Genomic DNA, 42,679 nt, shown 5'->3' with positions numbered 1-42,679 from the left:
TCTTCACGTCATCGGCTACATCCTCGGCTGCCTCCTTCACGTCATCGGCTACTTTCTCTGCCTCGTCCTTGGCTTTTTTCACATTCTTGTTGTCCTTAATATCATTGACAACGTCTTTTACCTTGTCTTCTACTTTGTCAAGACACTTGTTGTTTTTTTCTGTGTTTGGTTTCATATTTTTTAATTTTAGTGATTGGTTTAATATTTAATGATAGTTTAATACTGCTGTATACCATGCAAATATAATTTTTTTAATGCAAAAAAGCAAATTTATGCCAAATAAAAAACGTAATCATTTAAAAAGTGGCGTCAAACATCTTCCCTTGAGTCGTGTATATCCCTTTAATGCCGCTGACATTAGGCGGCAAGTCATGATACAAATCTTAAATTCGTTCCATCACAAAAAATCCTGCCATAGGAAACGAAGTTTTGATATTTTATTGCTATCTTTGCCATGCTACATAGAGTTTTACTTATTTCGTTTATACCATAAGGATAGTGAAAATTCTATAGATGGCAAAATGCTGAGGAACATAAACTTCAACTATGAAAGGACATGGCCATAAAATAAGAATATTGATAGGTGCCTTCCTGTTTGTTATTATAATAAGCATTCAATTACCTTTTTGTAAAATTAGTCAGATAGGCACCACATATGTGGATACCACTTTCTATGAGTCGATTTTACAATTTGAAGCGAGGATCCCTTTATATACGCAAACATTTTTTTTAACTAAGGGTAAAACCTATCATAATATAATATTTTCTGATCACAGGCAATATAACATTAAGTTTGGCTGGGACAATAGTATAACACTTGCCTCAAATGATAAACAATACAGGTTTGAGGTTGACAGCTTGGACATCGCCGAAAGAACAGATGCAAAAACAGTGAAGGAAATGTATTCCCATATAAAAGCAGATTCTGTCTACACATACATAGGATTTTATGATGGGGATAACTATTTCATGCTATTTCGCCAGAAGAACTCTATGAGATTCAAAGGTAAAAGGGAAGGTTTCGAGATGTATGTCAATGGAAGATGTTATAAGACAGGAAAATCATCCTTTTTTGATTATTAAAGGGAATAATATACAGGTTTTGTAACATTTTATATGGGTAAGTATTGATAATGAAATGTGAAATCATGGTATAAAAAGCTTTCTTAAAAGTTGGGTGTAATCAAGAAAAAGTATATCTTTGCGAAAGTTGGACCTGAGTAGCCTCATCATAGTTCGTAGGCTCTACTAATGGGGGACTTGAATTTTGAATTGAAATGAAGCAAGCAATAAAGGCTCTATCAGCACTTGGCGTTGCTTTAGTTATAGTTTTAGCAGTGCGCGCCTATGCGTTTACCGTATATACCGTGCCCACAGACATCAGCCAGACGCTGAGACGTGGAGACAGGGTCGTGGTAAACAGGCTGTCGCATGTTGAATTGAGAAAAGGAGAACTGGTAGTGTTTCGCAGGCGAGGCGACGTCATCGGCAAGGTGGAAGCCGTGCCGGGCGACACGGTGAAGATTGGCTCGCGGCTATATCTTGTGCCGTGGACTTGCTGTTCCAAATGCAAGTGCAGCGATTGCAGGCTCTATTTGGTCAGCATGGGCCGCGGATGGGCACTGGTGTATCGGCACCAGATGATAGGTCGGGCCACCAAATTGTTTCATCTCCCCTTTTGATTTTGTTACGATGAGTTCTACTTCCTGTTTGCTTTCTTCCACTTATTTCGGTCCCGTCCAATGGTATCAGAAACTGTTCCGTTATGACAGAGTCTTACTGGAACAGCACGACAACTTCACCAAGCAGACCTACCGTAACCGTTGTATTATTGCTACGGCCAACGGCTTGCAGGCGCTTTCGATTCCCATTGAGCGATACGATGGGTTGAAATGCAAGATGAAAGATGTGCGGATAAGCGACCATGGCAACTGGCGACATATCCATTGGAATGCGCTGCTGTCGGCATACGGGGACAGTCCGTTTTTTGAATTCTATGCCGACGACCTCCGACCTTTTTTTGAGAGAAAGTGGGAATATCTGTTCGATTTCAACCTTGATATTACCAAGCTGGTCTGCGAACTGCTTGATATAGAGCCTACGGTGTTGCCGACGACAGATTATGGAATTGTTTCCGAGGAATCTGGTGCCGCGTCAGACCATATTCCCGATTTCCGCGAGACGATTCGCCCAAAACATTCCCTGCCCGATGCCGAATTCCATCCCCGGCGCTATTATCAGGTTTACGAGCAGAAACATGGTTTTCAAGCCAACCTGTCTATTCTCGACTTGTTGTTCAATATGGGCAACGAGGCGGTGTTATACCTTTGATATCACACCGCTTCGGAAGTCTGCTGACAGTGCTTGGCGGTCGCGAAACAGGTGTCTCGCAGCCGCCAAGCACGTGTCTAACGGCCGTAGTACGCGTGTGTATCGAGCGAAACACACTACCGATGCTACATAATGATCAAAAAGGAACAGGTCAACGACGTGACAGGGAGAGCCTGATGGTCTAATCAATCTTATGATACTGCTCTTCGAAGGGAATGCGGAACCGGTCGCCGCGCACCCCTTCAGGCACGCGTATGCCGCAGGTGATCAGCATGTTGATGCCGCAATTGTAGGGCAGATGCAGAGCCTTTTTCACCAAACGGCTGTCGTAACCCTCCAACGGACAAGTGTCGTAGCCCTGCTCGCTCATGGCCAGCATGAAGGTTTGAACGGCCAGGGCGCAGCTCTTGTGTACCACCGTGCTGACCTCGGCCTCTGAAACCTGACGTACGATGGGGCGGAAGAGTCCGATGCACTGAACCAAGAGCTTGTTGAGCAAGCCCTTAATGCCCAGAAAACGACTGTATTGCATGGGCATGAGATAATTGTAATACATTTTCTGGAGACGTATGCGATGCTCTTGCCGGTCTTTCGGACTGTTCCTTAAAACGTCGTTGATACCGGCCTTGAGCACTTGCGCGGCATGCGCGCGGTGGCGGCTCTGTCTGGTGACGAAGACTACCATCTGCTGGGCCGTGCGCGCCGTGCTTTGGTCAAGGCAGGCATGAGCCAGCTTTTTCAGCGTTTCGGGGTCGGTGACATGGTAACACTCCCACAGCTGCATGTTGGAGCTTGTGGGCGCGAGGGTAGAGAGACGAATGCAGTTTTTCACCTTTTCGTCGTCGAGAGGCTTGCTGGAATCGTAGATTCTGATGGCCCTGCGGTGTTGTAAGATTTCTTCTAATGTCATCATAAAAACAGGAGTTTGAGGCCCGCCGGACTGATGCGGTCCTTTGGGCGTGGTTCGTTTGGCGGCACGCTGCGATGCTTATTGGTAGATGAGCGTCGTCATTCGTTCAGGTGCAAAAATTTCTGTCGCCACTTCGTGGATATCTTGTGCGGTAATTCCGTCAATGTCCTTGTACAGTGCGTTGATATCTTTTTCCCATCCATAATGCAAGAAACTTTTGCCAAAGTCGAGGGCAAAGTTCTCTCTATTGTCGCAGGCCACGCCTATCTGCCCCTTGAGTTGTTTCTTGGCTGCATGGAGTCGCGTCGGGGTGATGGGTAGCCTGATGAGGCTGTCGAGCTCTTTGCGCACCAGTCGAAGGCATCGTTTCAGGTCGTGTGGATCACATCCGAAATAGGTGCACCATAGCCCCGCGTCGCCATAGCTCACCATCGTGCTTTCTACGGTGTAGACCAGTCCGTGGCGTTCGCGCAGCGTGAGGTTGAGACGCGCATTCATCCCCGGGCCTCCGAGCATGTTGTTGAGCAGGTAGAGTCCCATTCGCTTGCTGTTGTGAATGTCGTATGCGCGGCTGCCCAGCATCACGTGAGTCTGATGAGTTTGCCGGTTCATGATGATGGTTTCACCATGTGCTTCCGAAGAAAAGGGTTTGAAAATGCCGGACGATGCCACCCCCATATTGTCAGCATGCGTTTGGGCATCTGCCGCTTGGGAAGGATCGGTGCAGGCAGGCGCTGTGTTGTGGATACGGCACAGGTTTTTAACAACTTTGCTGAACGGCACGTCGCCATACACAAAGAAGATGGCGTTATCGGGCCGGTAGTATGTCCGGGTGAACCGCCTGACCGTTTCGGCATCGAAAGTCCTCACATTTTCGGTCGTTCCGAGTATGGCATGGCCAAGGGGATGGCCCTTGAATATCAGGTTTTCGAACTCGTCGTATATCAGTTCGGAGGGCGAGTCGTTGCAACTTTGTATCTCGTCGCACACCACCTCTGCCTCCTTATCCAGTTCGGCTTGTGGATAAGTGGAGTGGAAAACAATGTCGGTAAGTATGTCGATGGCTCGTCCGATGTGCTCTTTCAGCACCGCGGCATGATAGGTCGTGTCTTCTTTGGTGGTGAAGGCGTTGAGGTCGCCACCCACACTCTCTAAACAGTTGAGTACGTTCCAGGCCCGTCGGTGCTCGGTACCCTTGAAGGTGGCATGCTCGCAGAAGTGGGCAAGCCCTTCCTCTCCGGGCTGTTCGTCGCGAGAGCCGGCACGAATCTGATAACCGCAATAGACCACCGGCGACGAAGAGGGTAGGTGGATGATGCGGAGACCATTGTCGAGCGTTACTGTGTTATATTTCATTTCACTGCAAAAATAGACAATTTCGTTTTGAATTGTGCCCTTTTTTTCGGATATTTGCAGACTGGGAACTGTAGTTTGCATGGAGAGTATGGGCAGGAAGCCACGACATTCTGTAAACTCCCTTAACTTCTTAAAGAACCATAGCATGCGAAAGGTAATCGGAATCGGCGAAACTGTTTTCGACATCATCTTCAAAGATGGGCAGCCCATTGGTGCCTATCCCGGTGGATCATCATTCAATGCCATGATCTCGCTGGGCAGGGCTGGCATCCCCGGTACATTTATCAGCGAGACAGGTAACGACCGAGTGGGGCAGCGAGTCATTGCCTTTCTCAGGGAGAACGGCATCAATGCCGACCATGTGAATGTTTTTCCGGATTCCAAAACGCCCATCTCGTTGGCCTTTCTCAATGAGAACAACGATGCGGAATACATATTTTACAAGAATCATCCCAACGACAGACTTGAGTTTGTGTATCCTGAGATACAACGAGACGATATTGTTGTATTTGGCTCCTTTTATGCCATCAACCCCGTGATACGTCCACAGATGGTGGCGCTACTGGAGGATGCCCGCAAACATGGTGCGATTATCTACTACGACGTCAACTTCAGGCCTTCTCATCGGCATGAAGTGATGAAGGTCACACCCAATTTGTTGGAGAACTTAGAGTACGCCGACATCGTGAGAGGAAGCCACGAAGACTTTGAGGTGCTGTATAAACTGAACGACTGTGACAGGGTGTACAACTCGGAGGTGTCGTTTTACTGCAAGCGGTTTATCTATACACAGGGCAGCCGGCCGGTGGAACTCAGGGCAGAGAACGGTCTGAAGAAGAGTTATGCGGTGGAGCCGTCGGAAACCGTGAGCAACATAGGTGCTGGCGATAATTTCAATGCCGGGTTTATCTATGGCCTACTGAAATACGGCATTACGCGCGACCGGATAGAGCGCGGGCTGACTGAGGAGGAGTGGGATAGTCTTATTGCGTGTGGTCAGGAATTTTCGGCTAACTGCTGCAAGAGCCTTCTCAACTATGTATCCAAGGAGTTTGGCGAGAGCAAGCGGTTGGGGTGATAACGTAACAAACAAGAAGGCCTGACGCGAACCCCAAGGGCAAGCGGTCGCTACAACCATCAAACCTGAACGAAAACCAATGATTGGAAGCTTATGAAACGATGGAAAATAATAGTGGGAGTGATTCTTTTGGCAGCCTTGGGGCTGGCTGATTATGCGCTATGGGACTTCGCAGGCTTCGGGTTGCGAATTTACAAGTGTGCCGACGATTCGGCCTTGCAAATCAGAACATACGCCATAAGCTTAGTCGATAAACTGGGGGTGGTGCTTCTGGTGAACTATCTCGCAGCAGTTTTTTTGTTTGTGAAATGGGTGAGAAAAGCTGTTGCCAAGCAACAGGAAGGCCACAGGCCCGACGCATACGTGCCTGAAAACAACGATTCAAAATGATATAGAACCAACAATCCACCGATATACCTTGCCTTCAAGGGTACATCGGTGGATTGTTGGTTGGGTATGGAACAGGCGCTGAGGCTTTGTTCCTGCCCAGTCTTATAGACGAGCGGTGCGTGACATATTATTTGCCGAACAGCTCATCGAGGAAAGTGTAGAACGCTGGATCCTCACCAACCACGGTCTTGGCTATCTTGCCGTCGGGGTCTAAGATAATCTTCGTGGGGAAACCTTGTACGGCATAGTCGGCCAACACCTTGCTGTTGCGTGGATAGTAGACGTGGAGCCAAGGCAGATTATGCTTCTCTACAGCGGCCTTCCACTTGTCTTCGGTGTCGTTGCAGTCAATACCGAGAATCTCGAACTTACCTTTATACTTCTCGTAGTATTTCTTCATTTCGGGGAATCCCTTGATACACCAGCCGCACCAACTACCCCAGAAATCGAGCACCACATATTGACCACGCAGTGAGGACAGAGTCAACGGCTTGCCGTTGATGTCGTTCAGCGTGAAATCGGGAGCCTGTACGCCTACCGCTTGCTTTTTGGCGGCCTCGGCTTCGGCTTGCTCCTGCGCTGTCATTTGGTCGATAACAGACTGATAGAAATTCTTCATGCGACCATCGCGAACCTCGGGAGACAGCAGCTTGACGGCTTCATTCATCTTCGCTAAATTGCCAAGCTCGGGAATGATGACGGCACTTGCCTCATAGGAAGGGTGCTCCTTGATAAAGTTGAAGATGCTTTCGGTTATCTGCTGGCGCAACATTGGCACCTTAGCTCGATACTCCTTCATCAGGGAATCTTGTGATTCTCCTGCCTTCATGCGGGCATTCAGCTTGTCCATGTAGGTGTTGAGGGCATGAGCGGCAGTTTCGATTGTGCGGTTAGCCTCATTGTATTCACGGTAGAATTTCGTTCCGGAAAAAGAGTAAGTTGAGGCCAAATCACCGCTTAGCTCTGCCGATTCTCCCGGCACGGCAATGGTCTGGAAGCCAATGTTCTCCTGGCGACGCAGGGTGGCTGGAGTGTAGGCATAAATAGACGTGGGATTAGCAACGGTCACGGAGAAGTCGAATTTTCCGTCTTTCACAAGCACGGTGTCACGTGTCATGTCGTTGCCATGGGTGGGAATCATCACGATAAGCGTATCGGTCAAGCCCTTGAGCTCTCCCTTGAAGTGTACGTTGCCATCGGCTGCATTGGCCGTTCTCGGTGCTACGGCACAAGCCATAAGCGCCAATCCGAAAAGTATTTGTTTCATTCTGTACAATATTTGTATGGTTATTTTATTTTTTTACTCTTGAAAATCTATTTTTTCTTGGGTCTGCGGCGCGCCCATCCTTCTTCGCTGAAATCGGGTTCTTCGCCTTTCAGTTTTACAGACGAACCCTGAATCAGTTTTTTCCAATCGTCGCGGCCGTACCGGGTGTTTTCACCAGAGGCTTCACGCGTGTTCCATGGAGCTTCGTTTCGCTGGTTCCTGGCTGCACCACGTGACCCTCGTGAGGAATTTCTGACGCTTCTCGACGCACCTCTTCCACCCCTTGAGGCTGCTCCGGAGCCTCTCGAGTCTTCTGCATCGTTACAGCGTACCTCACGTCCGCGATAGCTGGTACCGTTCAGTGAGCGTATCACTTTCTGTGCGTCCTGTTCGGGAACCTCGATATACGAGAACCTCTGCATGAGGTCAATGTGTCCCACTTGCTGCTTCCCGTGGATATGTTGATTCATGAATTGCATGATCTCACCGGGGTAGAAGCCATCTTGTTTACCCAGATTGATGAAGAGACGACGATATCCAGCCTCGGCCCCACGCTTCCTGTCTTTGCGTGATGCACCTCTTTCCCCTCTCTCCGCTTTCCGTTCTCCCCTTTTGGTTGAGGGCTTTTCGATAACCGGTGCGTTCTTGTAATAATCGAGAAAGCGGCCGAAGGTGACTGTAATCATCTTCTTGATAATGTCCTCTTTGTCAATATACTCAAACTGCCGGTATATCTCCGTAACGTAGGGAGCAATCTGTTCCTCGTCCACATCAGTCTTCATGATGTTGTTCATCATCTTGTAGAGTTGCTTCTTGCAAATTTCCTCGGGTGCGGGCAACTCGTCATCGACAAACTCCTTACCGATTATCTTCTCAATGCTGCGCACCTTATGTTTCTCCCGCGTGTGGATAATAGCAATCGAGGTGCCTTTCTTTCCCGCGCGCCCGGTACGTCCGGAGCGGTGGGTGTAGCTCTCGATGTCGTCGGGAAGACCATAGTTAATGACGTGGGTCAGGTCGTCCACATCGAGTCCACGGGCAGCCACATCAGTGGCTACAAGCAACTGCGTGATGTGCTTGCGAAACTTCTGCATGGTCAAGTCGCGCTGTTGTTGCGACAGGTCGCCATGCAACGCCTCGGCGTTGTATCCGTCCTTGATGAGCTTGTCGGCAATTTCTTGGGTCTCGATTTTGGTTCGGCAGAAAACGATGCCATAGATGTTGGGGTAGTAGTCCACAATGCGCTTCAGTGCCAAATATTTGTCTTTGGCGTTCACCATATAGTACACATGGTTCACGTTCTCTGCGCCCTCGTTGCGAGAACCCACTACAATCTCTTTATAGTCGTTCAGATAGCTCTTGGCTATCTTTTCAATCTCCTTACCCATTGTGGCGGAGAACAGCAACGTGTTGCGGTCTCGGGGCACCCCTTCGAATACAGCGTTAATGCTATCGGTGAATCCCATATTGAGCATTTCGTCGGCTTCATCCAGCACAACGTTGCTCACGTTGTCAAGTTTTGCCACACCGCGATTCATCAGGTCGATCAGTCGACCTGGGGTGGCCACAATAATCTGCACACCATGGCGCAGCGAACGAATCTGTGCCTCGATGGAGGCTCCTCCGTAAACGGGCAGGATGTGCATGCCATCCATGTATTTAGCAAATGCATTGAGATCGTCGGCAATCTGCAGGCACAGCTCACGAGTGGGACTAAGGATTAGAGCCTGAGTCTCTTTCTTTGTTGGGTCAGTGCGCTGCAACAGTGGAATGCCAAAAGCAGCAGTCTTGCCGGTGCCGGTCTGTGCCAGTGCGATAACATCGTTTCCTTGACCAAGTAAATACGGGATAACTTCTTCCTGAACGGGCATAGGATTTACAAAGCCCAATTCATCAATGGCGCGGCGAATCTCTTCGCTAACGCCCAATTCTTCAAATGTCTTCAAAAAAATATGATTAAAAATGTAACCGTAGGGACTACTTCACAACGCCCTACCGTTCTGATATGTCCCTTTGAACGGTGCAAAGGTACGTAAAAAAAGCGATATATAAGCCACTGGGACTAAAAAACTGGAAATAAATTTTCGGAACCCTTCACATGTCATTCCCCAAAAATGTGTTGTCAAGTCATTTTTTTTAGGGAAAGACAGTCCGACTAATCAGTACATGTGTAATCACATCAAAGAAGGCCTGCGAAACGATTGCGCTTTGCACCTGAAAAGGTGCTTTTTAAGCATGAAAAGATTTCGGTATATCACGTTTTCTTAGTATCTTTGCAACACAACTATTGAAATAAAAAAAATGGCAGAAAATCTCAAAAGAGAAGAGAACTATTCAGCCTCCAACATCCAAGTGCTGGAAGGTTTGGAAGCCGTGCGTAAGCGCCCGGCTATGTATATTGGCGACATCAGCGAGAAAGGACTCCACCATCTCATCAACGAGACCGTGGACAACTCGATTGACGAGGCCATGGCAGGCTACTGTGACCATATTGAAGTAACTATCAACGAAGACAATTCATGTACTGTTGAGGACAATGGACGTGGTATTCCCGTGGATCAACACGAGAAGTTGCACAAAAGCGCACTCGAGGTGGTGATGACTGTGCTCCATGCCGGCGGTAAGTTCGACAAGGGCTCCTACAAGGTCAGCGGTGGTTTGCACGGTGTGGGCGTGAGTTGTGTCAACGCTCTATCCGCCCGCATGCTCTCGCAGGTATTCCGCGACGGCAAGGCCTACCAGCAGGAATACGAGAAAGGAAAGCCCCTCTATCCCGTCAAAGTTATAGGCAATACCGACAAACGGGGTACCCGCCAGCAGTTCTGGCCGGATCCTACGATATTCACGACCAGAACCTTTCAATGGGACATCGTTGCGCGCCGTATGCGCGAGTTGGCCTATTTGAATGCCGGCATCAAGATTACACTGACTGACCTGCGTCCGAACGAAGATGGGAAAATACGCCAGGAGGTGTTTCATGCCAAGGATGGACTCAAGGAATTTGTTCGTTATATTGACCGTCATCGCACCCACCTCTTCGACGATGTGATCTATTTGAAGACTGAAAAGCAAGGCGTTCCCATAGAGGTGGCTATCATGTACAACACCGACTATTCCGAGAATCTTCATTCATACGTCAACAATATCAACACCATTGAGGGCGGAACACACGTTACAGGATTCCGTCAGGCACTCACCCGCGTACTGAAGAATTATGCCGACAATGACCCACAGATTGCAAAGCAAATCGAAAAGGCAAAGGTCGAAATTGCCGGCGAAGACTTCCGCGAAGGCCTGACAGCTGTGATTTCGATCAAGGTGGCAGAGCCACAGTTCGAAGGACAGACCAAAACCAAACTGGGCAACAGTGAGGTGACGGGTGCAGTGAATCAGGCTGTGGGTGAGGCTCTGACCAATTATCTGGAAGAGCATCCGACTGAGGCCAAGCAGATATGTGAGAAGGTGGTTCTCGCAGCAACCGCCCGTGTGGCTGCTCGCAAAGCCCGCGAGAGCGTTCAGCGCAAGAGTGTGATGACCGGCGGTGGTCTGCCGGGCAAGTTGGCCGACTGCTCCAACAAGGACCCGAAACTGTGCGAGATATTTCTTGTGGAGGGCGACTCGGCCGGTGGATCAGCCAAACAGGGACGTGACCGCTACACTCAGGCCATACTGCCATTGCGCGGTAAGATACTGAACGTGGAGAAAGTGCAGTGGCACCGTGTTTTCGAGGCTGAATCGGTGATGAATATCATTCAGAGCATCGGCGTACGCTTTGGTGTGGATGGCGAGGACGACCGCGAGGCTAACATCGACAAGTTGCGCTACGACAAGATCATCATCATGACCGACGCCGATGTCGATGGTTCTCACATCGACACCCTGATCATGACATTGTTCTATCGTTTCATGCCGAAAATCATCGAGGAAGGACACCTGTACATCGCCACACCCCCACTCTACAAATGTACGTACAAGGGGAAAAACAGCGAATATTGCTACAACGAGGGACAGCGACTGGCCTATTTCCAGAAATATGCTAACGGAGAAGAGGACAGCAAGAACATTCATACGCAACGCTACAAAGGTTTGGGAGAGATGAACCCTGACCAGTTGTGGGAAACTACGATGGACCCAGCTAACCGCCTGCTGAAGCAAGTAACAATAGAAAATGCTGCCGAGGCCGACGAGACGTTCTCAATGCTCATGGGCGATGACGTAGAGCCGCGACGTGAGTTTATTGAAGCCAACGCAGCCTACGCCAATATCGACGCATAACATCGGCATTGCAAAGAGTCTTTCCTTAGGGTTAAGAAGATTGTGTATCACCACATGACCCATAGGGAAAGACTCTTTTTTTAACCTTGCACAACGATGCAGCCTTTCACAATTTATCCATATAACCGCGATATGAAAAGATGGATGCACCCTCTTTTGCTTATGGCAGCCTCCACATTTGGTTCTGCCCTGATTAATGGGGACGATTCACTTCTGCTTCGTGCTCCGCACAATGATGTCGGAGAAATCGTGGTATATAACGGAAAAACGATGGTGTTCAAAATTATGAAAGGCGAAGAACCGATTGATCAATGAAGCAAATTGTCCTTATATGCTACATCATAACATGGGCATTCAGTTCGTTTGCTCAAGAATTTAACACCCATTGGATATCTTATCCGGAACCGGATAGCACCTCGCACATCTGGTTTCGCCAGTGTTACCTGCAGCAGGGAAGACCAAGCGAAGGTCATATCACCATTGCCTCGACAGGCTATTACAAACTCTATGTCAACGAGTACAACATCGGTACAGCCGTGTTCTATCCTTTCAGAGCTTCTTATTCCGATGATGTTGTTGTGATGAACTTTGATGTCACGCCGTATCTCAGGAACGACACCAACATTGTAGCTGTAATATATTCGCCAACATACCCACACATCAACTCAAAGCAAGTTTCCATTATATACTATGGTCGGGGAAACGACGGACAGCCTTTCTCCTACACAAGCGATGCCAACTGGCTGTGTCGCAAGGCCAACTCTGCATTCAACAGCAATGGCGGGGAAACCATAGACGGCCGCTACCACAACACCCAATGGCGTTCCACCCAATTCGACCAAGCATTGTGGCTCAGCGCACGGGAACAGTACACACAGCAAGCATCACCCGTGACGCTATGCCACGACATATGTCCCGTATTGAGGATCAACGAGCGGCGGGGTTACAAATACTTTGACCAGGTCAGTGACGGTGTGGAGTACGAGTTTGGAGAAGGTATGCACGGTTGGGTCAGACTAACGCTGAGAGATGCCCGCAAAGGTCAGATCATACGCTTTGGCAACACACGATACATTTGCAGTGGACTACTCGACGAGCAGGCTTGCCCCGTTTTTAGCATATCCGACTACCGGAGAGTCCGTGTCGGTGGTGACAGTTCATTTCAAAGAGACCAGATTTTCGATATCGAGGCCATAGGAATTGCACCCGTTTCAACCGTGTTTTATTAGTCCGTCCATGGGACAAACCACACACTTTGACAGGCTTTCATCATAAAAAAAACAACACCCGAACAAGCATATACAAGTTTATGAATACGATTAAATTAGAAAAAATCAGCGTTGAGAACACCAAAAGGGAGTTTCCCAATATCAAGTATATCGACAATGACTTAGTGCTGATCGAAGATGCCACCAAGATCAAATACGCTAACGAGCCACGTAGGGTGACTTGCAAGTGCTTCGGTCTCTGCACTCAAGGCACGGCCGAATATACCCTTAACACCGTCAAGCATACGCTGCGATCCGGCGACATCATCATCATCAACAACGGACAGGTGATTAGCGATTACCATCAGTCGGACGATTTCGAAGGCATTGCTCTGCAAATATCCGATGCTTTCTTCTACGAGATCTTCTCCAGCGTACACGGACTGTCGATGCACTTCACCTTCTCCAGACTACACCCCGTGTTTCATCTGAATTCTGAGGAGAAGGACAATATCATCACCTACTTCAATCTTATCAAGGAAAAGGTAGCGCAAACCGAGCACCATTTCCGCCGCGACACCGTGCGTTCTTTGTTGCAGGCTCTTATCTACGACACCGCAGAATCGATCGCCAACTTCCAACAAAACTCCACGATGAAGAACTCAAGGGCAGAAACCATATTCGTCAGCTTCATACAAAAGGTTGAGGAGAATTTCCGCGACAAGCGGCGTGTGAGCTGGTATGCCCGCTCCCTGAACATTACAGCAAAATATCTGTCAGAAACCATCAAGCAGGTAAGCATGCGCACACCCAACGACTGGATTGACGACTATGTGGTTCTCGAGATACGCGTGTTGCTCAGAAATAGCACCAAGAGTATCAAGGAAATCGCAGAATACATGAATTTCCCCAACCAAAGCTTCTTTGGCAAATACTTCAAGGAACATGTGGGCATGAGCCCTTCGGAATACCGAAAGCGATGATTGCCCACCTCTTGCGCTCAACAGATTCTAAGGGTAAGACTACAATAGACCTTGTCTTTTGAGTTGACTTGCTATGCCGCACAGTTCGTCATACCATTCTTTTCCAAAGCGCCTTATGAGCGGTTCCTTCAAAAACATATACAATGGCAGGTTAAGTTCCCTGCCCTTTTCCACTGCTGCCCGGCAAATTTCCCAGCGGTGGTAGTTCAATCCCACCGTCCCGTCTGCAAATTGCTTTTCGCGAATGGGATACAGGGCACACGAGATGGGCTTGCACCATTTCGTCCTGCCTTGGCGGAAAGCACGCTCAAGCGCACAAAGGCAGCAGTATTCTATCTTATCACCACTGTCCGCATCCTCAAGATCAGCATAACAGGTAAACACACAATCCTGACCCTTCACAATGCTGGTCACCAAGTCGCCCTCGTCGTCGCTATAGGCCACTCCCTGTCTGTCGATGACACTTTGTGCCGATGCTGCCAATCCGTCCCACACTTCGTCCAGGCATTCTTCTATACATCCCACCTCATCGAGCGTAACGGGCGCACCGGCATCGCCGACAATGCAGCATTCGCCTTTGCACACAGCAAGGTCACAGCAAAATTTCTCGGTGAATATATCGGGAGAAACCAACACGTCTCCCACTTGGATGATATGCAACATGAATCAAAAAATAAAGACAGAGAGGCAACGAAGGGAAGATTACCAGTCGATGGGAGCCTGCTGATGAGCAGTCAGATACTCGTTGCACCTCGAGAATTGGTGCTGCCCAAACCACCCACCACGGTTGGCCGAGAGTGGCGAGGGGTGTACCGATTCCAACACTAAGTTATGCTGCGAGTCTATAAGATACCGCTTGCTGCGCGCATAGCCACCCCACAGCATGTAGACCAGTCCGCGACGATGCTTGCTCAGCGCACTTATGGCGGCATCGGTGAAAGTGTCCCAGCCCAGTTTCTGGTGGCTGTTGGCCTGATGAGCACGCACGGTAAGGGTGGCATTGAGCAGCAACACGCCCTGTTCGGCCCATCGGGTCAGGTCACCATTTGTCGGCATGGGCTTTCCCAAATCGTCTTTTATCTCCTTAAAAATATTGAGCAGCGACGGTGGCATAGCTGTACCCTCGGGCACCGAAAAGCTCAGTCCCATAGCCTGTCCCGGCTCATGATAAGGGTCTTGTCCGATGATCACCACCTTCACCTGATTGAACGGACATAGATTGAACGCGTTGAAGATCAGTTTCCCGGGAGGATAACACGTCTGGCTTGCATATTCCTGACGCACCCGAGTCACCAAGCCATCGAAATACGGCTTGTCAAACTCGACGTCCAAATGCTGCTTCCAAGATGCTTCAATCTTTACATCCATCTTTATACGGTCAACTGTCCAACGTCTTGCCCAGACCATCACACCCCTCTCCTGCCGGGGAGGGGGTGTGGGCATAGGTTATTCTTAATCTTCTATCAAATTCTCACCGGTCATATCCTTCGGCTGTTCCAGCCCCATGATATGCAAGATGGAAGGTGCCACATCGGCCAGACGACCGTCTTTCACCGTAGCCGAATTGTTATTCGTCACATAGATGAACGGCACGGGATTGAGTGAGTGTGCTGTGTTTGGCGTATCGTCATCGTTAATGGCGTTGTCAGCATTGCCATGGTCAGCTATGATAATGGCCTCATAGTCATTGGCCTTGGCAGCCTCGATCACGTCTTTCACACAGTGATCCACAGCCCATACGGCCTTAGCAATGGCATTGTACACACCCGTGTGACCCACCATGTCACCATTGGCAAAGTTCACCACAATGAAATCATACTTCTGCGTGTTGATGGCCTCGACCAACTTGTCCTTCACCTCGTAGGCACTCATCTCCGGCTTCAGGTCGTAGGTAGCCACCTTAGGCGACGGCACTAAGATGCGGTCCTCGCCCTCAAATGGAGCCTCGCGACCACCATTGAAGAAGAACGTCACATGTGCATATTTCTCGGTCTCGGCCGTGTGGAGTTGCTTCAGTCCCTTGGACGAAAGATATTCGCCGAGCGTGTTTTCTACATTCTCTTTCGGGAAGAGCACCGTGACATTCTTAAACGTGGCATCGTATGGGGTCATCGTGAAATAGCGCAGGTCTTTCACCGTGTGCATACCTTCCTCGGGCATGTCCTGCTGGGTCAGCACCTGGGTCAGTTCCTTGGCGCGGTCGTTGCGGAAATTAATGAAAATCACCACGTCGCCTTCGTCGATAGTACCGTCTACACCAGCGTTATGGATGGGTTTGATAAACTCATCAGTCACATCCTCGGCGTAGCTTTCCTCCACGGCCTTCACCATGTCGGTAGCCTGCTTGCCCTTGCCCTCCACTAAGAGGTCATAGGCTTCCTTCACCCTGTTCCACCGCTTGTCGCGGTCCATGGCATAGAAACGTCCAATCACGCTGGCTATAGCAGCACCATTGGCATCGCAGCACTCCTGAACCTCACGCACAAAGCCAGCACCACTTTTCGGGTCGGTGTCGCGGCCGTCCATAAAGCAATGAACAAACAGTTTGTCCAATCCGTATTCCCTACCTATGCTAATGAGCCGGAGCAGGTGGTCGAGACTCGAATGCACACCACCGTTTGAAGTGAGTCCCATGAGGTGGAGCTTCTTGCCGTTTTCCTTGGCGTATGTATAGGCCTCCACAATACCTTTGTTTTTCAGAATTTCGCCCGTCTGGCAAGCCTTGTTGATTTTCACCAAATCTTGATCAACCACACGTCCCGCACCGATGTTGAGGTGTCCCACCTCCGAATTACCCATCTGGCCGTCGGGCAGACCCACGTCCTCACCACTGGCCTTCAGCTGCGAGTGTGCGCTAACCGCGTTGAGATAATCGAGGTAAGGCGTGGGCGTGTTGTATATCACGTCACCCTTACCATGCTTGCCGTTTCCCCATCCATCGAGGATCATCAATAAAGCTTTCTTTGCCATAATTCTTATAATTTTTATATCGTTATCTTGTTAAGCTCTACAAAGTTACCACCTTTCCATCTTTTAACAAAATATGAAATCATAAATTGACTTAAACCTTAACTATTTCTCAAAAATCCTCGAGATGGAACCTATCGAATCAAATGATTAAAAGTATTCTGGCACGTTATTTTTCTCGCTGATTGAAAACGCTCGCCTTATTGTAGAGCATTCGCAATAAAGAAAAGATACAGAAAAATGCCATCGTCAATATTCCGATGGCATTTTGGATTTATTCTTTATTGGTTTTCAAAGACAGTTTTATTCTTTTATTATCTTTATGGTTTTTGCGCCTTGTTTCACAATATAGATGCCTTTAGGTAGCTGGTCTGACTTGCTTTGCTGCCGCACGCCGGCCATATTGTAAATGGCCTCTGCACCATTGCTGTCTGCACCTATGGTGCTAATTCCGCTGGCTTCCTTGGTGACATGGATCGTAACACGTTGGTATGCCACGCTGTTGTCAGCCACGTTACCACCGGCTTTCACTAAAATGACATAGTCACCGGCTAAGGTGGGCTTACCTGTGAGGGTAAAGAGCCTGTCACCATAGTTCCTGGTAAGCTCAAAGTCGCTATTCAATCTGTTCTCCCTGGTACCATCGGGAGTGTAGGTAGAGTCTATCTTCGCCAAGTAGATGTTGCAATTTTTCAACTTCAGTACTACCGGACTGATCGAATCTCCTAATGTAACAGTCTGTTCAACCCCTGTTTCTGTTTGTGGCTCAAACTTCGTGGCGAAACGGTCGGGCAGGTAATATCCGAGGTGAGGAGGCTGGTTATATGCCGAGTTTTGCCATGTGATACCCATGCGGTATACATGGTCGTGCATCAGGGTGGGCACTCGGAACTGCGTCGGCTCATTGGTGGTGAAAATCGTAAGATCGCTGCAGGTTTCACCATTCCATAGGATTATCTCCTCGCGCCAGTCGCCTAAGATGTCGGCTGAGAGGTTTGGAGTGGCCTTGGTGCTGTTGCATGATTGTGAGTGATTCACCTCATACAGACTGAAAAGACGGGTTGCTCCGTTGCCGTTCCATTTGTCGAGTTTCGTACCATCGAGCAGTTCGTCCTGCAAATCCCCGTCCCAATAGATGCGGAAATTTACAGACACACCCTTGTTGTTAACAACATCCCCAGTCCGGGCACTGCGCAGACTCCGATCGTTCGACGACCAAAACTCGTATCCCCGATTGCTTTTTTCAAGATCGGCAGCCAGTCCTCGACCATTGTCGCTACCACCAGGGGCAGAGCGTATCACTTCGCCCGTGGCGGCATCATGTATGTCCCATCCGTATGGCTCTACACGATCCTCATGGACAGTAAATACTTCCAAGCCAGGGCGATCAGGATTCAGGTCGCCCAAATGCATGGCGTCGCCATGTCCGAACCCCACGCAGTAGAGCAGACTCCCGTCATCGTCGATAGCCGCGGAGCCGAGTATAATCTCATCCTTACCATCTCCGTCCACATCGGCGCAGCTCAAATTATGGTTTCCGTTGCCATAGGCGGTGTAATATGAGCCTTTGCCACATGTGTTGGATGAATATTTCTTGATCGTGAGCTTACCATTGGCATCCCACACTCTCGTATTTTTTTTGTCTACCGAAGCATGTAGCCATTTGGTTGTGAGCGATGTTCCATCAAAATTAACAGCCCAAATGTATGCTTGTGTATAATACCCACGGCACATCACAGCTGAGGGATTGGCCTCTGGCCCGTCGAGATAGGCTACTGTTGCGAGGAAGCGGTCGCCACGGTTTCCGTAGGAGTCGCCCCACGCACTGGAATAAGATGCATTACCCGAGTTACCGAAAGCACGGTTGGGACGATAAAAAATGGTATGTATCGCTTCACCCGTTTCACCGTTAAATACGCTCAGATATTCCGGCCCATTCAGAACATATCCGTTACTGTTGCGATAGTCTTTCGAATTGTCGGTACTGGTAATGCGATCATCAGTAGCTGCATCCGATACATATTTGCCCATTCCATCGATACTTCCCGGAGCTGTCTTGCATATCATTTCGGCCTTGCCGTCTCCGTCGAAGTCATAAACCAAGAACTGTGTGTAATGGGCTCCGGCTCGAATGTTCTTGCCCAAGTCAATGCGCCATAGCTTTGTTCCGTCGAACTTATAGCAGTCGATATACACGTTTCCAGTTTTTCCTTTCTGAGAATTATCTTTCGAGTTGGAAGGATCCCACTTCACAATAAGCTCATATTCTCCATCTCCATCTATATCGCCCACGCTACAGTCATTGGGTGTGTAAGTACAGTCAGAGGCGGTGGGACGGTCAAGGTGCAGGGTGGTGTATGGTTCGCTCCATGGTTTGGCAACCGCCGTGGTATCTGTTGGTTCGCCATTCACCAAAGTCACCACCTGATATTCACTGGTAGATGATCCGGTCTTGTCCACAAAGCATGTAGCATTGGACACTGTGCCTGATATGCTCACACCGTTGCGGAGCACCTCGAAAGTAGTGGTTTCATCGTCGTCGGTTCCTAAAAAACGCCAACTCACCATCTGTCCGCCGCCCTTAGCCGGCACAGCTACAACGCCACGCGAAAGCTTCTCCATTTGGGAAACGGGAGTGTTTTGTGCTGTTGCCATCATGTTCGAGCAGCCCAGCAATGCGGTAACAAGATAAAGGTAATGTTTCTTCATAAGAATACTTAGTTTTAAGTCAAGTTTGATATTTAGATAAAATCTTTATCTACAAAATTAAATAATAATTTGGTATACCAATCGATAATGGCTATTTTTGATGTGTTAAAATCAAAAAGTCATGATAATAGGATTTTTTTGCTCGGCCAACAATGATATTCCACATCATTGTTGACTTTATGAGTCAACTTTTTTTAGGCAAAGACACCAACGCTGATAACCATTCTCCTTACTTTTTTAATAGTGCGATGAGATCCGCAATGAAAGCAGATTTTTTGTCATCGAAAAGTTTTTTGTCAAAACTATAGTAAATAAAGGGACTACAAGAGAATTTAGGGCTCTTTTTGTCACTTATGCCCTAATCCTTTTTACGAAAGGCAAAGGCTATGTAAACCAGACTGGTCAGAGCAAGAAGACTGGAAAAAATGAAGAAAACTGAGTAGCCGAAATGTTGAGCCACATGGCCGGCGATGACTGAGAAGACGATGCCGCTGAGGTGGGTGATGACGGTCTGGGTGGTGAAGTCGGTGCCTTCCAAGCCCGGTCGCACCATGTCCATCGACGTGGTGTAGACCATCACTGTGGAGAGTCCGTAGCAGCTCCAGAGCAGCACGATGCCCAAGACGACATGCCATGTTGCGGGATGCAGCTGGGCAAGCACGACAAAGTAGAGGCAGGTGACGAAGGAGAGCAGGGCGAACAGACGGCGCGCGCGCCACCGGCCGAGCACATAAATGAGCTGGCCGCTGACGAGAGTGGCAATGCAGGCGGCCGACGATCCGATGATGCCGCTGAGCAGTCCGATGTCTTTCATCGAGTAGCCGAGGTCGACCATCCACGGACGCACCATCGAAAGCACGCTGATGAGTCCCGCGTAGTAGAGCAGTAGAAAGACGATCTGCCGCCGGTTTCGACGCAGGCCGAGGAAGGTGAAAGAGTCAGTGAGACGCACTTGGCGGGTGTGAGGCCGCTCCTTGATGGTGAGTTGGCGGTTGCGCATGAGGGGGATGACGGCGAGAACGACGAAGAGGGCGAGAGACGGCAGCACACGGTGCCAGCCATAGCGTTGCAGCAGGGCGAGCAGGATACCACTGCCGATGAGCGTCGCGCTGAAGCTGCCCAACGATTGTATGCTGTTGACCATGCTCTTTTCCTCGCGCCGGAACGACAATACGGCCAAGGCATCGGTGGCGATGTCTTGTGTTGCAGAGGCGACAAACGACAAGATGATGAGCGTGATGATGACCGTGAAGTTGGACAAGAGGTCCATACAACCGATGGCGAGAATGAGTAGGGCGTAGATACCCTCGCACAGGAAGATGCAGCGGCGAAAGCCTTTCAAGGTGGTGCAACGGCGGTCTACGAGCGGTGCCCAGAGGAATTTCACGATCCACGGCAGCTTGATGAGCTGGGTCAGGGCAATGGCGGAGAGCGAGAATGAGGCCTGCCGCATGGTGATTTGCAGGGCCGTCGCGAAGAAAGTCATGGGCAACGCTTGCGCGATGTAGAGGCAGAAGAAAGTGAAAAGATCGTATTTGCGCTGGCCGGCGAGCTGGGAAAATTCTTGGAATTTGGTGTGAGACATGAGTGAAAATAGAGTTTTTGAGAGGGCGACAGGTCGGACCTGTCAGACGAGCCAGACCAGTCGAATAATTCAGAGCGGACGAACGGGTCCGACAAGTCCGACTGGTCCGAAGCCCCTTTTAGTAGTTTTCGTTCGCGGCCACGTCGCACCCCTGCTTGATACGGTCGCCGATGCCGATGCCGTCGCGCAGGTTTCCGGCGATGGTGAGGGTTGAATAGAGCTTGCGGAGCCGTTCGACGGCAGCTATCCGACGGTCTGTGCTGGCCTCATACTGAGGAATCGCACGCTCGTGACGGAAAATGCGGAGGGTGTCGGGATGTGTTCCGACGGGATATTTCAGCATATCGACGAGCGTTCGGTCGACGATTTCGGTCAGCTTCTCGTCGCTCTTTCCGACCATCTCGGGATGGCGCATGCCTCCCATGAAATAGGCCAAGGAGGCTCCATTCTCGGGAGCCCTTCCCGAAAAACAGGCTGAGGGAAAGAGGATGCCGAGCACCTCGCGCCGCTCTTTGGACGGCACCAATCCGCCGAAGGCGAGCCAATCGTGATAGTGGGTGTCGCGGAGGCCTACGCCGATCTGCACCACCGGCGCGTAACGGAGGTTGCTCAGGTCGGCCATCACGGTGCGATCGACGAACGGAAGAAGGTCGGGCAGCGAGTAAGAGCCACAGGTGGTGACCACGCGACGGGAACGGATCGCTCGCGTCTCGCCGTCTTTCTCATAGCTCACCATCCAGCCGTCGCCGTCGGGCATGACGCGGATGTGGCGGGCCGAAGTGGTGATGCGGTCGGCGCCGATGGCCTCGGCCAAGGCGTCAACGAGCTTGTTGAAACCACCCCGGGCCGAGAACACCGCTTTGGTGGCCTTGCGGTCGCGGTCGGTCTTGGGCTGGCGGGCCTTGGCGATGGAGCCTCGAATGAACGAGCCGTAGTCTTGTTCCAAGCGGTAGAGCTTGGGCAGGGCCAGACGGGTGGGCAATTTGTAGGGATCGCCGGCATATACCCCAGAGAGGAACGGGTCGACAGCGTAGTCGACATACGATTTCCCAAGGCGCCGCTCGGCCAAGCTGCCGACCGACTCGTTGGGGTCGGTGCCGCGCTTTCGCCACGGCTCCCCGAGGATGCGCAACTTGTCTTTCCATGTGAATAGTGGCGTGGCGATGGCCGTGGGGAGCGACGACGGCAGGTTGTGGAAACGGTCGTCCTTCCAGATCAAGCGCCGTTTGCTCGACTCCAAAGCCGTCTCCAGTTGACATTTGTCGGCCAACTGCTCGAACAATTCGGCCACCTCGGGATGTTTCACCACGCCAGTATTGGGTCCGCTCTCAAAGGTGAAGCCGTTGATGTGGAACGTGTGGATCTGTCCGCCCACACGGTTTTGACACTCCAAAACCTCTGCGTCAATATGGCGGCGGCGCAGTTGGAAGGCGCAGGTGAGGCCGGTGATGCCGGCTCCTATCACGATGGTGTCGCGTTGGGTCATTCTGATTGGGGATTAAATGGGTTTGGAAAACTTCTTGTCGGTGTACTGCATGAGTGGGTCGAGGGCGGCGGCGACATTGCGTACGAAAGGATGGCCGAGGTCGGTCATGGCGATGCCGTCGTTGCTCAGGTTGATGATGCCGTCGCGCGCCATATCCTGCAACTGCGCCGGGTCATAGTGGATGGCCGAGAAAAGGGTGTCATGGTCGACGGCAAGCGTGTCAGCAAGCTCACTCCACCGGATGCGGTAGTTGCACATCAGCCGCTCGATGACCTCCTTGCAGATGCGTTGCTGAGGTGTGAGGTGGTAGCCCTTGGCCGTGGAGAGCCGTCCGCTCATGGTGTCTCGGATGTAGCCTTCGATGTCCTTGGTGTTTTGGGCGTAGAACGTGTCGAGCTGACTGATGCCTGTTGCGCCGAAGGCATAGACCTGTCCGGTGGTGCGACGGGTGCAGTATCCCTGGAAATTTCGGTAGAGCAGTCCTTCTTGCAAGGCCGTGAACAGTTCGTCGTTGGGCAACACGAAATGGTCGAGGCCGATGCTTCGATAGCCCGCCTCATGGAGCAATCGGGAGGCCTCGTCGAACATCCGCCGTTTCTCGTCGGTGGGAGGAAGGCCGATTTTCTCCAGGATCTGCTGCCGCTTGAACACCCAAGGCACATGACCGTAGCTGAAGGTAACGAGTCGCTCGGGGCGGATGGCGATAGCCCGGCGGATGCTTTCAACAAACGACCCGGCCGTCTGGTAGGGGAGTCCGAAGAGTAGATCCATGTTGACGGTGGCTCCGGCGACGTGGAGCAAATCCACAATCTGCTGCAACGGCAACAGCGACGGGGTGCGGTTTACCGTTTTCAGCACCCGCTCGTCCATGTCCTGCACGCCGATGGAGAACCGATTGAAATGGCTTTCGGTGAGCTGTTGCCAGTCTTCCAGGGTGAGATAGCCGGGATGGCACTCGATGGCTATCTCCGGGCGGTCGATGGTGGGAAACAGCGAGAGCAGATGCTCGTTGAGCTCGCGCAACACGCCGACGGGCATGGCGGTGGGACTTCCACCCCCGTAGTGAATCTGGGCGATGGGCCGGTGGCGGTCCAAATGGGCGGCCACGAGGTCGATTTCCCGGTGCAGAGCCTTGACATATCGGTCTACGGCATCGCCCGTGCGAGGCATGAGATAGGAGTTACAGCCGCAATAGTGGCAGAGGTGGCGGCAAAACGGCATGTGGAGGTAGAATGAGAGCATCGGGCTCCCCGTGTGATTCGACTCGTCGACGGCCTCTATATAACGGCCACTATCCATCGGCTCGAAATAGTTGGCCGGTGGATAGCTGGTGTATCGGGGTACGGATACGTTGTATTTCTGGATGATGTCCATTCGCAAAGGCTTGGTTTTTAGAAGTCCACAATGACGTTGGCGCCGAAGGTCAGGGGCTTCCCTTTCTGTGCGTAGCTGCTTGTGGAGATGAAGTAATAGCTCAGATAATCGGTCGAGGTGAGGTTCTTTCCCCACAGCTCGAGGGTGACGATGCCTTTCTGGAATGCGGCCTTCGCATTGAGGAGCGCGTAGAATTTCTGCGCTTGCCCGTTGTTCTCGTGCCAGTAGAGCTTGCCCACGCCCTGCACGTCGGTGCTTAGCCGGATGGCGTCGAGGCCCCGGCGGGGATGGATGGTGTATTGTCCGGCCACGTCCATCGTGTGGCGCGGCACTAAGGGAAGCATGTTGCCCGAGTAGTCGGTGGTTTTATTTTTCTTATAATCGAGGAAACGGGCGTAGGTGTAGCCGTAGTTTGCCGTGAGCAGGAGGTCGCGCAGCGGACGTGCCCTAAACGTCAGCTCCACGCCCTTGCTGTCGGAATGGCCGGCATTGTCGATCACATTGCCCACGGCGGGCACCGTGTGGCTGATCTGCTGATGGCGCCAGTCGATGTAGAACAGCGTCAGCTCGCCCCCGAAACGACCATCGCGCGTGGTGAGTTTCGTTCCGATTTCATAGTTCCAATTGTACTCCGGGTCGTAGCTTCGCTCGTCATCGGTCTGGAAAGACTGATTGAACGCGCCGGCCTTGTAGCCGCGGGTCACGTTGGCAAAGACCTGGTTGTGGCTGTCGAAAAGATATTGCAACCCGAATTTCGGGATGAGCTGGGTGAAGTGGAGCGATGACTTGAAATCCTTGAGATGCTTCTGCGCCCCATTGGAGATAGTGATCATCTCACGCGAATATTTCATTTTGCTGTGCTCATAGTCGAATCGTAGTCCGGCTGTAGCCGACAATCCTCTCCACAGGTTATAGGAAGCCTGCGCGAAGACGGCAGCTCCCTGCGTCGGCGTCTTGTAATGGGCAGGCTGGATATTGTCTCGCATGAAGAAACTTGTAGCTTGGTCTTGGTTGGCCGTCTGGACGAAGCCGTTAGCTCCCGCCACCCATTGGAAGCGGCTGTCGTTCTCCGATTTGAGCACGATTTCCTCGTTCCACGTGTTCTGCGTCACCCCGTTGGTCACGAAATAGAGGTCCTTGCTTGTGAAGTCCTGGTCTATGCTCTGGTTGTCGTGGATGTGCTGGAAGGTGGTCTGGCTGTTCAGGCTGAAGCCGTTGCCGGTGTAGTGCGCCATGAGCCCGGTGGTCGAGATGGTGCGGATGTAGCCGCACGCACGGTTGTAGGCGATGTCGGCAAGTTCCTGTTTCTTCGTGTCGTAGGGGGCGTAAGGGTAGCCGCCCTGGTTGGTGTAGTTGAGTTCGGTATTCAACCGCAATTTCCAACGGTCGGTGGGGTTATAGTAAAATCCCAGCTTTCCGCCTGCGGCATCCAGCTTGTCGGCCTTTTTGCCGAGAAAGGTATTCTTGAAATAACCGTTGTTGTGCTCGTAATAGCCGCCAACATTCACGCCGAATGACGATGATAGGCGGGTGTAGTTGGAAAATTGCGTCACCACATGGTTATAGTTGCCATAGCCTACTTTCAACTTGGTGCCCTGATAGTCGAAGGGCGTGTGGGTGTAGACGTTGATCACGCCGCCGATGGTGTTGCGGCCGTAGAGCGTGCCTTGCGGACCGCGATAAACCTCTATCGCCGTCACGTCAAGCATATCGGTGTTGAATGCGGAAATCTCAAAATGGGGCACGCCGTCCACGTAGAAGCCCACGGCCGTGCCTTTCACCTTCGACATCACGCCGCGGATGGCAATCGGGGTGGTCTGCCGGGATCCGTATTCGGGGATGAAGAAGTTGGGCATCATGGCCGACATATCGGCAATATCAGTTACTCCCTGCGCCTGAATCTGCGCGCGCCCGATGGTCGACACCGATGCGGGGGTGAGGTTGTGGCGATTGATTTTGTAACGGGTGACGACCACTTCGTCAAGTTCTTGGTGAGGATAGATGCTGTCGGTTTCTGCTGCTTGCGAGAGGGTGGGCATGAAGGTGAGCAGCATGCCCATCAGAAAACTTGCAGTTAGGTTCTTGTTTGTCATTTGCTAAAAATTCATTTGTGACTGCAAAATTACTGCATTTTGGTTTTTCCTGCAATCCTACTTTATGATGATTTTTTATGCAGTTGGTCGGGCTGGATACGGGTGTTGTCATGGGGTTGTATAATAGAATGGTGCTATGACAGAAACTGCCGTATATCGAATGGCTGGTTGACAAATTGGTTGAAAAATTTGGTATACCAATCGATAATCGCTATTTTTGATGTGTTAAAATCAAAAAGTTATGAAAATAGGAATTTTTTGCTCGGCCAACAATGATATAGACCCGGACTTTTTTCGGCTCACTGAGGAGCTGGGTACATGGATCGGGCGTAATGGGCACGACTTGGTGTATGGCGGGTGTGACCTCGGACTCATGGAGTGTATAGCTCAGTCAGTGCACCGTGCCGGTGGACGAACCATCGGTATGATACCCACCATATTGGAAAAGAATGGGCGCGGGTCTGATTATGTTGATGTCAACGTATCGTGTGACAATCTCTCCGACCGAAAGCAGCTCATCATGGCACAAGCCGATATCTTTATTGCCCTGCCCGGAGGGATAGGTACTCTCGATGAAATCTTCACTGTTGCGGCATCTCACACCATTGGCTATCATCACAAAATGGTGGTGCTCTACAACATGAAGGGATTTTGGAATTCGACCATTGCCTTGCTCAATGACATGCAGGAACGTGGCCTCATCCGTGGCAAATGGTCCGATTTCATCGCTGTTGCCAATGATTTTGACTCGCTGGTAGAATATGTCAGCTAACCAATAAGACCAACCATCGAGACCAAAAGCTACTCAGGGCCAACGTATACTCGTTGCAATGCCATGCACACCAGCTTCACCACCGGCGTCTGACGTCCGAAATACACGTGTACTTCGTCCGTAGAACGATCGGATGTCGGCCGTCAGACGCTTGTACTTCGAACGCGATACGCTAACGATAAGCTGTTAAAACAAAGCCATCTCACCCGAAAGACATGAGCCTTCGGACGAGATGGCTGTATTGTATTTGTGATTTTTATTTCAAACCCATTTCCTTGAGCAGGCGGTCGGCATGTCCCCACTTATCCATCATGTAGAGCACGAATCGGATGTCCACGCTGATGGTGCGGGCCAAATGCTTGTCAAAATGGATGTCGGAGCTGAGGCTGTCCCAGTTGCCGTCGAAGGCCAGTCCGATGAGACGACCCTTGCCGTCGAACAGCGGCGAGCCACTGTTGCCGCCCGTGATGTCGTTGTTGGTGAGAAGGCACAGATGTAGCTTGTAGGTTTGGCGGTCGACATAGGGGCTACAGTCATCGACATTCATCAGGGCGTGCATGATAGGCTCGGCCTGATAGTCGATGATGCCCTTATCGCCCTGCTCCATCTTATCCAACAGGCTCTCGGAGGTGGTATAGTAGCCCGAAGGCTTGCCGCCCAAATCGAACCCTCCCACTTGTCCATAACTTAGGCGCATGGTGAAGTTGGCATCGCTGTAATGGGGCATGTCCTGTTCCATGCGCAGCTTGGCGGCACAGAGGTAACGCTCCTGATCGGCTATGCTGTCGGCCAGTGTGGAGAGAAGTTCGCGGTTTTGGTCGATAAGCTCGCGCAGTTGTTTACCTATAATCGTTCCCGGGTCTTTCCTGAAAGACTTCTTGCGGAAATATATTTTCCCGTTGGGTTTCATCAGACAGCTCTTTTGCCAGAGATCGTTCACATACCGGGTGTAGTCGTTGCCGTATTTGGTTTCGATGGTCTTGTAGAACGCCGGCAGGTTGTTTGGGTCGGTGATGTGGTTGCGGTAGTTTTTCAGTGCCACTGCCAGCACCTCCTTATCGAGTGCCTCGTCCCAGGTCTTCTGGACGTCCTTGTAGATGAAATATTGCTTCTTGGGCCTGTTGTCCGGGCCTTGTGTCTCCTGTCCTCGGTTTTCGTTGATGGCGCGTGTGGTGAACTCGTTTGTGCGGAGAAAACTTTCGGTGAGATACAGCAGGTCATGGGCGGCCGTTGCACTTTTGCGATAGAGTTTTTCGAGCAACTGGAAGTTGAGGCTGTCTTTCAGGTATCCCGTCCGATTGACAAAGGATTCCACTTGACGTTCAAATGCTCGTTTCTGTTGGATGAGACCGATGGAATCGATACATTTGTTCATTCCGATGGAGTTTTTCCAGTAGTTGGAGCTGTTGGCATACTTGCTGTCGTACTTGATGCGCACGCCTTCGTCGGCACGCATGTGGCGTAGCATCACCTCCTGCTTAATGCCTCGGGCCTGTGCGCGGACAGCGTTTTTCATCCGCATCTGCTCGATGCCGTAGCTCGACAGATAGCGGCTGGTGGAGCCAGGATAACCCATGGTCATGGCAAAGTCGCCATCTTTGTAGCCCTCGAGCGACACGGGAGCCCAGTGTTTGGGGCGGTAGGGCACGTTGTCTTTGGCGTATGCGGCGGGGCCGTTGGTTTTCGGGTCAGCGTAAATGCGGAATACCGAGAAGTCGCATGTCTGTCGGGGCCACATCCAGTTGTCGGTCTCACCGCCGAACTTACCCATCGATTTGGGCACGGTGAACACCAACCGGAGGTCGGTGAAGTCCTGATAGGTGGTGGCGTAATATTTGTTTCCCTCATAGAAGGCATCGATGACAACGTGTAAGGTTGAGTCGATATTCTTGACAGAATCGGTCATGGCATATTGCAACGAGTCGATGAGCGCGCCCTTCCTGTCTTTGCTGAGGCGGGAAAGCCCGAGACTCTCGAGCCGTGCGGTGACATCTTGTTGCTCTATCATGAAAGAGACGAACATGTCTTCGTTGGGCAGCTCCTCCTCGTAGGTCTTGGCATAGAAGCCGTTGAGCATGTAGTCGTGCTCCACGGTGGAGTGGGAGCGAATGGCCTCAAAGCCGCAATGGTGATTGGTAAACACCAGTCCGTCGGGGCTGACCACCACGCCGGAGCAGTAGCCCGAGAAGTTGACCACGGCCCGACTCACAGCATTCTCGCCGTGATACAAGTCATTGTAGGGCAGTTGGAAACCTTCTCGTTGCATCTCGCTATAGACGGCTTGAGGCAGATTGTAGAGCGTCCACATGCCCTCGTCGGCATGTAGGGGCAGAAAAGATAAGAGGTTGAGGGTTAAAAAAACAAGGGGCTTGATAAGTCTGTTGTTCATTTGTCTGTTTTCTTTTAATGGGATAGCTGTGGTATCCGTTATTGAGTTTATTGTTTCTTTTTTATGATGTTCAGTGGCAGGTCTTTCTTCACGAGATAGGCAACGAAGATGCAACCCAACAACGTGTTGACAATGATGGCCGGAAGTGGAGTCAAATAGTTGTTGGCGGTGAGCATGCCCGCGGTGAGTACGACGGCCAGGGCTACATATGCCAGTATTTCCTTGACGGGATAGTTAATGGGATAGTATTTCTGTCCGACGAAATAGCTGAGTAGCATGGCTGTGGCATAACCTGCAAAGCCTCCCCATGCACACGCCATATAGCTGTATCGGGGTACGAAAATTACGTTGACGGCGATGAGAACGAGGCATCCGGCACCACTGAAATAAGCTCCCCAGATGGTGCGGTCAATGAGCTTATACCAGAACGACAGGTTGAAATAGATGCCCATCATGATTTCGGCGGCCATTACGATAGGCACCACCCGTAGGCCGGACCAGTAGTCGCGGTTGGGGATGATGTGCCTTAACACGTCCATATAACCCACCACCACGAGGAAAGCCAATAGGGTAAAGATGACAAAAAACTTCATGGCCTTGGCGTAGGTCTCGCGGTTGTCCTTGTCCTTGGACTTGCCGAATACAAATGGTTCGTAGGCATAGCGGAAGGCCTGAGTAATCATGGCCATGATCATGGCTATCTTGACGGTGGCTCCGTAGATGCTCAGTTCGGCAGCCGCATCGCTTTCGCGGTAAAGGAAAGGAAAGACGATCTTGTCGAAAGTCTGGTTCAGGATGCCCGCAATGCCTAATATCAGCAGCGGCCATGCATAGCGCAGCATGCGCCTGAGCAGCTTGGGATCGAAACGATAGGGAAAGCCGACGAGTTCCTTCCAAAACATCAGGGTGACCAATGTGGTACAAGCCAAATTGATATAGAACACCATGCCCACGTTGAGTGTGAAACTGTCGTCATAGAGTCCGAAGGGATTGATGCGCAGGGCAGGGAGTATAAAGAGGTAGGTGATGTTGAGGAGGACATTCAGAAATACGTTGGCCAGCTGTATGGTGGCAAACTTGATGGGTCGGCTTTGGTAGCGCAGATAGGCAAAAGGTATGCATTTGAAGGCATCGATGGCCACACATACAAACATCACGGCCACCCATTCGGGGTGGTCTTGATAGCCCATGAACGATGAAACGGGGCCGAGGAAGGAGAGTATCAGGATAATAAAGAGCAGCGACGTGGAGCCCACCGAGATGAGCGTAGTGGTGTAGACGGTCTGCGGATCCTCCTCGTTTTTGTTGGCAAAGCGGAAGAATGTCGTCTCCATGCCGTAGGTGAGGATCACCATCAGCAGTGCCGTGTAGGCATAGACATTGGTCACGACGCCGTATTGTCCGCCCGAGGCAGCCCACGCAGCGGTCTGGATGGGCACGAGCAGGTAGTTGATAAACCTCCCGGCTATGCTGCTGATGCCATAGATGGCAGTGTCTTTTAAAAGCGATTTCAGGGTTGCCATTTTTTTTAATTCATAATTCACAATTTACAATTCACAATTGGCCATGCGGGGTGAAAATTCAGAATTCATAATTCACAATTCATAATTGGCCATACGGAACGGAATTACTCTTCACTCTACACTCTTCATTCTTCACTTTTCATTCTTCACTCTTCACTCTTTCAAAAGAAGATATATGCGATGAACACGGCTGCAATCACTCCCACGAGATCGGCCAGCAGGCCGCAGGCCACGGCGTGGCGGGTGTATTTGATGCTCACGCTGCCGAAATATACTGCGAGGATATAGAATGTCGTGTCGGTGCTTCCCTGGAAAATGCAGCTCAACCGCCCCACAAAGCTGTCGGGACCATAGGTTTTCATGGTCTCGAGCATGAGTCCGCGGGCACCGCTTCCCGACAGGGGTTTCATAAGGGCCGTGGGCAATGCACCGACGAAATCGGTGTTGATACCGCATTGTTTCACGGTCCATGCAATGCCATCGATGAGCATGTCCATCGCCCCGGAGGCACGGAACACGCCCACGGCCACCAGGATGGCCACCAAATAGGGGATGATCCGGACGGCTGTTGTAAAGCCTTCCTTGGCTCCTTCGATAAAAGCGTCGTAGACGTTGACCTTTCTGAACAATCCGGTGAGGATGAAAATGATGATGATGCCCAGCAGGATGAGGTTGCTGGCAATGCTCGTGACGGTGCCCAGTGTGTCTTTATCCATCTGCCCGAAACTCCATACCACCAAACCTACAAAGGCCACGAGTCCGGTCATCGTGGCCAGAAGAACGGGTTGAAAGATGTTGATACGTTGCCAGGCGGAGGTGATGATGATGCCCGCCAAGGTAGCTATTGTGGTGGCCAGGAGAATGGGGATGAAGACATCGGTGGGCGATGCTGCCCCGTAGGAGGCGCGAAAGGCGAGGATGGTTGTTGGAATGATGGTGAGACCCGAGGTGTTGAGTACGAGGAACATGATCATCGGGTTGGTTGCCGTGTCCTTCCTGGTGTTCAGTTCCTGCATCTGCTGCATGGCCTTCAGGCCGGTGGGGGTTGCGGCATTATCGAGTCCGAGCATGTTGGAGGCGATGTTCATGAAGATAGAACCCATGGCCGGATGGTTCTTCGGAATATCGGGAAAGAGTTTGGTGAACACCGGACTGAGCACCCTTGCCAGTGCATTCACCACGCCGGCGCGTTCACCAATCTTCATGATACCGAGCCACAAAGCCAAGACACCGGTCAGGCCGAGGGAGATCTCGAAAGCTGACTTCGACGTGTCGAATGTGGAATCCACTATCTTTTGAAAGATAGTGGTGTCGCCCATGCATAGCTGAAAAGCCCCAAAGACAAAAGCAATGAGGAAGAATGCAATCCAAATGTAGTTCAGTACCATACGGAGGGCAAAGTTAGCACAATTTCCAAACTCTTACAAGGAAATCCGCCCGAAAACGAACAACAACTTAAAAGAGTCGGGAAGATGCTGCCAAAGCAACTCTGCCTCAATTGACCGACCACTCGAAGAGGCCGGACGAATATTTCTCGGGTTGGTAGACATTGAGCCTCACGGCCTTTGTCTTGACCGGATCGAAGTTGACGATGCAAGCCTGACCTTTCTTGACAGGGTATTGATCAGCGTGGAATACCGGTTTCCATGCACCGCTTTCGTCCTGGTATTCCATGGTCCAGCTGTCGGGAACCTTGCACCCTCCCCATGGCTGGTCGTCGAACCAATATACGGTTGCGCTCTGAATGGTTTTGGCATTAGCGAAGGTGTAAGTCACCCATTCGTTGCCTCCCTGCTTGGGCCACCAGTGGAAATAGGGTACGGAACGGTCGTTTTCGTCGGCCGGTACCAGTCCGTCGACTATGCTTTTCATCGACCGAGAAGGTGTTGATGATGCGATTTCGGCCTGCGAAGCAAGTGTTGGTGGGGTTGAAGGCCGACTTGCCGATACGTTTTGTGCCATCCAAACCTTCATATTCCCACTGCCACGGTGACACCATGCGAAATATGGAATGAGTTTCAGATTGACGTTTTGGACGGTCAGGCGCCCCTCCTTGTCATAGGCTAAAGCCTGAGCCTGTGTGGTTAGGGTGGTCAGGTTTTGCCCCTGGTAGAGTCTGAGGGTGTTCTTGTATTTGTCGGATATGAACTGACTGTAGGGCAACTTGCTTTCGGTGAATTTCGGTTTTTGGTTGAGGAGCATGCTCATGATGTCGAAGTCATTGTCTGCCCACTCTGCGCAATAGACCACGGGGCCACGCTCAAAACTCACTTGTCCGCGGTCGGCTTCCACCTTGGTGTTAGCCCTAACCGTGCGTACTTCCATGTCGAAATGAATGGTTACCACGTCGCCTTTCTTCCATCTCCGATTGATGGTGCAATAGCCATCGTCGGTGATGGTCGGCTCGATAGCCTTTCCGTTTACCAGGATGGTGTAGTTGGGACGTTTGCCATCGCTATAATAATAGAGGTCAGAAGGTACGGGTTGTCCCTTTATCCATCCCGGTATGCGAATCTTGAGACCGAAGCTACCAGCCTTGTTCCGATCCACGCGGATAGCGATATCACCGTCCCAAGGATAGTTGGTGGACTGTGTCAGAGACACGTTCTTGCCATTGACTTTCATCGTTGCCGAATTGCTGAGAAAGAGGTTCACGTAGAGGTTGTTGTCTTTCACGGCATAGACATAGCCGGGAAGCGAGGGTAGGAATCGGCAGATGTTGCTCGGACAGCATGCACAGCCAAACCAAGCCTGACGCTGGTGCTGACCCATAGACTCCAATGGGTTGGGATAGAAGAATCCACCGCCGTCCATGGAGACACCCGATATGAGTCCGTTGTAGAGCGAGCGCTCCAACACATCAAAATATTTGCTCTCACCATGGAGCAGGAAGAGCCGGTAGTTGACGTAGACATTGCCGATGGCGGCACATGTCTCGGCATAAGCACTCATGTTGGGCAGTTCGTAGTTTTTTCCGAAAGCTTCACCGTTGCTGGTAGCCCCGATGCCACCGGTGATATAGAGTTTCTTACCCACGATGTTATCCCAGATACGGTCGATGGCCTTGATGTAGTCGGCATCGCCCGTGAGGGCAGCCACATCGGCCATACCGGCATACATGTATGCGGCGCGGACGGCATGTCCCACAGCTTCATCTTGCTCAACAACAGGCTTGTGACTCTGCGAATACTCCTGCCTGATGGTGGTCTTTCCGCGATAGTCGAGGAAGAATTTGGCCTGGTCGAGATATTTCCTATTGCCCGTGGCGAGGTAGAGCTTGCACAGGGCCATTTCGGCGATCTGATGTCCGGGAACAACACAGACTTGGCCCGGATTGGGACCAACCTCGCGCACCACACAGTCAGCATAGCGTGTGGCGATATCGAGGAACTTGCGACTGCCCGTAGCCTGCCAGTGAGCCACGGCACCCTCGACCATGTGTCCGAGGTTATAGAGTTCATGGCTCAAGTCTTCGACCTTACTCCATCGCTTGTCGCCGGCCCAATGGTGGGGGTTCTTGGGGTTCTGCGTCCGTGCGGTGTAGAGATATCCGTCGGATTCCTGTGCGGAACCAATGATGTTGAGCACGGAGTCTATATATTGCTTCAGTTTCTTGTCGGGATAGGTCTGAAGAATGTAGCTTGCTCCCTCGATAGTCTTATAAGGGTCGGTGTCGTCGAACGAGAGCCCCATGAGTTTGCTTACGTCGTAACTGTCGCTGGGGTGAGCAGCCCGCTCAAAGTTTTTGTACCGACCTTCCGATTCGCATTTGCTGAAAGCAAGCGGAACGGTTACTTGTCGAGAAGTTTCGAGACGCTGTCCCCAGAAGCTGTTGCTGGCCACTTTCACAGCTGTGAATGGGACAGGAGTGATGGGGTAGCCGCCGTTGCTTTTTTGTGCCATACCGGCAGTGGCAATCATGGCTGTCAAAAAGGTTATGATTTTCCGTTTCATCAGTTGTTTGGTTTTATATTTGTTTGTATTTTATTCGTTCTTATCTGGTTACTGGTTCAAGGGTCACGACAAACCCACCTCCTGATGCCAAATGCAGATTGAGTGTTGAAGATGAGTTTACTGTATGTCGGTTCAACTTGTAGTCTTCCGCATTCTTGTTGGCATTGATTCCGTCAGACAGGATTGTTGCCGTAAACTGAATGTTCTTGGGCAGAAAGCTGAGATCGATCGTGATGTCGCGCTCGTCCCAGTTGGTCATTCCTCCTATATAATATAGGTGATCCTTCTCTCTCAAAGTAACGATGAAATCGCCTATTTTGCCTTGTAGCACCTCGGTTTCGTCAAACACGGTGGGCAATGCGGCAATGAAAGCTGTGTAGTCCGGCTCGGCTTCATAGCTCGTGGGGGTATCGGCCAGCATGGTGAAAGGCGAGTCATAGACAATGTAGGTGGCAGCCTGATGTGCCCGTGTGCCCTGACTCATGGGCTTGGAGTAGCTGGCAAGCCAATCACGACGGCTCCCGTTGCGCATGGCTCCGGGCGTGAAATCAACCTGGCCAGCCATCATACGGATAAAGGGGAAGGTGACATCATAGCGTGGGTGGTCGTTTTTGAGCTTTCCCCATTTCACCTCTTCCATGCCGAAGACTCCCTCATAGTTCAAGATGTTGGGATAAGTTCGGTTGAGTCCTGCCGGTGTGTAGAAACCGTGGAAGTCGAGCAACAGCTGATTCCGAGCTGCACAGTCGGCCAGGCGCTCCACCATTTCATTGGCAGTCTGGTCGTTGCGGTCGAGGAAATCAACCTTGAAACCCTTGATGCCCATGTTGGCATAGTGACGGCAGATGGTTTCGAGATTCTCGTCCATGACGTTGAACACAGCCCATAGCACGATGCCAACGCCTTTTTGCCTGCCGTATTCGATGAGTTCCGACAAATCGACATCGGCAATAGGGTGCATGATGTCACCTCTGTTCGAATCGTACCATCCCTCATCGAGAATGATATATTCCAAGTGATGTTTGGCGGCGAAGTCGATATAATACTTGTAGGTTTCGGTGTTGATGCCTGCCTTGAAGTCCACCCCCTTCAGGTTCCAGTCGTTCCACCAGTCCCAAGCCACTTTGCCAGGTTTAATCCAGTCGGTGTTTTTCAATCGGCTGGGTTCGGCAAGAGCGTAGACAAGGTTATTGGTAGGCATATCAGTATCGGCTTCTGATACGGCAAAAATACGCCACGGAAACTGGTGTGAGCCCTTGTTTTTTGCGATGAAATCGTGCCTTTCTGCCACATACGTCATGTTTCGCCAATCATGTCGGGCCATGGTCTTGGGATAAGGTGGAAAGACGGCAACAAGATTGTCGCCATCGGCTTTGACAAACATACCCGGGTAATGATGCAAGGCACTTTCCAAAATTGTAACTTTGGCTTTCCCACAATCAACCGTTGCGGGTAAGAATGCAAGCTGTCGCCTCGCGGTGTCGAGAGTTGTTTCGTGGTAAATGTTTTGGAAACCCATAGCGAAAGGGTCGCCATGGCTGGTGGAATAAGCCAGCCATGCCTTACGCTTGTTCCCGAAACGATATTTTGCTATCTCATTTTTGATCACATTTTCCTTCTTGCCTTGGTAGTGGAAACGATAAGCCACTCCCTCATCGTAGACACGAAATGTGATTCCAAAGTCATTGTTGAGACGAAGGCGCAGTTCGTTGGCCTGACTCCTGAAGCTCTTTTGGCGATGGAATGGGGAAATTATTTCCTCACTAAGCGTGGTGGGACGTACAGACTTGGGGACTCTGAGTTGTCCAATTTCAGTACCATTGTTTAATATAAGCCCTATGGGCGATTTGTCCATTAGGGTTTGATCATCCAATGTTATCTGCAGCGAGAGACTTGGAGTTGAACTGATTATTGCTTTCAGCCTACCGTTGGGAGAGCTCAGACAAATATCTTGAGCTGCTGATTGAATGCAGAAAAACAATAATAATAGCGTTAGTGGTTTTGGGATTCGATTCATAGACTTATACTTAGGATATTACAAAGATAGATATTTTCACGCGTTAGCTATGAAAATTTTGTCGCAAAGGATGAGAGAATAATCTAAAACCGCGAATCCACCGTGATATTAGACTATTTTGCTATCTTATCAGACGGGATTTTTATCGCCTTTGCCATATTCTTCCTTACTTTGCAATATTACCTCAACATAGCTTTTGAACATACTAACTCACTTAAGATATGACTAAAAAAACTCTATTATTAATGGGTATTACGGTGATGGTTTCGGGCTCCTTGGAGGCTGCTCCCGCAAAGAAAGCTGGTGGGAAAACTGGAAACCTTATTGTCGAAGTACCCTTTACGAAGGTACATCTGAATGATAATTTTTGGTCACCCCGCATAGAAATCAATCGCACCGTGTCGATACCCTCTGCTTTTAGGGAATGTGAAAAGAACGGACGGTTTGACAACTTTGCCATTGCCGGCGGACTGATGAAGGGTGAACATCGTGGAGATTTCTCGTTTGACGACACTGATCCTTATAAGGTAATAGAGGGAGCAAGCTACTCTCTGGCAGTACATTATGATGCCAAACTCGACCACTATCTTGATTCTGTTATCAGCATTATAGCTTCGGCACAGGAACCGGACGGTTATCTCACAACCTGCGTCACCAACAAATGTTATCGTCTTTCGGGTTGGTGGGGTCGCTCAAAGTGGGAGAAAATCAACAGCCACGAATTGTATAATAGTGGCCATCTCATCGAGTCGGCAGTAGCACATTACAAGGCTACGGGCAAGAAAAACTTTCTGAATGTGGCCATCAAGAATGCCGACTTGGTATGTAAAACCTTCGGTCCGGCTCCCAATCAAATTCACCGTCCGTCCGGGCACCCTATTGCCGAGATGGCATTGTGTAAGTTATATAAGGTGACTGGCAATAGAAAGTATCTTGAAACGGCAAAATATTTTGTGGAGGAAACGGGTCGAGGAACCGACGGTCATCGTCTGAACGCCTATTCACAAGACCATAAGCCTATTCTTGAACAGGACGAAATAGTGGGTCATGCCGTTCGTGCGGGCTATTTGTTTAGCGGTGTTGCTGATGTGGCAGCACTAACAAACGATGCTGAATACTTCCATGCACTGGAACGAATATGGAACAATATGGCAGGGAAAAAGCTGTATATTACGGGAGGAATCGGCAGCCGTGCACAGGGTGAGGGCTTCGGACCCAATTATGAATTGAACAACATGACGGCATATTCGGAAACTTGTGCCAGCATTGCCAATGTGTATTGGAATTATCGCATGTTTCTGGCTACAGGCGATGCCAAATATGTTGACGTGTACGAACGGGCTCTATATAATGGTGTGTTGAGTGGTGTAAGCCTGAGTGGAAAAGAGTTTTTCTATGACAATCCGCTGGAATCTATGGGACAGCATGCCCGTCAGGCATGGTTTGGATGCGCTTGTTGTCCGGGCAACGTAACGCGATTCGTAGCCAGCGTGCCCCAATATCAGTATGCCACACGGGGCAATGATATCTTCGTGAACCTCTATATACAGGGCAAGGCTGATATCAATGGCGTACAACTGACTCAGACTACCAACTACCCATGGGATGGAAACATTTCTATCCAGGTCTCGCCGAAAAGACGTTCAACTTTTGCCATTCGTTTCCGCATACCGGGTTGGGCACACAATAAGCCTGTATCGACAAATCTTTACCATTTCATCGACAAAGCAAAACCTTATGCGGTGAAGCTTAATGGCGACGTGGTGGACGCAACATTAGAAGATGGATATGTAGTAATCAGCCGAAAATGGAAAAAGGGAGACCGAGTGGAAATTGAGCTTCCGATGGACGTCCGCAGGGTACAGGCCAACGACAATGTGGAGGACGATCGCGGTAAGATAGCCTTGGAGCGCGGACCTGTGATGTTCTGTCTGGAAGGAAAAGACCAGAGTGACAATACGGTTTTCAACAAAATAATTACACTAACCACTCCTATTACAGCCTCCTACCACAGTGACAAGCTTAATGGCATCGTTGAACTGACGGGCAATGCCATGCAGTTGGAGCAAGATGGAAGTGTGAAAAACGTAAGATTCCGTGCTATCCCATACAGTACCTGGAATAACAGAGGCGCGGATCAGATGGCCGTTTGGATAGCATCATCTCCTGCATATGCCTATGTGCCCCCCCGAGAAACTATTGCAAGCAAGGCGCATACACGGTCTAACCGCGCCCCAATTCAGAAAGATGCACCCGAAACAGCTGTGGCTGAGGGGTCGGCCTGGGGCGTGAACGACCAGTGGGAGCCACGCCGAAGCAGCGACACGAGCAAACCTTACCACTACTGGTGGCTCAAGAGGGGAACCCCCGAGAGTATCTTCTATGCTTTTGACAAGCCCTATACGGTGAGCAACGTACAAGTATATTGGCTCGACTTCGACCATTATGATGGCAATTTCCGTGTGCCTGAAAGCTGGACACTATATTATAAGGACAACGAAGGTTTATGGAAAGAAGTGGAAGACCATACACCATACGGTTGTAAGAAAGATGTCTACAACAGCGTAGATTTCCGTCCTGTTACGACCACCGGCCTTCGTATCGTGGCAAAACTGCAGAAGGGTGAGTCGGGTGGTATTATTGAATGGAAGGTGAATGAATGAGGAAGTATAATATCATTGAGCCAACTTTATAAAGTCTGGCTTTTTAGATATTTACTGAATTTTCGCACGTGATTTTTCAATCATCAAGTGACATTAAATTATACATTCTATACAGTATCCGGAACTTAGAAGCCCTCTTTATTTCAATTTATCGATTTATTCAATTGTGTCTTTATTCATCACAACTATAACTTTCGAAGATTCATTGACTTTAATGGTCTGACTATAATTTCTATATCCTTTTTTTGAAAAATTAAATTTGATATCTAAGCCTTGTCTTACAGGTCCCATTCGTATATATTTAAATCGTCCTAGCGAATCTGTGAATACAATTTGATTTATCATGTTGTCTGAAACTAAAACGCTATCTAAAGGAACGTTATTATTATCTATAACAAGACCTTCTAAACTTTTTATACTCTCACATGAGAATAAAACCAAAACACAGGCTATGCTGATTGATTTGCGATATATTTTCATATGATGTATTTTTATTGATCCTATGCGGATTTCAGCAAATTAATAATATGAAAGCATTTTTGAGCCTATGCCTCGGCATCTGCCGCATGGTAGGACGAGCGGACGAGCGGACCGCTCTCCACATGCTCGAAGCCTTTGGTAAGAGCAATTTTTTTATAGTCGGCAAATTGCTGGGGAGGAATGTAGGCCACCACGGGCAGGTGGGCTGCGGTGGGTTGCAGATATTGTCCGATGGTCAGGCGCCGACAACCGGTGGCAAGGATGTCGTCCATGGTTTCCAACACCTCCTCGTGGGTTTCTCCCAGGCCAAGCATGAAGCCCGTTTTGGCCGTAATACCGCACCGAGTAATCTCCCGGAGTACCTCCAGGCTACGCTCGTAGCGTGCCACACTGCGCACCGAGGGCGTGAGACGGCGCACGGTTTCTATGTTGTGCCCGGTCACGTGGGGACGGGTGTCCATCACCCTGCGGATAAGGTTGGCATCGCCCATGAAGTCGGGGATGAGCAGTTCAATCTTGGTATTGGGATTCAACGCACGCACCTCTTCCACGGTTCTTATCCAATGGGCGGCACCATAGTCGGACAAGTCGTCGCGGTCGACAGAAGTGATGACCGCATAACGCAGTCCGAGACTCCTGATCGATTCGGCTACACGGCGCGGCTCATCAGGATCAAGAAGCTCCGGGCGACCCGACGGCGTGTTGCAGAAACGACACCGCCGCGTGCAAATATTGCCTCCGATCATCAGCGTGGCCGTACGGGCCATCCAACATTCGGCTCGGTTGGGGCACAGTCCGCTGGTGCATATTGTATTGAGATGGTGTTTGGCCAGAATTTCAGCGGTCTCACCGGTCTGCTTTTTGGCCGTGAGATCAATTTTCAGCCAGTCGGGCTTCATCACATGGGGCTTGCGCCCAAAGAGCAAGCGGAGAAACTGCTGAAGGGTCAGTGCCCGGATCATGGTCGAGAGATCGGTGCCACGGAGCCTTCGTTCCACGGCCTCGCGGGAAAACTCCACACCCCTGAGCGGAGCCAAAAGATGCCGGTCGATATCGCCCAACTGGAAATAATCGCCCGACAAACTGATGTTGACAATCACCCCGTTTTTCAGTTCTATGTGCGCTTCGAGCGTGCCCACGCCCTCAAATCGATGTTTCCTCACTTCCGAATATTTCGGGTTTTTGCCGTAAACAAAACTGTCGGAAGCCAGTTCCCTTTCTATCTTGGCAATGCCTTCCATATCGGTCTCAGACAGCATGCGCGAGGCTTCGCCACACATATAGCGACGTGCATAAGCCATGAAGTCTTCGATGGTGAGACGGGTGTGTGGAGCAATATTGTTGACGCGCTGACTCACTGAGGCCACGCCCTTGCTCTGTAATTTCTCATGTGAGGGAGTCAGCGATTGCGAAAGGTGCTCAAGCCGGGTGTTGAAGAGCATGGAGTTGTGGAGCACGCACCGGTTTGGCAGCCCGTAGAAGGCACTTCCCGCCACCTTGCCACCATTGACAAGAATATCGTTCCTGCCCGACAAACGGGCATCGACACCGAGGCTTTGCAACATGTCGGCCACCCGTTGCATATAGCGTGCGAAGGCCTGGTTTACATTGTCGGCAGACGAGATATAGGAAAACTGGATACAGCCCAAATCGGAATAGATGCATCCGCCACCGCTTTTGCGCCGGAAGATATGCACATCGTTTTCCTGACAATAGGCTGTGTTCACCTCGTTTTCAATGAGTTGGTTGCGTCCCAACATCACTGTAGGTTCCACGCGCCAGACCATGAAATAGTCGTCGTCAGTGTAATGGCGAGCCACATACTCCTCGACGGCGAAGTAGAAAGGGAGCGTGCGAATGGTTTCGGGGTGGGGGATATGGATGTATTTCATTGACGGGCCAATTAAGTTGCGTCCGCAAATGTACAAAAAAACCTGAAAAGTTCGTTCGTTTTGGGAGGTAATCTATGCAAATATCAATCTATGGAATCAGCTGGTTGCGCCCCATACCGCAACGGTTTAATTTCTTTCTATCGTATTCAGGGGGGTGGCTATTCGCATTCTCCGCTACAATCTTGACAAGGCTTTTCTTATCCTGCATGCCGTTATTTAAACCTTCAAAGCAGAAGTGCAATTTCTTTTGGTGTTGAAGAGAGTCACTCGGTGTGAGGAGCGGACTGGTTCTCAATAATAGGTATAAAGGCAGGGGCAAATTCTCTGCATTATTTTTTTTGTCAAAATACTTCTGCATTTTTTAACACTTCAGAATTTCTGAACCAGAAGTGAAATTGGAAATCATTCAACGAATAAAATGAGTTCTCGATGCCATTTCAAAGCGTCTGACTTGCGATAAGATAGAGATGACATTGCCAACTTAGCCCTTTTGCATGCTCTCAACAGTGTAACCGCACCGCGATTAGATAACAACCGCGTTGCCATATCTATCCTTTCGCAAGCCCATTTTTGACTCGATTTCTTAATATCTTGATTTCCAGATGTTTGAAAACTGTCCCAAATTTCGTTTATTTCCGGCAAAATATCTTGTCATAGAAAATATCGCAGTCACAAGAGAGGGATTGTAAAAGAAAATGGGTTGTTTATATTTTTATTATTGGCGGTTTATGAATGTTAAGTATGAAAACGTAAATTTCAAATCATAAGCGATTTACTCGTTTTTTAGATGATATGTTTTGCTGCTCCTCAAAAAAATTACACCGAAGCGCCAAAAAAAAGCGCTCAGGTATTCTATTGAAAAATAAAAATCCTATATTTGCCTACATGCTCACTTTGGTCTAAACGCGTAAAGTGATGAAGAAGCATTTAAACCTGTTGGAGAAAGAGTTGTAATATAATCCCGTCTCATAAAAATC

31 protein-coding genes are annotated in these 42,679 nt (G+C 50.3%); 11 read left to right on the top strand and 20 right to left on the bottom strand.

All coding sequences use genetic code 11. The annotated features are described in order from the left end of the window. Nucleotides 1-546: 546 nt before the first annotated feature. The 3 genes from HMPREF0645_RS08625 (at nt 547) to HMPREF0645_RS08615 (ending at nt 2,331) form a co-directional block, all read left to right on the top strand. Nucleotides 547-1,083: a hypothetical protein gene (locus HMPREF0645_RS08625; RefSeq protein ID WP_007174583.1), complete on the top strand. Its 537-nt coding sequence runs from the start codon at nt 547-549 to the stop codon at nt 1,081-1,083. Nucleotides 1,084-1,277: 194 nt separating this feature from the next. After that, entirely contained in the window at nt 1,278-1,682 is a 405-nt protein-coding gene (locus HMPREF0645_RS08620; RefSeq protein ID WP_007174582.1) for a S26 family signal peptidase, read from the top strand. A 10-nt stretch (nt 1,683-1,692) separates the two neighbouring features. Continuing rightward, a complete protein-coding gene (locus tag HMPREF0645_RS08615; protein WP_007174581.1) occupies nt 1,693-2,331 on the top strand; it encodes a WbqC family protein in 639 nt (212 codons plus the stop codon). A 181-nt stretch (nt 2,332-2,512) separates the two neighbouring features. Here the strand turns inward: HMPREF0645_RS08615 and HMPREF0645_RS08610 are convergent, their stop codons facing one another. Next, the gene (locus HMPREF0645_RS08610; protein ID WP_044123483.1) at nt 2,513-3,241 is read right to left on the bottom strand and encodes a nitroreductase family protein; all 729 of its coding nucleotides are present in this window, start codon (nt 3,239-3,241) and stop codon (nt 2,513-2,515) included. 78 nt (nt 3,242-3,319) lie between these two features. Continuing rightward, on the bottom strand, nt 3,320-4,597 hold the full coding sequence (locus tag HMPREF0645_RS08605; protein WP_044123522.1) for a M16 family metallopeptidase: 1,278 nt from the start codon (nt 4,595-4,597) through the stop codon (nt 3,320-3,322). Between the two features lie 145 nt (nt 4,598-4,742). On the opposite strand from HMPREF0645_RS08605, the gene HMPREF0645_RS08600 reads away from it, so the two are divergent. Both HMPREF0645_RS08600 and HMPREF0645_RS08595 read left to right on the top strand, forming a co-directional pair. Then, on the top strand, nt 4,743-5,675 hold the full coding sequence (locus HMPREF0645_RS08600; protein WP_007174578.1) for a carbohydrate kinase family protein: 933 nt from the start codon (nt 4,743-4,745) through the stop codon (nt 5,673-5,675). A 93-nt stretch (nt 5,676-5,768) separates the two neighbouring features. Then, the gene (locus HMPREF0645_RS08595) at nt 5,769-6,065 is read left to right on the top strand and encodes a hypothetical protein (protein WP_007174577.1); all 297 of its coding nucleotides are present in this window, start codon (nt 5,769-5,771) and stop codon (nt 6,063-6,065) included. A gap of 127 nt (nt 6,066-6,192) precedes the next feature. Here HMPREF0645_RS08595 and HMPREF0645_RS08590 read toward each other — a convergent pair whose 3' ends face one another. Continuing rightward, complete coding sequence (locus HMPREF0645_RS08590) at nt 6,193-7,332, bottom strand: TlpA disulfide reductase family protein (RefSeq protein ID WP_007174576.1); 1,140 nt, start codon at nt 7,330-7,332, stop codon at nt 6,193-6,195. A 47-nt stretch (nt 7,333-7,379) separates the two neighbouring features. Further along, nucleotides 7,380-9,278 carry a DEAD/DEAH box helicase gene (locus HMPREF0645_RS08585; RefSeq protein WP_007174575.1) on the bottom strand — a complete coding sequence of 633 codons (1,899 nt, stop codon included), beginning with the start codon at nt 9,276-9,278 and terminating at the stop codon, nt 7,380-7,382. Between the two features lie 355 nt (nt 9,279-9,633). On the opposite strand from HMPREF0645_RS08585, the gene gyrB reads away from it, so the two are divergent. From gyrB to HMPREF0645_RS08565, 4 genes are all read left to right on the top strand, one after another. Beyond that, nucleotides 9,634-11,607 (top strand): DNA topoisomerase (ATP-hydrolyzing) subunit B, encoded by a 1,974-nt coding sequence (gyrB, locus tag HMPREF0645_RS08580; protein ID WP_007174574.1) that lies wholly within the window; start codon nt 9,634-9,636, stop codon nt 11,605-11,607. A gap of 132 nt (nt 11,608-11,739) precedes the next feature. Then, nucleotides 11,740-11,922 carry a hypothetical protein gene (locus HMPREF0645_RS08575; RefSeq protein WP_156777892.1) on the top strand — a complete coding sequence of 61 codons (183 nt, stop codon included), beginning with the start codon at nt 11,740-11,742 and terminating at the stop codon, nt 11,920-11,922. Continuing rightward, nucleotides 11,919-12,836, top strand: coding sequence for an alpha-L-rhamnosidase N-terminal domain-containing protein (locus tag HMPREF0645_RS08570; RefSeq protein ID WP_007174572.1), 918 nt, complete (start codon nt 11,919-11,921; stop codon nt 12,834-12,836). Before HMPREF0645_RS08575 ends, HMPREF0645_RS08570 begins: the two co-directional genes overlap by 4 nt. A gap of 80 nt (nt 12,837-12,916) precedes the next feature. Beyond that, nucleotides 12,917-13,798: an AraC family transcriptional regulator gene (locus HMPREF0645_RS08565; protein ID WP_007174571.1), complete on the top strand. Its 882-nt coding sequence runs from the start codon at nt 12,917-12,919 to the stop codon at nt 13,796-13,798. 39 nt (nt 13,799-13,837) lie between these two features. Here the strand turns inward: HMPREF0645_RS08565 and HMPREF0645_RS08560 are convergent, their stop codons facing one another. The 8 genes from HMPREF0645_RS08560 to HMPREF0645_RS08525 all read right to left on the bottom strand — a co-directional run bounded on the left by HMPREF0645_RS08560 (nt 13,838) and on the right by HMPREF0645_RS08525 (nt 26,012). Further along, nucleotides 13,838-14,461 carry a DUF3109 family protein gene (locus HMPREF0645_RS08560; protein WP_007174570.1) on the bottom strand — a complete coding sequence of 208 codons (624 nt, stop codon included), beginning with the start codon at nt 14,459-14,461 and terminating at the stop codon, nt 13,838-13,840. 39 nt (nt 14,462-14,500) lie between these two features. Further along, nucleotides 14,501-15,166, bottom strand: a complete 666-nt coding sequence (gene ung / locus HMPREF0645_RS08555; protein ID WP_044123521.1) for a uracil-DNA glycosylase — start codon at nt 15,164-15,166, stop codon at nt 14,501-14,503. 84 nt (nt 15,167-15,250) lie between these two features. After that, entirely contained in the window at nt 15,251-16,768 is a 1,518-nt protein-coding gene (gene gpmI / locus HMPREF0645_RS08550; protein ID WP_007174568.1) for a 2,3-bisphosphoglycerate-independent phosphoglycerate mutase, read from the bottom strand. 300 nt (nt 16,769-17,068) lie between these two features. Further along, on the bottom strand, nt 17,069-19,474 hold the full coding sequence (locus HMPREF0645_RS08545; RefSeq protein ID WP_007174567.1) for a rhamnogalacturonan lyase family protein: 2,406 nt from the start codon (nt 19,472-19,474) through the stop codon (nt 17,069-17,071). Nucleotides 19,475-19,832: 358 nt separating this feature from the next. Further along, nucleotides 19,833-21,059 carry an MFS transporter gene (locus HMPREF0645_RS08540; protein ID WP_007174565.1) on the bottom strand — a complete coding sequence of 409 codons (1,227 nt, stop codon included), beginning with the start codon at nt 21,057-21,059 and terminating at the stop codon, nt 19,833-19,835. 118 nt (nt 21,060-21,177) lie between these two features. Next, nucleotides 21,178-22,545: a protoporphyrinogen oxidase gene (hemG, locus tag HMPREF0645_RS08535; RefSeq protein ID WP_044123482.1), complete on the bottom strand. Its 1,368-nt coding sequence runs from the start codon at nt 22,543-22,545 to the stop codon at nt 21,178-21,180. 12 nt (nt 22,546-22,557) lie between these two features. Continuing rightward, on the bottom strand, nt 22,558-23,925 hold the full coding sequence (gene hemN, locus HMPREF0645_RS08530; RefSeq protein ID WP_044123481.1) for an oxygen-independent coproporphyrinogen III oxidase: 1,368 nt from the start codon (nt 23,923-23,925) through the stop codon (nt 22,558-22,560). A gap of 11 nt (nt 23,926-23,936) precedes the next feature. Beyond that, nucleotides 23,937-26,012: a TonB-dependent receptor gene (locus tag HMPREF0645_RS08525; RefSeq protein WP_007174562.1), complete on the bottom strand. Its 2,076-nt coding sequence runs from the start codon at nt 26,010-26,012 to the stop codon at nt 23,937-23,939. Between the two features lie 241 nt (nt 26,013-26,253). Here HMPREF0645_RS08525 and HMPREF0645_RS08520 point away from each other — a divergent pair, with 241 nt between their 5' ends. Beyond that, on the top strand, nt 26,254-26,784 hold the full coding sequence (locus HMPREF0645_RS08520) for an LOG family protein (protein WP_007174561.1): 531 nt from the start codon (nt 26,254-26,256) through the stop codon (nt 26,782-26,784). 256 nt (nt 26,785-27,040) lie between these two features. On the opposite strand, the gene HMPREF0645_RS08515 is transcribed toward HMPREF0645_RS08520, so the two are convergent. The 5 genes from HMPREF0645_RS08515 to HMPREF0645_RS08495 form a co-directional block, all read right to left on the bottom strand. Beyond that, nucleotides 27,041-29,173, bottom strand: coding sequence for a S46 family peptidase (locus HMPREF0645_RS08515; RefSeq protein ID WP_007174560.1), 2,133 nt, complete (start codon nt 29,171-29,173; stop codon nt 27,041-27,043). A gap of 47 nt (nt 29,174-29,220) precedes the next feature. Next, on the bottom strand, nt 29,221-30,696 hold the full coding sequence (locus HMPREF0645_RS08510; protein ID WP_007174559.1) for an oligosaccharide flippase family protein: 1,476 nt from the start codon (nt 30,694-30,696) through the stop codon (nt 29,221-29,223). Between the two features lie 161 nt (nt 30,697-30,857). Continuing rightward, entirely contained in the window at nt 30,858-32,084 is a 1,227-nt protein-coding gene (locus tag HMPREF0645_RS08505) for a nucleoside recognition domain-containing protein (RefSeq protein WP_007174558.1), read from the bottom strand. A gap of 106 nt (nt 32,085-32,190) precedes the next feature. Beyond that, nucleotides 32,191-34,650 (bottom strand): glycoside hydrolase family 127 protein, encoded by a 2,460-nt coding sequence (locus HMPREF0645_RS08500; RefSeq protein WP_007174557.1) that lies wholly within the window; start codon nt 34,648-34,650, stop codon nt 32,191-32,193. Between the two features lie 40 nt (nt 34,651-34,690). Beyond that, entirely contained in the window at nt 34,691-36,667 is a 1,977-nt protein-coding gene (locus HMPREF0645_RS08495) for a glycoside hydrolase family 97 protein (RefSeq protein WP_007174556.1), read from the bottom strand. A 221-nt stretch (nt 36,668-36,888) separates the two neighbouring features. On the opposite strand from HMPREF0645_RS08495, the gene HMPREF0645_RS08490 reads away from it, so the two are divergent. Further along, nucleotides 36,889-39,330, top strand: a complete 2,442-nt coding sequence (locus tag HMPREF0645_RS08490; protein WP_007174554.1) for a glycoside hydrolase family 127 protein — start codon at nt 36,889-36,891, stop codon at nt 39,328-39,330. A gap of 156 nt (nt 39,331-39,486) precedes the next feature. Here the strand turns inward: HMPREF0645_RS08490 and HMPREF0645_RS08485 are convergent, their stop codons facing one another. The 3 genes from HMPREF0645_RS08485 to HMPREF0645_RS08475 all read right to left on the bottom strand — a co-directional run bounded on the left by HMPREF0645_RS08485 (nt 39,487) and on the right by HMPREF0645_RS08475 (nt 42,060). Beyond that, complete coding sequence (locus tag HMPREF0645_RS08485; protein WP_007174553.1) at nt 39,487-39,810, bottom strand: hypothetical protein; 324 nt, start codon at nt 39,808-39,810, stop codon at nt 39,487-39,489. 65 nt (nt 39,811-39,875) lie between these two features. Further along, entirely contained in the window at nt 39,876-41,702 is a 1,827-nt protein-coding gene (gene lipA, locus HMPREF0645_RS13380; protein WP_007174552.1) for a bifunctional lipoate--protein ligase/lipoyl synthase, read from the bottom strand. A gap of 88 nt (nt 41,703-41,790) precedes the next feature. Further along, nucleotides 41,791-42,060 carry a hypothetical protein gene (locus HMPREF0645_RS08475; RefSeq protein WP_007174551.1) on the bottom strand — a complete coding sequence of 90 codons (270 nt, stop codon included), beginning with the start codon at nt 42,058-42,060 and terminating at the stop codon, nt 41,791-41,793. Nucleotides 42,061-42,679 lie beyond the last annotated feature (619 nt).

It is taken from the genome of Hallella bergensis DSM 17361 (genome assembly GCF_000160535.1).
Classification (GTDB): domain Bacteria; phylum Bacteroidota; class Bacteroidia; order Bacteroidales; family Bacteroidaceae; genus Prevotella; species Prevotella bergensis.
The sequence above is the reverse complement of the archived record's forward strand: the minus strand, read 5'-3'. Positions and strand labels throughout refer to the sequence as shown.

What these genes read in the sequence shown, in the direction of transcription:
- HMPREF0645_RS08625 (WP_007174583.1), top strand. Translation starts at nt 547, where the DNA reads ATGAAAGGACATGGCCATAAAATAAGAATATTGATAGGTGCCTTCCTG.
- HMPREF0645_RS08620 (WP_007174582.1), top strand. Translation starts at nt 1,278, where the DNA reads ATGAAGCAAGCAATAAAGGCTCTATCAGCACTTGGCGTTGCTTTAGTT.
- HMPREF0645_RS08615 (WP_007174581.1), top strand. Translation starts at nt 1,693, where the DNA reads ATGAGTTCTACTTCCTGTTTGCTTTCTTCCACTTATTTCGGTCCCGTC.
- HMPREF0645_RS08610 (WP_044123483.1), bottom strand. Translation starts at nt 3,241, where the DNA reads ATGACATTAGAAGAAATCTTACAACACCGCAGGGCCATCAGAATCTAC.
- HMPREF0645_RS08605 (WP_044123522.1), bottom strand. Translation starts at nt 4,597, where the DNA reads ATGAAATATAACACAGTAACGCTCGACAATGGTCTCCGCATCATCCAC.
- HMPREF0645_RS08600 (WP_007174578.1), top strand. Translation starts at nt 4,743, where the DNA reads ATGCGAAAGGTAATCGGAATCGGCGAAACTGTTTTCGACATCATCTTC.
- HMPREF0645_RS08595 (WP_007174577.1), top strand. Translation starts at nt 5,769, where the DNA reads ATGAAACGATGGAAAATAATAGTGGGAGTGATTCTTTTGGCAGCCTTG.
- HMPREF0645_RS08590 (WP_007174576.1), bottom strand. Translation starts at nt 7,332, where the DNA reads ATGAAACAAATACTTTTCGGATTGGCGCTTATGGCTTGTGCCGTAGCA.
- gyrB (WP_007174574.1), top strand. Translation starts at nt 9,634, where the DNA reads ATGGCAGAAAATCTCAAAAGAGAAGAGAACTATTCAGCCTCCAACATC.
- HMPREF0645_RS08575 (WP_156777892.1), top strand. Translation starts at nt 11,740, where the DNA reads ATGAAAAGATGGATGCACCCTCTTTTGCTTATGGCAGCCTCCACATTT.
- HMPREF0645_RS08570 (WP_007174572.1), top strand. Translation starts at nt 11,919, where the DNA reads ATGAAGCAAATTGTCCTTATATGCTACATCATAACATGGGCATTCAGT.
- HMPREF0645_RS08565 (WP_007174571.1), top strand. Translation starts at nt 12,917, where the DNA reads ATGAATACGATTAAATTAGAAAAAATCAGCGTTGAGAACACCAAAAGG.
- HMPREF0645_RS08560 (WP_007174570.1), bottom strand. Translation starts at nt 14,461, where the DNA reads ATGTTGCATATCATCCAAGTGGGAGACGTGTTGGTTTCTCCCGATATA.
- ung (WP_044123521.1), bottom strand. Translation starts at nt 15,166, where the DNA reads ATGGATGTAAAGATTGAAGCATCTTGGAAGCAGCATTTGGACGTCGAG.
- gpmI (WP_007174568.1), bottom strand. Translation starts at nt 16,768, where the DNA reads ATGGCAAAGAAAGCTTTATTGATGATCCTCGATGGATGGGGAAACGGC.
- HMPREF0645_RS08545 (WP_007174567.1), bottom strand. Translation starts at nt 19,474, where the DNA reads ATGAAGAAACATTACCTTTATCTTGTTACCGCATTGCTGGGCTGCTCG.
- HMPREF0645_RS08540 (WP_007174565.1), bottom strand. Translation starts at nt 21,059, where the DNA reads ATGTCTCACACCAAATTCCAAGAATTTTCCCAGCTCGCCGGCCAGCGC.
- hemG (WP_044123482.1), bottom strand. Translation starts at nt 22,545, where the DNA reads ATGACCCAACGCGACACCATCGTGATAGGAGCCGGCATCACCGGCCTC.
- HMPREF0645_RS08525 (WP_007174562.1), bottom strand. Translation starts at nt 26,012, where the DNA reads ATGACAAACAAGAACCTAACTGCAAGTTTTCTGATGGGCATGCTGCTC.
- HMPREF0645_RS08520 (WP_007174561.1), top strand. Translation starts at nt 26,254, where the DNA reads ATGAAAATAGGAATTTTTTGCTCGGCCAACAATGATATAGACCCGGAC.
- HMPREF0645_RS08515 (WP_007174560.1), bottom strand. Translation starts at nt 29,173, where the DNA reads ATGAACAACAGACTTATCAAGCCCCTTGTTTTTTTAACCCTCAACCTC.
- HMPREF0645_RS08510 (WP_007174559.1), bottom strand. Translation starts at nt 30,696, where the DNA reads ATGGCAACCCTGAAATCGCTTTTAAAAGACACTGCCATCTATGGCATC.
- HMPREF0645_RS08505 (WP_007174558.1), bottom strand. Translation starts at nt 32,084, where the DNA reads ATGGTACTGAACTACATTTGGATTGCATTCTTCCTCATTGCTTTTGTC.
- HMPREF0645_RS08500 (WP_007174557.1), bottom strand. Translation starts at nt 34,650, where the DNA reads ATGAAACGGAAAATCATAACCTTTTTGACAGCCATGATTGCCACTGCC.
- HMPREF0645_RS08495 (WP_007174556.1), bottom strand. Translation starts at nt 36,667, where the DNA reads ATGAATCGAATCCCAAAACCACTAACGCTATTATTATTGTTTTTCTGC.
- HMPREF0645_RS08490 (WP_007174554.1), top strand. Translation starts at nt 36,889, where the DNA reads ATGACTAAAAAAACTCTATTATTAATGGGTATTACGGTGATGGTTTCG.
- HMPREF0645_RS08485 (WP_007174553.1), bottom strand. Translation starts at nt 39,810, where the DNA reads ATGAAAATATATCGCAAATCAATCAGCATAGCCTGTGTTTTGGTTTTA.
- lipA (WP_007174552.1), bottom strand. Translation starts at nt 41,702, where the DNA reads ATGAAATACATCCATATCCCCCACCCCGAAACCATTCGCACGCTCCCT.
- HMPREF0645_RS08475 (WP_007174551.1), bottom strand. Translation starts at nt 42,060, where the DNA reads ATGCAGAAGTATTTTGACAAAAAAAATAATGCAGAGAATTTGCCCCTG.